Origin of the sequence: Hyalangium ruber, assembly GCF_034259325.1 — a bacterium.
GTDB lineage: Bacteria > Myxococcota > Myxococcia > Myxococcales > Myxococcaceae > Hyalangium_A > Hyalangium_A rubrum.
This window is the reverse complement of record NZ_JAXIVS010000005.1, coordinates 455,887-512,652: the sequence shown is the minus strand read 5'-3', so window position 1 is coordinate 512,652 and position 56,766 is coordinate 455,887. Positions and strand designations below refer to the sequence as shown.

Below are 56,766 nucleotides of genomic sequence, written 5' to 3'. Positions count from 1 at the left end.
CTTGAGCACGCTGGCCTCGAAGTCACTCGGCTCGGCCAGCAGCACCAGCCAGCGCAGCACCGCGCGCCACTCCTGGTAGGGGATGCCGCCTTCGCTGACGGCCTGCCCACGCACCACCACGGCGCCTCGTACGAGCGCCAGCGTGCGTACCTCTTCGAGGAGCCGCGACTTGCCCACGCCGCTCTCTCCGCCGACTAGCCACGCACCTCCGCGACCGCTGAGCGCCTGGCTCAGCACTGCCTCCAGGCGGGCCAGCTCGCGCTCGCGGCCCACGAAGCGGGCGCCCTGCAGGAAGCTCTCGCGCGTGGCTGACGTCTCGATGACCACCTGGTGGCCGGTCGCCTCCGTGAGCGCGGCCAGGGCCTCCTCGGCGCTTCGGTAGCGCTCCTGGGGATCCGGGGCGCTCAGCCGGCGCAGCACCTGTCCCAGCGCGCTCTCCTCGAGGCCGGGGGGCAGCCCCGTGGGGCGGCCGGGGGCCACGGGCATCGCGAACAGTCGGTAGGCGATCATCCCCAGGCTGTAGAGATCCGAGGCCGCAGAGGCCGGCTGGCCCTCGAAGAGTTCCGGAGCCACGAAGCCGGGCGAGCCCACCGTGGCCTGACCTGGGAGCCCCTCCCGGGCGATGGCCAGGCCGAAGTCGAGCACCTTGACCTGCCCATCCACGACGAGCACGTTGCCCGGCTTGAGATCGCGGTGGATGACGCCCCAGCGGTGCATGTAGGCCAGCGCCTGGAGCACCTGCGCCAGCAGCCCGACGCGCGCCTCATGCGGCTGGTGCTTGCCCGCCTCGGTGATGGTCTTCGCCCCCTTGAGCAGATCCATCGTGTAGTAGGGGCGCTGCTGATCGTCGAACCCGTAGTCCAGCACGCTGATGACGTGCGGGTGGTGCAGCGAGGTGAGGACCTTGAACTCGTCGGCGAGCCCCAGGGCGACCTCGGGCGCGGCGGTCTTCGAGCCGAAGCTGCGCGAGGCGTCGTTGGCGATCTCGTCGATGGAGCGGTGGAGCCGCTTCAGGGCCACCACGCCGGCGAGGCGATCGCGCGCGAGGTAGACGGTGCCCATTCCGCCCCGACCGACGACCTCCAGGACGTGGTAGCGCCGGCCCAGCACCTCGGTGCTTGCCGAGAGCGGAGCCGAGGTGTCTCCAAGCGCGCTCCCCTGCGCCGCTGCGTTCATACCTTCCCCTTACCGGTCATCGGCGCCCGATTTAAACACTTCAGGAACTCGGCGAGCGTCGAGGCGCGAGAGAAGGGCAGCGCGCCCGAGGCAGTTGGCGTTGACACTGGACGGATGTCCGTTATAACGGATGCCCATGAAGGCGCCGTCGAGAGAGTGGCTGAAGGCCTTGTGTTGTCGCTGCGGCTGTTGAGCGCCCAAGAGGCGCCCGGTTCGCAGCGGTTCAACTTTCTCCACGGATTCTCTCATGTCTCGCCTGGCAGCCTCCGATGCGGGGGCTTCGCAATTCAGTGCTCAGCAGGAATGGAACGTTGGTTTGGATGAGGTGGGGCCGGACGGGCTCCTGGGGCTCGATCGGCTCCGCGAGCAGTTGCTCGCGCTCGCCTCGTGGCTCGGAGCGAAAGCGGTGGGCCGGAAGGTCGTGCCGCTCAAGGTCGACAATGTGCAGCTCCTGGCTCCCGTCAGGGCTCACCAGAGGCTGATCGTCACGACGGCCGTCGAGAGGCGGTCGGCGACGGGCGCCGTGGTGTCGGTGGTCGTCAGCCGGCCACAGGCAGGACAGGAGGTCCGCCAGCTCGTCGCGCTTGGCATCGTGTCGCTGGGGATCAGCGACGCAGGCCCCAGGTGGGTCGAGCCCCGAGGGCTCCAGTGATTCGGCTGCGGAACCTGGTGAAGACCTTCTCCACTCCCAAGGGAACGGAGCGGGCGCTGGACGGAGTCTCGCTCGAGATCGCCTGGGGCGAGATGTTCGGGATCATCGGGCGCAGCGGGGCGGGCAAGACGACGCTCTTGCGGACCATCAACCTGCTGGAGCGGCCGGAGCAAGGCTCCGTGGAGGTGGACGGGCGCGAGCTGACGCGGCTCGGCGAGTCGGAGCTGGCCAGCGCGAGACGTCACATCGGCATGGTGTTCCAGAACTTCGGGCTGCTCTCGCGGCGGACAGTGGCCGGGAACGTCGCCTTGCCGCTCGAGCTGGCGGGCTATCCCCGTTCGGAGATCCTTCCGCGCGTGCGCTCGCTGTTGGCGCGAGTCGGGCTGAAGGACAAGGAAGAGGCGTGGCCGTCACAGCTCAGCGGAGGCCAGAAGCAGCGCGTGGGGATTGCGCGGGCGCTGGCCACCGCTCCCAAGCTGCTCCTGTGCGACGAGGCCACCTCGGCGCTCGATCCGGAGACGACGAAGCAGATCCTCGAGCTGCTCCGCCAGCTCAACGAGGAGCTGGGGCTGACCATCGTCTTCGTCACCCATGAAGGGGATGTCGTCCGGCGACTCGCGGACCGGGTGGCGGTCATGGAGGGCGGGCGGGTGGTCGAGCAGGGACGTGTCTTCGACATTTTCTCATCGCCCCGCTCGAGGACGGCGCGGAGCTTCGCCGCGGAGCTGAGCGCCACGCCCGTTCCCGAGGCGCTTCGCTTCGAAGCGCAGAGCCAGCCCGGCGTCGGAGCGGCCACGTTGATTACGCTGGCCGTACCTGGCGAGCCCTCGCGCGAGGCGCTGGTCAGTGCGTTGGTTCGTCGATTCGAGCTCAATGTCGATGTGGTGGCTGGACGTATCGAGCACATCCAGGGGCAAAGCTGGGGGAGCCTGTCGCTGCTGGCCTCCGGAGCCCCCGAGCGGATTGGCGCGGCGATCCACTTCCTGCGCGAACGCCACATTGGAGTCGAGGTGCTGGGCCATGTCGGCCGCGATGCTTGAGCTATTGTGGAAGTCGTTCCTGGAGACGCTGGTGATGGTAGGCGTGTCCAGCGTGCTCGCGGTCGCTGCTGGACTGCCCCTCGGGGTCGGGCTGTTGCTGACCGCGCCTGGCCACCTCTACGAGCGGCCGTGGCTCCACCGTGGCCTCGCGCTCATCGTGAACGCCACCCGGTCAACGCCGTTCATCATCCTCATGGTCAGCATCATCCCGCTGACACGGCTCCTGGTCGGCACCGCCATTGGCACTCGCGCGGCCATCGTCCCGCTCGCCTTGGCCGCGGCCCCGTTCGTGGCGCGGCTCTTCGAGGCGGCGCTCAAGTCGGTGGATCGCGAGCTGATTGACGCGGCCCGCTCCCTGGGCGCGACTCGCTGGCAGATCGTCTGGAAGGTACTGCTCCATGAGTCGCTGCCCGGCCTGGTCGCCGCGACGACCGTCATGGTCATCAGCCTGATCGGGTCCTCCGCGATGGCTGGCGCGGTGGGCGGAGGCGGGCTGGGAGATCTCGGCATTCGCTATGGGTACCAGCGCTTCCAGCCGTGGGTGATGGCCGCCGTGGTGGTGGTGCTGATGGGGCTGGTCAACGCGATCCAACTCGCCGGCGACGTCGTCGCGCGCCGGCTCTCTCGAAAGTAGGCTCCTGTGCTTCGCAGCCTCCTGCTCCTCGCTCTTGCCACTTCCTCACTCGCCTCCGCACAGACGCGCACCTTGAAGGTAGGCGTCACCGCTGGTCCGCACGCGCAGATCCTCGAGGTGGTCGCCCGCGTCGCCGCCCGCGAGGGCGTGACGGTGAAGATCATCGAGTTCAACGACTACGTGCAGCCCAACGAGGCGCTGGCGGCCGGTGAACTCGATGCCAACAGCTTTCAGCACCAGCCCTACCTCGACCAACAGAACCAGGATCGCGGCTACCGGATTGTCTCCATCGCACGCACGGTCACGTTTCCTATCGGCATCTACTCGCGCAAGCACGCCTCGCTGCAGCAACTGCCCAAGGGCGCTCGGGTGGCGATCCCCAATGACCCGACCAATGGCGGGCGTGTCCTCAAGTTGCTCGAGAGCGAGAAGCTCCTTCGTTTGCGAAAGGGGGTGGGCGTGGGCGCCAGCGTCGCTGATGTCGAAGGGAACCCGAAGCAGCTCGAGTTCGTGGAGCTCGATGCCGCCCAGCTGCCTCGCGTGCTCGACGATGTCGATGCGGCGGCGATCAACACCAACTATGCGCTCGAGGCAGGGCTCAACCCCCTCAAGGATGCGCTGGTGAGAGAGGCCGCCGCCTCGCCGTACGCCAACGTGATCGCCGCACGCGAGAGCGAGCGCGCGCGCCCCGAACTCCAGGTTCTGGTGCGGGCCTACCAGTCGCCGGAGGTCAAACGCTTCATCGAGGAGACCTTTCGGGGCGCCGTCGTGCCGGCCTGGCGGTAGGGCAGGGCGGTTAGCAGCCGAGCGGGTGAGGGCCGGCCCGACGGGCTCTGACTCACCAAGCGCTCACAGCCTCTCCATTCTCAGGAATCGGAGGAGTGAGATGCAAATGGACTCGGCTCCCAGGATGCATTGGTCGGAGGAGCCCGATCGGCATGAGGCGCGGCACGCGGCGAAGGTCGAGCGGATCGCGCGGCAGTTGCGGCAGCGCACGAGCACCCGGCCCGTGTCCCTCAAGAAGAAGACGCCGCCGCATCAAGTCCCCAAGCGCAACGACCAGCGGCGCAATGACGAGAAGATCGATCTGAGCGACCTCGATCAGATCATCGAGATCGACCCCGTGGCGATGACCTGCACGGCCGAGCCCGCGGTCACCTTCGACGAGGTGGTCCGCGCGACGATGCGCTACGGGCTCGTGCCCATCATCGTCCCCGAGCACAAGACCATCACCCTCGGGGGCTCCATCGCGGGCTGCTCCATCGAGTCCATGTCCTTCCGGTACGGCGGCTTCCACGACACCTGCCTCGAATACGAGCTCATCACCGCGAAGGGAGATGTGCTGCGCTGCTCCCCGCACCAGAACCCGCTCGTGTTCCAGATGATCCATGGCTCGTTCGGGACGCTCGGCATCCTCTCGCGGCTGCGCTTCAAGCTGGTGCGCGCCGCGCCCTGTGTACACGTGACGTATGAGACCTACGCCACGCTCGAGGACTTTCAGCAGGCCATCTGGCGCCACTTCACCGCCCAGGACGCGGACTACCTCGACGGGCAGATCTTCTCACCGACGAAGCACGTGCTGTGCGTGGGCCGCTTCGTGGAGCGCGCTCCCTACGTGAGCCGCTACGACTGGCTCAAGGCGTACTGCGAGAGCATCCCGAAGCGCGCCGAGGACTACCTCACGACCTACGACTATCTCTTCCGCTATGACCGAGGGGTTACCCACGTCAAGCCGAGGAGCCTCCTCGGCCGGGCCTTGTTCGGCAAGCTGGTGCATTCGGACAGCGTGCTGAGGGCCGCGGACCGCTTCCACCGCTTCCTGCCGGAGAAGAGTCCGCAGGTCATCGTGGACGTGTTCGTCCCGTTCTCGCGCACAGCCGAGTTCATGGACTGGTACCACCGCGAGATGCACTTCTACCCGGTGTGGTGCGTGCCCTACCGGCGCATGCGGGACTACGAGTGGCTCACGCCCCGCTGGTGGTGCGGTGTGCAAGATCCGTTGTTCCTCGACCTCGCGGTCTACGGGCTCAAGCAGCAGCCGGGCCGCAACCTCTACAAGGAATTCGAGGACGTGCTGCCGCAGGTCAACGGCACCAAGACGCTCATCTCGTACAACTATTACGACGAGCAGACCTTCTGGAGCATCTGGAACAGGGAGACCTACCAGGCGGTGAAGCAGCTCACCGATCCGGACAACATCTTCCGCGACCTCTACACGAAGACGTGCCGGGCAGCGCTTGGGTTGCGGAAGCAGCCCCCCGACTCGGTTGCCTCGGTGCATTGAGGAGGTCGCTACCGCTCCGGCAGGGGACGCCATCAGTGCGCGGTCTGGTCGTTCACATGATGGTAGGGCTCACCCGCGGCGACCGGGACACCTTCGATCTCCCGGTCCAGGCTGGAGATGCTCCAGACGTCGGGATTGTCCTTGGGGTTGTTGTCGTCGTCCCCGGCGCATGCCGCGATGAAGTCGCAGTCCGGGCAGGCTCCTTTGAACCCGATCTGTCCGGCCAGGTCCAAGGGGAGGTCCCGTGGAGTGAGCGCGCGATCGCGTGGGAATTTGAAGGTGTCGACGCCAATGCCCATTTGTCCTTCCACGCTCACGGCCTCCATGCCGCTGCGGTCCTCCATGGGCCCCCACCCCAGGAAGTAGGCGTAGTGGTTGGAGCGCTCCGGAGAGAAGCCGATCTCGAGCAGGGTGGGGTGGGAGCCGCGTGTTCCCTGTGGCCCTGGATGAAAGGTCCTGAGCGCGGTGAAGAGGGACTTGAGGTTGGCCTTGCACTCCGATTGCCTGGGCCTGTGGGCGTCACGGGCGATGCAGGGGATGTTGATGCACAGGAGCCCAAGCGCCAGGAGGCGAAAGAGTCGCGTGCGCGGGATGTCCTGCTTCGGCGCCGCTCCTCCGTGACCGGGGCGCGGCCAAGGCAGCGCCAGTGGGTGCGGGTACTTCGGATAATTCACCGTCATGAAGCCTCCCTCTGAGGAGGGAGCGAGCAATCGTCATGCCCGGCGCGGTTGCACGTGCGCACCGAGAGGGAGCGGCTGACGGCCCGGGGTTCTTCAGGTAACGCGTGGCAGAGGTAGGTAACGCGTTACACAGAGGGCTCCAGCTTTTCCATCAGCTGCACCAGCTCCGCCACCGACTCCACGGCCAGCTTCTCCATGGCGCGGCTGCGCTGCAGGCGCACGGTCTGCTCGGCCGTGCCCAGCTCGGCGGCGATCTGCTTGTTGAGCCGCCCCTGGGCCACCAACTGGCAGACCTGCCACTCCCGGGGCGACAGCACGGAGAAGCGGGCCCGCAGCGCCTCACGCTCCCCTTGCTTCGCCAGGGCCTGCCTGTCCTGGGCCAGGGCCCGCTCCACCGCACCCAGCAGGTCCGCCGCGCTGAACGGCTTGGGCAGGAAGTCCACCGCCCCCGCTTTCATCGCCTTGACCGCCGCTGGCACGTCCCCATGTCCGCTGATGAAGACGATGGGGTGGCTCCATCCCGCGCGTCGCAGCTCCTCCTGCAACTCCAGGCCGTTGAGCTCCGGCATGCGCAGGTCCATCACCACACACCGAGGCCCCTGCGCCGGGCTCCGCTCCAGCAACTGTCGCGGATGGGAGAAGGTCTCCACCGCATACCCCTCGACTTGAAGCAAGCGCTCCAGGCTGCGTAGGACTGAAGGGTCGTCGTCCACGACGAGCACTACCGGGCGCTCCTGATTCATGGGGGCCAGTCTAGCAAGGCGCGCTCAGGCAGGAGGTGTGGGTGCGCACCCAGGGCGAGGGCGACAGGCACAGAAAGGCCCTCTTCAGGCCGCGGGCAGTGAACACCGGAACAGGGTGCCGCGACCTGGCCGAGGCTCCGCCTGAAGCCGGCCCTGATGCAGCTCGAGGATGGAACGGCTGATAGACAGGCCCATGCCGAGTCCCGCCGGCTTGGTGGTGAAGAATGGCTCGAAGAGGCGCGCTTGCACCTCCGGGCTCAAGCCCACGCCCGTGTCCTCCACCACCAGCTCCACGCGTCCCTCCATTCGCTGGGTGCGCACCCGCACCTGCCGCTCCTCGGGCTCGCACGAGCTCACCGCATCCAGCGCGTTGATGATCAGGTTGAGCAGCACCTGCTGCAGCTGAACTCCATCGCCCCGCACGGACAGGGGGCCGTCCCCCAGGCGCAGCGTGAGGGTGGCGCCCCGGAGCTGCACATCGTTGCCGACCATCTGGGCCACCTGCCGTACCAGCGCGTTGAGGTCCAGGGAGGCAAAGGGCACCTCGTCCTTCTTGAGCAGCGCCCGTGTGCGGCGGATGATCTCTCCCGCTCGCGTGCCATCGGCGATGAGGTCCTGAAGCAGCTCGCGCAGCAGGGGGTGGTCGGCCGGCGTACGCTGGAGCAGCCGCTGTGCCGTCTCGGCGTTGGTGACAATGGCTGAGAGGGGCTGGTTCAGCTCATGGGCGATGGAGGCCCCCAGCTCGCCCACCGCGGCCACCCTCTCCAGGTGGGCTCGCTCGTCCCGGGCCCGGCGGGCCTCCAACTCGGCGCGCCTGCGCGGCGTTGCGTCCACCACCGTGACCACCGCGCCGCCGCCCGGCAACTCCAGCCGCCGGGCGCGCAGCTCGAACCAGGTGTCCGCCCGGGGACCTCGGAACTCCACCATGCCCTCATCCACCCGGCCCGAGAGGATGTCCTCCAGCAGCGTGGCCACCTCCGCTGTCTCCTGCTCCCCCGCGTGCGCGAGCTTCTGGAGTGCCTGCAGGTAGGAGCGGCCCGGGAAGAGGAGCCGCTGGGTGGACAGCGCGCCCAGCCCCTCACGCTGGGCCGAGGGGGCGCTGGCGCGTAGCACGGCTCCGCTCGCGTCCAGGATGGCCACCGCGCCCGGGAGCGAGTCCAGCACGGCCAGGTTCAGCCGCTGGGCGCCCATGCGCCGCCGCCGCTCCATCAACAGCACGACGATGAGCGCCGCCTGGAGCACACCTGCCGCCAGCACCGCGATCACTCCCCAGCGGTAGCGCGCCCAGAGCTCAGGCTCGCGGAGGCCCATCCGGCTGTCCGGAGTGGACGCGCTGGCGGCCAGGGCCGTGTGCCGCGGTTCCTCCCCGGGGAGCACCGTCTTCACCCGCTCGGCGGCCACGAGCGGGGTGGTCATCAGCAACACCAGCAGGACGCCCAGGGCACGTATGCCCACGCTCCGCGGCGGCTTTCCGCCCCCTTGTTGCCATCGCTCCCGGCATCCCATCTAGTGCGCTCTTGGTTGCATGGACTGGCACGCGGAGTTGTGGATGGGCTGCGCCCCATTCGCGGATCACGTGAGGAGCCGCGCGGATGAGTGAGCCCAAGCAGGAAGAGAGCACGTCGGCCCTCGGGGAAGCCAGCACTGTCATCAGCCCGCGGGCAAGCCCTGCCCCTGCCGCGGGCGCGCCCCCCGCCTCGCCCCCGCTCTCTGCCTCCTGGGCGGAGGGCTCTCGCTTTGCTCCCGGGCAGGCCCTGGCGGGCCGCTACACCGTGTTGGACGTCTTGGGGCAGGGCGGCATGGGCGTGGTGCTGGCCGCCTATGACGCACGGCTGGATCGGCGCGTGGCGCTGAAGCGGGTGCATTCGCGCGAGGCCAGTCGCGGCGGCGATGGGTTGGCCCAGGTCCGCATGGTGCGGGAGGCGCAGAGCATGGCCCGCCTCAACCACCCCCACGTGGTGGCTGTCTATGACGCGGGGACCTTGGAGGATGGCTCCGTCTTCATCGCCATGGAGTACGTCAAGGGACAGACGCTTCGGAGCTGGTGCCAGCACACCCCGCCGCGGCCCTGGCGGGAGGTCGTCAAAGCCTATCTGGACGCGGGGCGCGGGCTGGTGGCCGCGCATGCCGCGGGCCTCATCCACCGCGACTTCAAGCCCGACAATATCCTGGTCGGTGAGGACGGCAGGGTGCGCGTCACGGACTTTGGCCTGGCACGGGCCGGAGCCGAGCCGAGCGACGCCTCGCAGCCCGTCACCGCTCTCTCCGCCTCGGCCCTGGAGGCGTCGCTCACTTTGCCGGGCGCCGTGCTGGGGACGCCCGCGTACATGGCTCCAGAGTTGCTCCAAGGCCAGACAGCGAACGTGCGCAGTGATGTGTATGCCTTCTGCGCCTCGCTCTACGAGGCGCTCTATGGGCGAGTCCCCTTTCCCATGGACTCGATGGCCTCGATCCTCCTCTTCAAGGAGGGCCGGTCGCCGGTTCCCCCCTCGGACTCGCAGGTGCCCGCCTGGGTCTCTCGCGCGGTGTTGCAGGGACTGCACTCCGATCCGCTGCAGCGGCCCGGCTCCTTGGAGCAGGTGTTGCGGCAGCTGGAAGACGATCCCGAGCTGCGGCGCCGCACCTGGCTGCGGATGGGGGGACTGGCGGCGGCCGTGGCGCTGTGCGCGGGGGTGGCGGTCTGGACCTGGGGACGGCAGGGCCCCGGCTGCGAGAGCCTGGAGCGCCGCCTGGAAGGTGTATGGGACGCGCCCGTGAAGCTCCGTGTCACCCGGGCGATGGAGGCCACGGGGCTGCCGTATGCGAAGGACACGGCGCAGCGCGTGGAGCGGCTGCTGGATGGATACGCCCAGGCCTGGGTGAAGCAGCGGGTGGAGGTGTGCCAGGTGGCGGCCGCGCACGCGGTGGCGGCACCGCAGGGACAGAGCCTGGGGCTGTTGCGGGAGGCCTGCCTGGAGCGGCGGCGCAGCCAGCTCCAAGCCCTCACCGAGCTGATGGGGCGTGGACCGGATCCAGAGCTGGTGGATAAGGCGGTGCCGGTGGCGCAGGCGCTGCCGCCGCTGGAGTACTGCGCGGATGCCCAGGCGCTCACGGCAGCGGTGCCGCCTCCCGAGGATCCCCAGGTGCGCGCAAGGGTCGAGGCACTGCAGGCCCAGGTAGAGCCGCTGGCGGTGCTGCTCGCGGCTGGCAAATACAAGGAGGGGGTGGCACTGAGCGAGCAGCTACTTCCCAAGGTGGAGCCGGTGGGCCACGCGCCTCTGCACGCGCGGCTGCTGCTGCTCAGAGCCCAGCTGCAAGATGGCGCGGGCGACTACAAAGCCAGCGAGAACACGGTGTCGCAAGCCATCTCCGAAGCGGCTCGGGGCAGGGATGCGGTGCTGGCGGCGCAGGCATGGAACCTCCGGCTGCTGCTGGTGGGCGTTCGCCAGGCACGTCCCAAGGACGCCGAGCTGCTGGGACCCATGGTGGAGACCGTGGTGGAGCTGGCGGGAGACGAGGCGACCCGCGCCAGCTCGCTCCAGGTGCGCGGCCGGTTGCTCGAGAACTTGGGCCAGTTCAAGCAGGCGCTCGAACACTACGAGCGCGTCCTGTCCCTTCGAGAGAAGCTCTTTGGAAAGAGCCACCTCCAGGTGGCCCTGGCGCTCATGGATCTGGGCAACATGCTCCGGCGGATGGGCCGGTACGCGGAGGCGAAGGAGAGGCTCGAGCGCTCCCTGGTCATTCAGCAGGACACGGTGGGGCCCACGCACGTGACGGTGGCCCACGCGCTGGCCACCCTGAGCATCGTGTACAAGGAGCTGGGCCAGTACGAGGAAGCCCGGGTCCAGGACGAACGGGCCCTGAACCTCATGGAGGAGGCACTGGGCCCCGATCATCTCCAGACGGTGGTTCTGCGCCAGCATCTGGGGAATGTGCTCCTGGACCTGGGAGCGTACGCGGAGGCCCAGGTCCAGCATGAGCGCTGCCTGACCTTCTTGGAGAAGGCGCTGGGACCCGAGCACCCCGACGTCTCCAAGGCGCTCGTCAGCCTGGGCATCGCATTGGCAGGCATGGGCCGGTATGAAGAGGCGAGGCTGCGGTTCGAGCGTGCGCTGACGCTCCAGGAGAAGACCTTCGGTTCCGAGCACCCGGATGCGGCGATCATGCTCATCAACCTGGGGGGCGTGCTCGCGGACCTGGGCCGGTATGAAGAGGCCAGGGCCCAGCTGGAGCGCGCGCTGGTGGTGCTGGAGAAGGCGCTGGGGCCCCAACACCCGGTGCTCTCCATCCCGCGCACCCTGCTGGGCCGGGCCCTTACGGGGCTGGGGCGGTATGACGAGGCACAACGCCAGTTGGAGCGCGCGTTGGCCCTGCAACAGCAGCCCCAAGAGCACCCCGGGCTGGTGGAACCGCTTACGGGCCTGGCGTGGCTCCAGCTGGCGCGCGGCAGGCCCGCGGACGCCGTGCCATTGCTCGAGCGGGCCTTGAAGCTTGCGCCCGAGCAGGCGGGCACGGAGGTCCGGTTCGCGCTGGCTCAGGCACTCTGGGAGTCGAGCCAGGATCGCCCCCGCGCCCTCGAGCTGGCCACCCACGCACGCGAGGAATGGCGCCGCCGTGGCCACGCTTCCAAGGTGGCGGAGGTGTCACAGTGGTTGGCGGCGCGGATCGGAGGCAGTCCATGACCCGATCCGCCGTGCTCGTCTTGCTGCTCTGCGGTTGCGCGACACCCAAGGGAGACGCAGCGATGGGAAATGACGACGCGACCGCCGAAGGACAGCGCCCCATGCGCAAGGGCGATCCAGAGCCGGTCTATGAATTCGAGCCGGGGCCGATGGTCACTGACACAGAAGGCCTCAGGGCATGGCTCGAGGCCAACCGGGGGAAGCGTCTTCGGCTGCCTGTCGTCATCGAGCTTGGAGAGGTGGGCCACGGCTTCAAGCGCTCGCGTGTCGGAGACGTCGAGCTGCGGGTGACGGACCTGGCACTGGGCGTTCCGCTGAGCGAGCGAATCGCGCAGAAGTGCGGCCGGGACGCGAGGCGCTGTGCGCTCTGGCTCGAGGGGCGGTACGGCGAGACGCCACCGCTCCCCGACACTCTTCCTCAATACGAGGTGGTCAAGGTTGGTGAGCTCGTTGACGAGAAGGCGGCGCTGCAGGCAGAGCGCGCGAAGTGACCTCGCTGCGCTGCGCGCCACGCGCAGGGGCTGCGGCTGTACCTGACACGCCCGCAAATCTTGCGCCCTGTCGAGGAGGGGTTCTGGGCTGCTGGCGGTGGCGCGGGGCTTGCTGTGAGCCGGTGTACCGGAGGGCCTGCCCCCGGTGGATGGAGCCCTCATGTTTTCTCGCAGTGCCGCGCTGACCTTCCTCTCCACGCTGCTGCTCGCCCCCCTCAGCCCGGCGGCGGGTGTGGAGCCGGGCTCGCCGCTCGTGGTCCAGCCCTCGCGTCCGCGCCCCGCGCCTCCCGCCCAGCCCCAAGCGCGAAGCATCAGCCTGCCGCGCTTCCTCGAAGCGCCTGGCCGAGAGGAGCCGCGCATTCAACTGTGGCTGCGCTTCAACCGCGAGGCGCGTGGGCTCGAGGAGGGCGTGCGCAACTTCTTGGAGACGCTCCTGGCCATCACCGCTCAGACTCCTTCGGACATCATCTACTCGCATGAGCGCGTGCAACTGGAGGCGGAGTCACTCGCGGCCGAACAGGAGATCGAGGCGCTGGTCGACGCCCGCGCGGAACTCCTCGTGGAACTGGGACGGATGGATCCGGAGCTTGCCCTCCTGGAGGGCGAGCTGCCGCCGCCCTGGTCTCCGGACGGGAAGCTGGAGCCCGAGGCGCTGGTCGGGCTCGTCTTCGCTCGCACGGGGCGCTCAGGTCCCCTGAACTCGGAGGTCGAGCGGATGCTGGCGCGGTTGGACACCGTGGAGCGCCGCCTGGACGCCGTGGAGCACCAGCTCCTGCCCACCGCGGAGGAGGCGCTGGGCTCGGCGCTGCTGGCGCTCTCCTCGGCCGAGGCCAGCATGCTGGAGGTGGTTCACGGCCTGCACTTTCTCAAGCACCAGCAACGCACCCGGCTGGAACTGCGCGTGCATCGGGAGCTCATCCTCATGGAGCTGGCCCGGCAGCTGGGGTGCCGGGTGGACCAGCTCCCTTGGCGCCTGTCGCCCGTGGCGGGCTGAAGTTCGGGCGAGCAACACGTCCCTGGGCAAAAGCCCTTTCCCGGAGCGCGGCTGGCGTTAGGCTCACCCCTGCATGGCAGAGACATTGTTCGAGGAGCTCAAACGCTATGTGGGCTTCAGCCCCGAGGACACGCAGGCGCTGCTCGCCCTGCACTCGGTGACGCGCGAGCACTTCGCGCGCATCGCCGAGGTGTTCTATGCGCGCATCCTCGAGCATGAGGGTGCCCGCAAGGCGCTGGAGGGTGGCGAGAGCCAGGTGGGCCACCTCAAGGGCACCTTGCAGGTGTGGATGGACCAACTGCTGCGCGGCCCCTGGGACGAGGCCTACTATGAGCTTCGCTGCCGCATCGGCCGCATTCACGTGCGCATCGCGCTGCCCCAGCACTACATGTTCGGCGCGATGAACGTGTTGCGGCAGGAGTTCAACGCCATCATCGACAGCCACTACCGCGAGCGCCCCGCGGAGCTGAACGCGGTACGGCGGGCCCTGGGGAAGATCCTCGATCTGGAGCTGGCCATCATGCTCCACACCTATCGCGAGGATCTGCTGGCCCAGCAGGCGCGCAACGAGCGCCTGTCCACCTTCGGCCAGCTGGTGGGCTCCATCGGCCACGAGCTGCGAAACCCGCTGGGCGTCATCGAAACCTCGCTCTTCATCCTCAAGGGGCGCCTGCAGCCCGGGGACGAGCGCACGGCCAAGCACCTGGAGCGCATCGGCGAGCAGGTGACCATCGCCAACCGCATCGTCTCGGACCTGTTGGACATGATCCGCGATCGGCCACTGAAGTCGGAGCCGGTGCGGCTGGCGGACGTCTGGCTCAGCGCCACCATGACGCTCCAGCGACCGCCCGGGGTGAGCTTGAGCGAGCGGGGATTGTCCGAGCTCCCCTTGGTGCAAGGAGACGCCAACCAGTTGCGGCAGGTCTTCGTCAACCTCGTGGAGAACGCCATCCAGGCAGTGGGGGAGGCGGGATCGGTGGAGCTGACGGCCCGTGCCCTGCCGGACGCGGTGGAGCTGATCCTCGAGGACTCGGGGCCGGGTGTGAGTGACACCATCCGTCGACGTCTCTTCGAGCCGCTGATGACCACCAAGGCCCGTGGCATCGGTCTGGGATTGCCGCTCGTCAAGCGTATCCTGGAGCGCCACGGCGGCTCCATCGCCTATGTCCCCCGGCCCCAGACCAGCGCCGGCGCACGTTTTCTCCTCCGACTGCCGCTCCACTCCTAGATCCACCGTTATGCGACGCTACTTGCTGCTCGATGACAACCAGGCCTTCGCGGAGAACATCGCCGAGATCCTGCGCGACGCGGGTGACTCGGCGACGGTCGTGACGGATGGCGCCGATGCCCTGGCGCTGGCGAAGACGACCCGCTTCGACGCGCTGCTCACCGACATGAAGATGCCGGGCATGAGTGGGGCGGCGGCCGTGCATCACATCCGCCGGGTGGATCCGGGCATCGCCGCGCTGGTGGTTACCGCCTACCCCGGGGAGAACGACCTGGAGGCGGCGCGGCGCGAGGGGCTGCTCGCCGTGCTGCCCAAGCCCGTGCCGGTGCCGACGCTGATGGGGCTGCTGTCGACGGCGCGCCGCGATGGGCTCATCGCGCTGGTGGAGGACGATCCAGCGCTGAGCGACAACCTCTCCGAGGTGCTGCGCGGCCGGGGCTTCTCCTGCGCCACGGCCCGCTCGGTGCTGGAGGCCGACCAGCTCTCCATGGTGAAGCCCTTCGCCGCGCTGGTGGACCTGCGCCTGCCCGGCGGGCCCGATGGCGAGGCCCTGCGTCGGCTCAAGGCCCGCTTCCCGGACATGCCGGTGTTCGTCATCACCGCCTACCCCGAGATGATCCCGGAGTTGCCCACCGACCGCGTCTTCTCCAAGCCCTTCGACACCGCGGCGCTCGTGGAGGCGCTGGAGCAGGCTCACGCCGCGCGGCTGGCCAGCGTATGAGCCGCCCGGATGCCCGCCTCCCGCGTGTCCTCGTGGTGGATGACAACGCGGCCTCCTTCCTCGACAACCTCCAGGAGTTGTTGAGCGACGCGGGCTACCAGGTGAGCGTGGCGGACAGTTGCCGCGCCGCCCGGGAGCGGGCCCACGCGGGCTTCGACGTGGCGCTGGTGGATCTGCGCCTGCCGGACGGGGAGGGCACCTCGCTGGCTGCCGAGCTGAAGTCGGGGATGCCCGAGTCGGAGGTGGTGCTGCTCACCGGCTTCGCCACGTTGGAGACGGCGGTCGCGGCGGTGCGCGCCGGTGCCTGCGCCTACCTCATGAAGCCGTGCTCGCCCCAGGATCTGCTGCTCACGCTGGAGCAGGCCATGCGGCAGGTGCGGCTGCACGCCGACAAGCGCGAGCTGGCGCGCCGCGCCCAGATGACGGAGAAGCTGGCGGCGGTGGGGACGATGACGGCGGGCCTGTCCCACGAGATTCGCAACCCGCTCAACGCCGCGGCGCTGCAGCTGTCGGTGCTGGAGCGGCGCCTGCGCAAGCTTCCAGAGAGCCAGCAGGGCCCGCTGATGGAGCCGCTGAGCCTGGTGCGCGACGAGATCCGTCGGCTGGATCACATCCTGGAAGACTTCCTCCAGTTCGCGCGGCCCCGGGAGTTCCGCCCCCAGCCGGTGGAGGTGGAGCCGCTGTTGCGCCGGGTGGTGGATCTGCTGGGCAGTCAGGCCGAGGTGCGCCGGGTGCGGCTCGAACTGGTGGGGCCCGTGCCCGCCTCCCGCGTCCCTGGCGAGGAGGAGCGGCTGCGGCAGGTGCTCATCAACCTGGCGCTCAACGCCCTGGAGGCCACGCCGTCCGAGGGTCAGGTCCGCCTGGCCGCGGGTGAGGACGAGCAGGGCGTGTGGGTGACGTTGGACGACTCGGGCCCGGGAATCCCGGTGGAGATCCGCGACCGCATCTTCGAGCCCTTCTTCACGACGAAGGCGCAGGGCTCGGGGCTGGGGCTTTCCATCGTGCATGCCATCGTCACTCAGCACGGGGGCACGTTGGTGGTGGGGGATGCGCCCGGGGGCGGCGCGCGCTTCGTGCTGCGCCTGCCCAAAGCGGCTCCCGCTCCGCCCCAGGGTGTGGGATAGCTTGTCCCCCTCATGGTTCGTTACGCCTTCACCCTCTTCGCCAGCGCCTTCCTGCTCTTTGGAGTCCAGCCGCTGGTGGGGAAGTTCGCGCTGCCCTGGTTTGGCGGCACGCCGGCGGTGTGGACGGCGTGCATGCTCTTCTTCCAGGCGGCGCTGCTGGCGGGCTACGCCTACGCCCACGCCGTCGCCACGCGACTGACGCCGCGCTCCCAGGTGCGGCTGCACGTGGGGTTGCTGGTGCTCACGGTGGGGGTGCTCGCCGTGCGCGCATGGCTCTCGGGTTCGCCGGTGACGCCGGAACCGGAGTGGCGCCCCTCGGAAGTGGAGGGGCTCACGGGTCGGCTGCTGGCGATGCTGGCGGTGACCATCGGGCTGCCCTTCTTCGTGCTGTCCACCACGGCGCCGCTGGTGCAGAGCTGGTTCTCACGTGCCTGGCCGGGTGTCTCTCCCTACCGGCTCTATGCGCTGTCCAACGCCGGCTCGCTGCTGGCGCTGCTGAGCTACCCCTTCCTCGTCGAGCCCAACGTGCCGCGCACCGTGCAGGGCTGGGGCTGGGGCGTGGGCTTCGTGCTCTTCGCCGTGGGGTGTGTCGTGTGCGCCAGGGACGTGTGGCGCCGGGCCGGGGAACCCGCCGCGCAGGAGGTGGCCGTTCGCGTCGAGCCGGAGGAGGGCGCGCGGCCGGGGCTGGGGCGCACCCTGCTGTGGCTGGTGTTGAGCGCCTGTGCCTCGGTGCTACTGCTGGCCACCACCAACCAGCTCTCCCAGGACGTGGCGGCGGGCCCCTTCCTCTGGGTGCTGCCCCTGGCGATCTACCTGCTCACCTTCATCATCGCCTTCGAGCGGGAGGCGCTCTACTCGCGCGCCTTCTTCTCCCTGCTCCTGGTCCTCTCGGTGGCGGGCGTCACCCGCGTGGTGCTCGAAGGCCCCCACACGCCGCTGGGCTTCCAGCTCCTCGCGTATGGGGCGGCGCTGCTGGCCGGCTGCATGGTGTGCCACGGCGAGCTGTACCGGCTGCGTCCGGCGCCACGCCACCTGAGCGCCTTCTACCTCTCGGTGTCCGCGGGTGGAGTGCTCGGAGGCATCATCGTCAGCATCGTCGCGCCTCGGGTGTTCCACACCTATGCGGAGTACCCGCTGGCGCTGGTGGTGTGCTGCGTGGTGGCGATGGTGGCGACGCTGCGCGATCCACTCGGCCAGGAGGGCGCGGGGCGGCTGCGGCGACTGATGCGCATGTTCCTGTTGGCCTTCGTGGTGGTGGGGCTGGGCGTGGCGATGGCGGATTTCCGCCGCGAGGTGCGGCTGACAGCGCGCAACTTCTTCGGAGTGGTGCAGGTGCTGGAGCAGGGCCGCAAGGATCCCGCCGAGCACCGCTTCACGCTCAAGCACGGCGCCATCGCCCACGGCGTGCAGTACACCGAGCCCACGCGTCGTCGCATGCCCATGTCCTACTTCACGCCGGAGAGCGGCCTGGGGCTGGCCATCGGCGAGCACCGGCGCCTGCGTGAGGCCGTGGGGCTGCCGCCGGGCCTGCGAATCGGCGTGCTGGGGCTGGGGGTGGGCTCCACCGCCGCGCTCGCCGAGGCCGAGGACTCGGTGCGCTTCTATGAGATCAACCCGAAGATCATCTCCCTGGCGCGAGGTGAGGGCGGCTACTTCAGCTACCTGGCGGACACACCCGCGCGGGTCGAGGTGGTGGAGGGCGATGCCCGCATCTCCCTGGAGCGTGAGCTGGAGCGGCGCGAGGCCCAGGGCTTCGATGTGCTCGCCGTGGACGTGTTCAGCTCGGACTCCATTCCCGTCCACCTGCTCACCGAGGAAGCGGTGGCTGTCTACCTCCAGCACCTGGCGCCCCACGGCGTGCTGGCGCTGCACATCAGCAACGCGCACCTGGATCTGGTGCCCGTCACGCTCTCGCACGCGCACGCCTTCAGCATGTACGCCACGCTCGTGGTCCACGAGCCGAAGGATGACGGGGCGCGCAGTGTGTGGATGATCCTCAGCCCGGATGCCGAGTTCTCCTGGGGCCGCACCTTCCGTCGGGCGACCTCCAGTGTGAGGCGCTTGAGACTGGCTGGAGCCCCGTTTGTCACCTGGACAGACGAACAGGGCAGCGTTCTCCCCCTGCTTCAGAAGAGCCGCTGGACGCAGACAACCCAGGAAATCACCGAGCAGCCAGGCGAGCCCTGAACCCCCGGGTCCTTTCAAGGACCCGTTGGGTAGAATGCGCCAAAAGCCACTTCATTTCGGGAGATAGTGTTCAGCAATGAGCCTTCCTGCGCGCCAGTTGGTGCAAACCCCAGCTCGTCCCTCGGCGGTCCGCCTCGCCGTCGTCCCAGATCTTGCTCCGAAGCTTCCCCTCTCCCTGGGGCTGGGCACACGCCTCCGCGGTGGGTTGATGGCGCTGGCTCATACCCACGTGCTCATGTCCGGCGCTGCGGCGCTCGGTACGTGGATGGTGCAGGTGCTGGCGGGGCTGCCGCTGTCGATCGAGCCGTGCCTGTCCGTCTTCCTCGTCTTCTTCTCCATCTACACGCTCGATCGGGTCGCGGCGGAGCCCGAGACGGACGCCATCAACCACCCGGATCGCGAGCGCTTCGCCCGCCGGAATGCCCGGGTGTTGCTAGGGCTGGCCGTCGCCGCGTACGTGGGTGCGATCGCGCTGGCCGCACGGGGTGGGGTGGCGCGCGTCCTGGTCATGCTGCTGCCACTGGCGGCGGTGCTCGTCTACAGCTTCCCCTTCGTGCCTCGCCCATGGGTGCGCCGGCTGGGCTTTCGCCGCATCAAGGAGATCCTGCTGGCCAAGAACCTGGTGGTCGCGGGCACCTTCGCCATCACCCTCACGCTGGCCGCGGTCCCCGCCGAGGGAGTGGCGGACCCCGGCAAGCTCGCGCTCGTGTGCGGCTTCCTCTTCCTGCGCTACTTCATCAACGCCGTCGTCTTCGACATCCGGGACGAGCATGGCGATCGGCTCAAGGGCATCCCCACGCTGCCTGTGGTGCTAGGGCCGGACCGCACGCGGCGGCTGCTCCATGTCCTCAACGGGGTGCTGGGCCTCTACCTGGGCATCATCCCCGCGCTCGGCCTGGCGCCGCTGGCCTTCGCCGCACTGGGCATCGGGACTCCGCTGGCCTCGTGGTACCTGAACCAGACCGGACAGCGTGAATCGCTGCACTTCCTCTGTGACGTCGTGGTCGACGGAGAGCTGTACGTGGCAGGGCTCGCGCTCCTGCTCACCCTGGGCATGGCCTGAGACGCGTCGACTCAAGAGCCCGACTTGGGGCGCTTGTCCTTGGCATCATCCGACTTGTGCAGTTGCAGGCGCGAGCTCCACAACCCCGGCACCAGCACGATGATGAGCGCGGTCATCAGCACGACGCCCAGTAGCATCTCCAGCCACATTCCCGCTCCTCACTCGGTCCTTTTCCTCTTCTTTTAATCGATGACCGCGTCCTCCGCATGCTCCTCGGTGGCGTGAGTAGTCTTGCCGCTACTGTATTCTTTAAGTCGATACTGGATCTTCCGCACGCTGATGCCGAGGATCTCCGCGGCGCGGCTGGTGGAGCCATGCACCATCTCCATGGTGCGCAGGATGGCCTCCCGCTCGATGGCGGCCATGGAGGCGCCGGGGATGAGGTTGCTCGAGGTGGAGCCGAGCGGCCGGGGCCCCCGCAGCACCGGCGGCAGGTCGTCGGCGGTGAGCTCGGTGTCCTGGGCCAGTACCACCGCGCGCTCGATGGCGTTCTCCAACTCGCGGACGTTGCCGGGCCAGTCATGCGCCAGCAGCGCTTGGAGCGTGCCGGGCGCCAGCGCCTTCACCTCCTTGCCGTAGCTCTCGCTGTACTTCTCCAGGAAGTGGCTCACCAGCGTGGGGATGTCGCTCTTGCGGTCCCGCAGGGGCGGCAGGGTGACGGAGACGACGTTGAGTCGGTAGAAGAGATCTTCCCGGAAGCGGCCCGCCTTCACCTCGGCGGTCAGATCCCGGTGGGTGGCGGCGACGATGCGCACGTCCACCTTGAGCGTCTGCGTGCCTCCCACGCGCTCGAACTCGCGCTGCTGTAGCACCCGCAGCAGCTTCACCTGCACGGCGGGGGAGATCTCGCCGATCTCGTCCAGGAACAGCGTGCCGCCGTCGGCCAGCTCGAAGCGGCCCTCCTTGCGCGCCATGGCGCCCGTGAAGGAGCCCTTCTCGTGGCCGAACAGCTCGCTCTCCAGCAGGTTCTCGGACAGCGCGGCGCAATGCACGCGGATGAAGGGCTTGTCCTTCCGGGGAGACTCCTGGTGCAGCGCCTGGGCGATGAGCTCCTTGCCCGTGCCGGACTCACCGAGGATGAGCACCGTGGCCTTGGTGGCCGCCGCGCGCCGCACCACGTCGTAGATGCCCTGGAGCTGGGGCGAGTCGCCGATGATGTTGTGGAAGCGGGTGCGCGCCCGCACCTGATCCCTCAGCGACTCCGCCTCGCGACGCAAGCTGCGCTTCTCCAGCGCCTTGCTCAGGATGACGAGCACCGCGTCCGCGTCCAGCGGCTTGACGAGGTAGTTGTCGGCGCCCGCGCGCATGGCCTCCACGGCCGTCTCCACGCTGGCGAACGCCGTCATCATCACGAAGGTGGCGTCCGAGCCCTGCTCCCGCGCCTTCTTCAGCAGGGTGAGCCCGTCCATCTGGGGCATGCGCACGTCGGACAGCACCACTGCGGGCGAGAAGTCCGCCAGGCGGGTGAGGGCGTCCATGCCGTTGGAGGCTTCGGCGACCTCGTAGCCCTCTTCACCGAGAATGGTGACGATGGCACGGCGGGCGTTGTCCTCATCATCGACGACCAGGATGCGTTCAGCGGCCATGGTTGCTCAAGGTAACAGAGGTGTTCATACCGCGAGCCGCAAAGACGTCTCGCTCCGAGGCGCGTGCCTCTTCCCAGATCTCCACGACGGGCTCGATGCGCGGCAGCAGCCGCATCATGGAGCTGGGAAAACATCCGCGCGGCAGCTCCTCGAAGATGTGCCGCGCCCGCTTCGCGTCCTCCTCGTTTCGGACCGCCACGTGGGGCCGGACGATGATGTCCGTGAAGTGCGGGGTGGCGCCCGGGTTGTCCACGCGCCGGCCCATGGCGGAGCTCTGGTAGAAGAGGATCTCGAGCCCCTCGGTCTTGGCGCGCTCCAGGAAGCTCAGCAGGGTGCGTCCCTCCACGGCGCCCACCAGCAGCGCCTCGGGCGTCCAACAATCCAGAGATGACTGCCCGCTGGCCATGTAGCCGAGAGGCAGCGATGGGGCCTGCTCGGTGCGGCTCTCCGCTCGCTGCGCCCCCTTCCATTGGAGGCGAGTCTCGAACTCAGTGATGGCGATCGACGTCATAAGGACCTCCAGAGGGAGCAAGGAGACATGGATTCAACCCGCGTGCGAGGGGGCTCACGGCAGTCCGAACAGGCGAAGGACCCAGGGCCCGGTGAGGGTGATGACCAGGCAGCCAAGCGCCATGAGCGGCAGCCCCAGGCGCATCATGTCCGACGATTCCACGCCTCCCTCTCCGGCCACCATGGCGTTGGGGGGCGTGCTGATGACGAAGGGGATGCCGAAGGAGCACCCCATCGCCACGAGGACGGGGATGGAGGCCGAGGGGAAGAGTTGCAGGGAGATGGGGATGAGGAGCGCCGAGGTTCCGGTGTTGCTCATGAGCGCCGAGAGCACGGCGGCCAGCGCCACGAGCAGGCCGACCTGGGCCACCTGGGGCCAGGCGCTCCAGTCCACCCCTCCCAGCGCCGTGGCCACCACCCCCGAGCGCTCCACGAGCCGGCCCAGGGCGATGCCGCCGGCGATGAGGATGAGGGTGGACCAATCAATCCGGCCCAGGTCCTCACGCCGCAGCAGTCCCGTGCCGAAGAGGGCCACCGTGGCGCCCAGGGCCACAATGGGCGCGGGCAGGCCGTGCAGAGGCTCGGTGAGCCACAGGGCGGCGCACGCGATGAAGATGCCGAGCACCTGGTGCGCCTGGGGCGTCAGCTTCTTCGCGGAGGCGGTGGGCGGCTCGAATCGGCCTCGGACCCGGTAACCCACCACCAGCAGCGCGTAGCCGACGGCGAGCATGAGCCCGGTCAGGGGCAGGGCGAAGGCCATCCACTTCACGAAGGTGACCTGGGCGTGTGGGCTGGCCGCGGAGATGGCGATCGCGTTGGGGCCGCTGCCCACCGGCGTGGCCATGCCGCCGAAGTTGGCTCCGAGCGCCACCGACAACAGCAGGGCGCGCCGCAGGGCACTGCCCTCGGGAGAGGACTGGAGCAGCGGGCGCAGGGCGGCCAGCATCATCGCCGCGGCGGCGATGTTGGACATCCACATGGAGAGGAAGGCCACCCCGCCGATGACGAGCAGCATCAGCAGGCGCTGGCTGCCGCGCGCGAGCCGGACGACATGCTGCGCCACCATCGCGTCGAGCCCATGCCGCGAGGCGGCCACCTCCAGGGTGAAGCCTCCCAGGAAGAGGGCGAGCACCGGATCCGCGCACCACCCGAGCACCGAGGGGAGCGTGTAGCCCGGGCCCTGTGCGCCGAGCAGCGCGGGGGTTGCTCCCAGGAGCAGCAGCGTGGGGACGAAGGGAGGCACCAGCTCGGTAAGCCAGAGCGTCAGGCACACCCCGGCGATGAGGACGGAGCGCGCCACGATGGGGCTGTCCACCCCCAGCCAGGCCACCAGGACGCTGACAGCCACGCCAACCAGGGCGAGGGCAGGGCGCACCCAGCCCTTTCGGGAGTCAGGGAGTGCGGTGGAGTGGGGGGCGGGCTCTTCGTGGATCTCGTGGGGGGAACTCAGGCTCATCACTCACTCGTTCGGCGAGGGGCGCACGATGAACACCGGTCGGCTGCCACGCAGAAGCACTTCCTGGGCCACCGAACCGGCCAGGGTGCGCGCCAGCCCGGAGCGCCCGTGCGTGGCCAGACAGATGACATCGCAGTCCAGGCGTTCGGCGGCCTGGCAGATGGCCTCGGAGACCTTGCGTCCGGTGACGAGCTCCACGCGCGTGGTGATGCCGCGCGCGGTGGCCTCGGGGGGGATGAGGGCCCGGAGCTCCGCGGTGAGCTGATCCCGATCGCTGCGCTCCTGAGCGGTGGAGGGCTCGGGCAAGGCGTAGCCGGTCCCCATGGGGGGCGCTCCGGCGGGAAGCGGGAGCACGTGGAGCAGGTGGACCGTGCCGCCGGCGGGGGCCAGGGCATAGGCGTAACGCACGGCCTCGGAGCCCTCCTCGGAGAGATCCGTGGGCGCCAGCACCCGGCGCGTGTGGGGGATGGCGCGCGTCGAGGCGGCGCTGGTAGGCACGCAGAGCACGGAGGTGGGTGCCTCGTGCAGCACCCGCTGGGACACGGAGCCATGCCACCACCGGCTCGCTCCGGCGCGCTGGTGCGTACCGACCACCACCAGATCCACCGCCTCCTTGCGCGCCAGGTGGACCAGCGCCTCCGAGGGGCGCCCCAGCCCGGGCTCCAGGTGTACCCAGACGGCGCCGCTGCCCGGCATGTCGCCCAGGCGCGCCGTGAGATCCCGGCGCAGGGCCTGCTCGGCCTCGGGTGCTACCTCCGCTCCCGAGTGGAGGGGAACGCCATAGCGTGCGTGCGCATCCGCGCCCCAGTAATGGTGCGCGGCGATCACCTCGCAGGGGCCGAGCGCTCGCATCCGGCGCACCCACGCTACCGCGGCATCCGAGGGCGTGGAGAAGTTCAGCCCGAGCAGCACCCGTAGCGAGCGCTCACCGCGAGCCCAGGCCTCGATGGGGTGAGGGGAGCGCAGTACGAGCACCGGGCAGCGTGCCGACTGCACCACCCGCTCCACCACGCTGCCGATGCGCCAGCGCGGCGCCCGCTGCCCGTGGTGGGAGAGCACCAGGAGTGGGGCATGGACCTGGGCGGCCAGCTCGATGAGCACCTCGTCCGGGGCGCCGTCCAGCAGGTGCGTCGTCACGGGGACTTCCCGGCGCCGCAGCTCCACCGCCTGCTGTTCCAGGCGCGAGGTTGCCTCCCGGCGCAAGGTCTCTTCCGTGGCGGATGAGCGACCCGCGCTCCCAAAGTCCAGCACGTGCGCCAGGTGGAGCGCCTCGCCCCCGCGATGGGCGAGGGCCGCCGCGGCATAGGCCGCGACAGTCGCCTGCTCCGAGAAGTCCGTTCCGAAGACGATGGCCATGGGAGCTCCCTTCCATGCTCCTTCCCGTGCCCGGGGGAGCGCCTGGCGCTATGCGCGTTACTCGTACTCGGCTGCCTCGCTCAGGCGGTCCAGGTCGGCGATGAGCTGTTGCGCGTAGCGCACCAGATCCGCCTCGGTGACGATGCCCAGCAGCGCGTCTTCCTCGCCCACCACAGGCAGGCAGCCAAACTTGTTGTCCAACATCACCGCCACGGCCTCGCGCAGCGGGGTGTCCGGACGCACCGTGCGTACCTCGCGGTTCATGATGTCCGCGGCCCACAGCGGCTGCCGGGCCGGGTCCGGACACTTGAGGCCCGTGGCCTTGAGCAGGTCGCGGTGGGTGATGAGCCCCACCAACTTTCCACCCCGGACCACGGGCAGGTGCCGGATGCGGTTGAGGCGCAGCAGCTCGTCCGCGATGGCCAGGTTCTGCGTTTCCTTGAGCGTGACCAGCTCTCGGGTCATCAACTCGCCGACAGTCTTCATGATGAAGTGACTCCAGCTCGAAATGGCTTCGAGATTCGGCAATGCACTTTCGGGTCCAGGCCACGGTCCCCCAGAAGGACGGTGGGACCGAGGCGGGAGGGGCGCAAGGTTTGCGTCCCCAACGGACACTCCGCAGATCCTGCGGGGCAGGTTGAATGGTGCTCCCCCGTGCGCTACACCCTCGCCTCGTCGCTAGGGGTGCCCCCCATCAAGGGGCTGAGACGGCCGTGGGAGCGGCCAGACCCTTGGAACCTGAACCGGTTAATACCGGCGGAGGGAAGCGGCGGGCGCTCCACGCCACGCCTGCCTCTTCCCCGTCGTGAGGAGGAGTCACATGAGCGGAGCGTCCAGGAGCCTCAAGGTCGACGGCAAGGTCCTCGAGGGCATCACCCAGGGGGCGTTGCCAGCCTCTCGGAAGGTTTATGTCCCTGGCGAGCGGTACCCGGAGCTGCGGGTGCCCCTGCGCGAGATCAGCCAGACGCCCACCCGCCATGGCCACGGCCCGGACGCCTCGGTGACGGCCAACCCGCCGGTGTTCGTCTACGACTCCAGCGGTCCTTATACGGATCCCGACGCGCGGATCGATCTGCGCCAGGGGCTCTCGCCCATCCGCTCCAGCTGGATCGCATCGCGCGGGGACACCGAGGAGCTGACCGGTGTCACCTCCGAGTATGGCCGCACGCGGGAGGAGGATCCGCGCCTGGCCGGGCTGCGCTTCGGCCACCGGCGCAAGCCGCGGGTGGCCCGGAGCGGCGCCAACGTCACGCAGATGCACTACGCGCGCAAGGGCGTGATTACTCCGGAGATGGAATTCGTCGCGGTGCGCGAGAACCTCAAGGTGGAGGCGGCGCTGGCTGCCCAGCACCCGGGCCACTCCTGGGGCGCGGCCATCCCGAAGAAGATCACCGCGGAGTTCGTGCGTGACGAGGTGGCTCGGGGGCGCGCCATCATCCCGGCCAACATCAATCACCCGGAGCTGGAGCCGATGATCATCGGCCGCAACTTCCTGGTGAAGATCAACGCCAACATCGGCAACTCCGCCGTCACCTCCTCGATCGAGGAGGAGGTGGAGAAGATGGTGTGGTCCATCCGCTGGGGCGCCGACACGGTGATGGACCTGTCCACCGGGCGCAACATCCACGAGACGCGCGAGTGGATCCTCCGCAACGCGCCGGTGCCCATCGGCACGGTGCCCATCTACCAGGCGCTGGAGAAGGTGGGCGGCAAGGCCGAGGAACTCACCTGGGAGATCTACCGCGACACGCTCATCGAGCAGTGCGAGCAGGGAGTGGATTACTTCACCATCCACGCGGGCGTGCGGCTGGCGTACATCCCGCTGACGGCGAAGCGGCTCACTGGCATCGTCAGCCGGGGTGGCTCCATCCTCGCCAAGTGGTGCCTGGCCCACCACCGGGAGAACTTCCTCTACACGCACTTCGAGGAGATCTGCGAGATCATGAAGGCGTATGACGTCAGCTTCAGCCTGGGCGATGGCCTGCGTCCCGGCTCTATCGCGGACGCCAACGACGCGGCCCAGTTCGGCGAGCTGGAGACGCTGGGCGAGCTGACGCAGATCGCCTGGAAGCACGACGTGCAGGTGATGATCGAGGGGCCGGGCCACGTGCCCATGCACCTCATCCAGGAGAACATGACGAAGCAGTTGGCGGTGTGCGGCGAGGCGCCCTTCTACACGCTGGGGCCGCTCACGACGGACATCGCGCCGGGCTACGACCACTTCACCAGCGGCATCGGCGCGGCGATGATCGGCTGGTTCGGCACGGCGATGCTCTGCTACGTCACCCCCAAGGAGCACCTGGGCCTGCCGGACAAGGACGACGTGAAGGAGGGCGTGATCACCTACAAGATCGCCGCCCACGCCGCGGACCTGGCCAAGGGACACCCAGGGGCGCAGGCGCGCGACAACGCCCTGTCCAAGGCCCGCTTCGAGTTCCGCTGGGAGGACCAGTTCAACCTCTCGCTGGACCCTGAGCGCGCGCGGGCCTTCCACGACGAGACGCTGCCGGCCGAGGGCGCCAAGGTGGCCCACTTCTGCTCCATGTGCGGCCCGCAGTTCTGCTCGATGAAGATCACCCAGGAGGTGCGTGACTACGCCCAGCAGCAAGGGGTCGCCGCGGAGGCCGCGCTCCAGAGCGGGATGGTCGAGAAGAGCGAGGAGTTCAAGAAGACGGGCAGCGAGATCTACCGCTGAGACCCTGGGCCCGTTGACACACTGCGCTACCCGTTGCGTGACATTTCAGCCGGGCACTGGCAAGAATGCGGCGAAAGGGCGCGGTACACGCGCCCGTACACTTTTGTAGGGGGTTTCCATGGAGCAGCAACAGCAGGGCTCGCCGTTCCTGACGGGCTCACCGGCACCGACTGAGGATGACAAGACCATGGCGCTCCTGGCGCACATTGGTGGCATCGTCTTCCCGATCATCGTGCCGGCCATCATCATGGCCACCAAGGGCGAGCAGTCGCCCTGGGTGAAGTCTCAGGCGGTCGAGGCGCTCAACTTCCAGATCGGCGTCTTCATCGGCTACGTGGTCTCCACCGTGCTCACCGCGGTGTGCATCGGCGCGCTGCTGCTGCCGGTGGTGTTCATCGGGGCCACGGTGCTCGGCATCATCGCCGGGCTGAAGGCCAAGGAAGGCCAGTTCTACCGCTACCCGGCCACCATGCGGCTGGTGAAGTAGCTCGGGACAGCGGCTCTCGCGGGCGAGGCGGCTCCCCTCGGGGCGCCGTGCTCGCCCGTGGCGTTTGTGGCCTCAGCCGCCGATGCCCATCATCGGCAGGAGCGTGGCGCCGTTGCCGGCCTCGGTGAAGCGGTGGCCTTCCGGCTTCTCGCCAAGCGCGCCGCGAATGGCCAGGGCCAGCTCCGTGTCCGTGGCACCGCCGCGGATGAGCTGGTGCAGTGGGGCCTGCGCGCGGCCGCCCAGGCAACTGCGCAGGTCTCCGTTGGAGGCCACCCGCACGCGGTTGCACCCGCCGCAGAAGTTCTGGGTGAGGGGAGAGATGAAGCCCACTCGGCCCGTGGGCGCGCGCCAGTAACGCGCCGGGCCCGAGGTGGCGCTGGAGGCGTCCTCCGCAGGCTCCGAGACCAGGGCGAGGCCTGAGGCCTGTAGCCGCTCGACCAGCTCCGCGCTGGGTACCGGCGTGCCCTGACCAAAGGGCATCAGCTCGATGAAGCGCGGGGTGATGCCCCGCTCGTGTGCGTGCCGCACCAGGGCCGGGACCTCGTCGTCATTCACGCCCCGCATGACGACGACGTTGAGCTTGAGCGAGGAGAAGCCCACCCGGGCCGCAGCGTCGATTCCGCGCAGTGTGGTGGCGAAGTCTCCCTGCTTGGAGATGCGGCGGAACGTCTCCTCGGAGAGCGTGTCCAGGCTCATGTTGAGCTGGGTGACGCCCGCCTCGCGCAGCGGCGCGGCCAGTCGCTCCAGGTGGCTGGCGTTGGTGGTGATGGCCAGGTGCCGTACGCCGGGCAACGCCGAGATGCGCTGGGCGATCTCCAGGATGTCCGGGCGGATGAGCGGCTCGCCGCCCGTGAGCCGCACCCGCTGGATGCCCATGCTCGCGAAGACGGAGACGATGCGCTCGAACTCCTGCGCGGTGAGCAGGTCCTTCTTGCCTCCCCAGGAGGCGGGCGAGCAGTAGGTGCAGCGGAAGTTGCAGCGGTCGGTGATGCTCAGCCGCAGGTACGTCATCCGCCGTCCCTGGGCGTCCAGGAGCGGGGGCGCGAGCGGCGAGGGGGTGGACTGCGAGGCGGCGGGCATCACGGGCTTCTCTTTAACAGCCTTCCACGCGGGGAACAGTCCTCCGCGCGGGGAAACGTTCAGCGGTGCCCGGGAGCCTTAGTTCTTGGGGAGGTAGGGCAGGGCCGATTCGGGAGCGGGCGTCAGCTCCATGTCGTCGTCCTCGGTGAGCTTTTCCAGCTCGGCCTCGGCCTCCTGGGCCTGCGCCTCCACCTCGAGCGGCTTGAGCTTGCGCTCGGCCATCTCCATCTTGATGCGGACCAGGCCCTCTTCGCCGATGTCCAGGAACGCCCGCACCACCTCGGGATCGAACTGCGTGTTGGCGCAGCGTTTGATCTCCTGGATGGCGTTGGCGAACGTGGTGCCCTTGCGGTACGGCCGGTCGCTCGTCATCGCGTCCAGCGTGTCCGCCACCGCGAAGATGCGCGCGCCGATGTGGATCTCGTGCTTCTGCAGGTTGCGCGGGTAGCCGGCCCCGTCCCACCGCTCCTGGTGCGACAGGACGATCTGCGCCGGCGTGTCCAGGAAGGGGATGTTCTGGATCATCTGGAAGCCGATGTCCGGGTGCTTGCGCATCTCCATCCACTCGTCCGGGGTGAGCTTGCCCGGCTTGAGCAGCACCGCGTCCGGCACGCCGATCTTCCCGATGTCGTGCAGCAGCGCCCCGCGGCCGATCTCGTCGAGATCCTTGCCGCCAATGCTCATGCGGTGGGCGATGGCCGAGGTGTAGGAGACGACGCGCTGCGAGTGGTCCGACGTCTCGTGCTCGCGCGCGTCCAGCGCCGCCACCAGCGCCAGCAGCGTGTTCTGGTACGTGTTGGCGATGTCCTTGAGTGCCGTGCGCAGCTCGGCGGTGCGGTCACGCACCTTGCGCTCGAGCTTCTTCTGGTACCGCTTCCGGGCCAGCTCGATCCGGCGCTTGGCCAGGGCGCGCTCGATGGCGCGGATGAGGTCCGTCAGCTTGGGTGGCTTGAGCAGGTAGTCCACCGCGCCGCGGCGAAGACAGTCCACCGCGGACTCGGTGTCGCCGTAGCCGGTGAGCATGATGACCGAGGTGTCCGGGAGCCGCTCGCGCAGGTTCTCCAGCAGCCAGAGACCATCCCGGCCCGGCATCTTCATGTCGCTGATCACCAGGGGCGTCTCGGCCTCGCTGGCGACGTCCAGCGCCATCTCGGCGCCGCTGGCGACGACGCAGTTGTAGCCCTCCTCCGTGAGGAGGACGGAGATGACGTCGCGGACGGAGTCGTCGTCGTCCACGATGAGGATGCGGGGAGGAGCGGGGGGAATGGCTTCCACGGGGGGGGATTCTAGAGGTTTCCGGGTTTCGATCGCCAACAGGTACGCGTATTTACCACCTTCCCTGCCTTGCCGGTCGCCCCCCTATCCGGGATGCGGCAGGTTGCTTCAGGGTGCTTCAGGCTGGTGCCCTAGCACTGAAACGGTCATACCGGAAGGGTGTGAGGTCCACCGAGGGGCGCTCTCCCAGGAGGCACTGCGTCACGAGCTTGGCCGTGAGGGGCGCCAGGAGGATGCCGTTGCGGAAGTGGCCGGTGGCCAGGAAGAGGCCGGGCAGGGGGCCGGGGCCGAGGATGGGCAGGCGATCCTCGGTGTAGGGGCGGAAGCCGGCCCAGGACTCGGTGACGGAGGCGTGGCCGAGGGTGGGGCACAGCTCCACGGCCATGGCGAGGATGCGAGCGAGCCCTTCGGCGGTCACCTGCTTGTCGAAGCCAGCGAACTCCATGGTGCTGCCGGCGATGAGGCGCCCGTCCGTGCGAGGCACGAGGTAGCCCTTCTCGGAGGTAAGGATGTGGGTGATGACGGGCAGCCGTGTCTGGAGCTGAACCATCTGCCCTCGGGCGGGGCGGACGATGCGCGGGTCGAGCGCGCTGCCCTGCACGAGGCCGGACCAGGAGCCGGCGGCGATGACGACGGCGTCGGCTCGGAGGGGCTCTCCGTCGAGGTCCACGCCGACGGCGCGGCCGCGCTCTTCGATGACCCCGCGCACGTAGCCGCTGCGGAAGGTGGCGCCCACGCGCGCGGCGGCCATGGAGAGGGCGCGGACCAGGAGCCGGTTGTCGACCTGGTGGTCGTCGGGGAAGCGCAGGGCGGCCAGGACGAGCGGGGAGAGCTGGGGTTCGACCTCGCGGGCCTGAGCGTTGTCGAGCAGCTCCGCGCGCAGGCCGATGGCCCGCTGCCAGGCGGCGGCGGCCTCCAGGTGGTGGACCTCTCCTTCGGTGAATGCGGCCTTGAGGACGCCGCAGGGGAGGTAGGCGATGTCCACGCCGGTGAGCTCGCGCAGCTCGGAGGCGAGGCCGGCGTAGAGGGCGCGGCTGCGCAGGCACAGCTCGAGAAAGGGGCCAGGGCCTTCGGCTTCCATCTGTGGGCCGAGGATGCCCGCAGCGGCGCTGGAGGCCTCGGCGCCGGGGATGGAGCGCTCCAGTACGGTGACTTTCACACCGGCCTGGCGCAGGCGCAGGGCGATGCCACAGCCCATGACTCCGCCGCCCACGATGATGACGTCCGTGACACTCATGGCGCCTGCTTACGACGCTTTGGGGTCACTGTCCTTTGTCTTCCAGCACATCCGAGAGGCGGGTGGCTGCCAGGGCGCGGTCGAACCAGCGATCGAGGGTCGCCAAGTCTGTGCATGCCAGTATGCGTTGCCGGGTGGTGTCATCCACCTGCACGCCGCGCGTGGCCAGAATCCGGAGAACACCCTCGGCACGTCCCTTGGCTTGCCCCTCGGCCAATCCCTTGAGCCAACCTTGCTGGCGGCCTTTTTCAAGGAATTCCTCACCCCAGGTTCCCATCAACTCCTCCGCTCGTTGCACCCCCACCACAGAACGTAGCATGCCCACTACGAGGGTCTGTGAGGAGGGAGTTCCTACCCGTAGTAGGTAGTGTACCACCGTACCTACCTCTTCGACCCCGCCCGGAGCCGCGCTCACCTGCTCGAAGAGCGCAGTCCAACCCGGCAACTGCTGAGCCAGTTCCAGGGTGCGCCCGAAGCGCAGGGCCAGTAACGCCAGCCGCACCAGCGGTGGGCCGGGACGCGCCATCCATGCCTCTGCTCGCTCAGAGGTCAGGTCATCCACCCGATATCCGAAGTGCGGCACCAGCGCTTTCCAGGTCTCTGGGCGCGCACCCTCTTGAGGGAAGTCGAAGAGTTCTTCGATACGGCGAGGCGCGGACCAGGCGCCTTCGGGCCCGTGGTACATGACCAGCGGGATGATGACTGGCAGCCGCACGCGCTCAGGGTGCTGTTTGCGCCAGTGGTCGAGCTGGCGAACGACATAACGCAGCATGCGCAGGGCCATCCACGGGTCCACCGACGACTGGTGCTCCAGCAACACATAGAAGAGGACTGAACGGCCACTCCGAACGCGGGCTGAGAACAGCAGATCGCTCTCGGTCTCTCGTAGCTCCGGGTCCACCACCGAGCTTGGCTCACGATTCAGCGTGGACCAGTCCACCTGGGCCACCACCTCGGGTGGCAGCACAGCCCGCAGCTCGGCGGCGGCTCGCTCGGGGTGGCCGAAGGTGAAGCGAACAAAGAGATCGTGCGGGCCGGACATCGCCCGCAGCGCTCAAGCATGAGACGGGCCAGCGCTGGCGTGCAGGCAAACGGCAGCGTTGAGGACTTGCCGCAGACAGCGACAGTCCCGCTCGGGAGATGCTGAGTCTCTCATTCGGGACGCTTGGGTTGGGGGGCGTCCTGGTTGACGGGTCGGGGCGCTTTCCGATACTCATGGAGCCGTGCGTCTCTCCGTGCATCACCATCATGCGCATCATCGGCTCGGCCCTGACGGGACCGCTCGCCGCGCGCATGCCTGGGTGACTGCCTAGAAGAACCACCCTCCCGGCCCTGCCGCAGTGACCGAAAGCCCGTCCCCCCAGGACGGGCTTTTTTCGTTTCAGCGTTCTCTCCACACACCACCCTGGAATCCCCCGATGCTGAAGATCGCCCTCCCCAACAAAGGTCGCCTCTCCGAAGAGGTTCGTGAGCTGTTCAATGACGCCGGACTCGAGGTCCGCGTCCGTGGCGAGCGGGCGCTCACTGCCTCCCTCGGCGGTGAATTCGAAGCCATCTTCGTCCGCGCTCAGGACATCCCCGAGTTCGTCGCCGATGGCGCCGCCCAGGCCGGCGTCACCGGATGGGACCTGGTCAACGAGGCCGGCCGTGAGCTGGACCTCCTGATGGACCTGGAGTTCGGTAAGTGCCGACTCGTCGTCGCCGCCCGTGAGGAGAGCGGCATCACCTCCGCCGACGATGTGAAGAATGGGATGCGCGTGGCCTCCTGCTTCCCCCGGCTCACCCAGGAGTTCTTCGAGAAGCGGGGGCAGCAGGTCACCGTGGTGCCCGTGTCCGGAGCGGCGGAGATTGCTCCCCACCTGGGCATCGCGGACATCGTCGTGGACCTGACCTCCACGGGCTCCACCCTCAAGATGAACGGTCTGCGCGAAGTGGTCACCGTGCTGGAGTCCAGCGCCCGGTTGGTGGCCAGCAAGAGCAACACCCCAGAGGCCGCTCGCAAGTTGGAGGAGCTGAAGCAGGCGCTGGGCTCGGTGCTCGCCGCTCGGGGCAAGCGCTACCTGATGGCCAACGTGCCTCGGAAGGCGCTCTCCGGCGTACGGGAAGTGCTCCCCGGACTGAATGGCCCCACGGTCGTGGACATCCTGAACAGTGACTACGTCGCCGTGCATGCCGTCGTCCCCGCCAAGACCATCTACCGCACCATCAACGCCCTGAAGGCCCTGGGCTGCGAGGGTATCCTCGTCACCCGCATCGAGAGGTTGATGCCGTGAGCGCCGACGCCCTCAAGTACCGCGGCCCCCTGGCCGCCCTGTCCACCGAGGACCGACGTCGCCTCCTGGACCGCTCGGGCCAGTCCGACGCCCAGGTTGCCTCCCGCACTCGCGACATCATCGAGCGTGTCCGCCGTGACGGGGACCGGGCGCTCCTGGAGATGGCACGAGAGTTCGACCGTGCCACCCTTACCGCCGTGGAGGTGCCTCGGTCCCGCTGGGAGGCGGCGCTCGCCTCGCTCGATCCGAAGGTGCGCCACGCCTTGGAGCGCGCCGCTCGTAACATCTCCAAGGCGCACGCCGCTCAGCGCCCCCACGCCACCGAGGTGGAGACCGAGCCTGGTGTCGTCGTGGGTCGGCGGCCCGATCCGCTCGGACGCGTGGGCGTATACGCACCAGGTGGCCGGGCCGTGTACCCCAGCAGCGTGCTCATGGGCGTGGTGCCGGCGAAGGTGGCCGGAGTAGGGGAGGTCATCGTCTGCTCGCCTCCAGGGCCGGATGGGCTGCCCGCGGCGGGTGTCCTCGCGGCGGCGGCGCTCGCGGGCGCGGACCGAGTCTTCGCCCTGGGCGGAGCGGGCGCCGTGGCGGCCATGGCCTATGGCACCCAGAGCGTGCCGCGCGTGGATCGCATCGTCGGCCCCGGCAATGCCTATGTCGCCGCGGCCAAGCTCCAGGTGGTGGACGCCGTCGCCATCGACGCGCCGGCCGGGCCCAGTGAGATCCTCGTCGTCGCCGACGGATCGGCGAATCCAGAGGCCGTGGCCCGCGAAATGCTCGCCCAGGCCGAGCACGATCCGGACGCCTGCTGTGTGACGCTCGCGGTGGGCTCCGCGCTGGCCGAAGCCGTGGCCTCGGCGGTGGAGCGCGCGGCGGCCCGGGCTCAACGCCGGGAGATCGTTGCTACCGCCCTGCGCGAGCGCGGCGCCGTGCTCAGTGTGGGCTCTCTGGACGAGGCGTGGCCCTTCGTCTCGGACTTCGCGCCCGAACATCTGCTGATTGCCACCGCCGCACCCCAGGAGCACCTCTCCCTCGTGCGCAACTGTGGCACCGTGTTCCTCGGCGAGCGCGCCTCCGTGGCCTTCGGTGACTACATGACGGGCGCCAACCACGTGCTTCCTACCGCGGGCCTGGGGCACGCCTACTCGGGGCTGTCCGTGCTCGACTTCTACCGGTGGACGACCTACCAGCGCGTGGACCGGGACGCGGCGGCGCGGCTCGCCGATGACGTGGGCGCCCTGGCCGACAGTGAGGGCCTCTTCGCTCACGCCGAAGCCGCCCGGGCCTGGAGGAATCCATGATCCGCACCCGACCCTCCTACCGGGACATCTCGCTCTATGCTCCGCCCGTGGTGCCGTGCCGTGTCGACCTGAGCGACAACACCAACCTCTTCGGCATGCCCCCGGCCGCCGAGCGCGCCCTTCGCGACGCCGCCACCTCCACCGTCACCCGGTACCCGATCAGTTACGCGCCGGACCTCAAGCAGGCGCTCTCCGCGTACACGGGCTTCGAGCCCTCCTGGCTGACCACGGGCTGCGGCTCGGATGATCTCATCGACTGTGCCTTGCGCGCCTTTCTGGAGCCCGGCGAGCGCATCGCCGTGCCGGATCCTTCCTTCTCGATGATGGGCTACTTCGCGAAGGTGAACGGCCTGCATTTCACCCCAGTGCCGCTCCGCCCAGACTTCGACATCGACGTCGATGCGATGCTCGCCACGGGCTCCCGGCTCCTCTACGTGTGCTCACCCAACAACCCCACCAGCACGGTGGCCTCGCGCGCCGCCCTGGAGCGGTTGGTGGACGCGGCCCCCGGCATCGTCCTCGTGGATGAGGCGTATGTGGAGTTCGCCAGCTCCAGCAACGTGGACCTGGTGCGCTCGCGGCCCAACGTGCTCGTCACCCGGACGCTCTCCAAGGCGTTTGGCCTGGCGGGCATGCGCGTGGGCTATGCGATCGGGCGTCCCGAGCTGGTGGCCGAGGTGGAGAAGGCGCGCGGCCCGTACAAGCACAGCGGCATCGCCGAGCGCATGGCCATCGCCGCCCTCACCGAGGATGTCGCTTGGATGAAGGCGCGCGCCGAGGAGGCGAAGGCGAATCGCCAGCGGATGGCGGAGGCACTGAAGGCACAGGGCCTCGAGCCCATGCCGTCCGAGGCCAATTTCCTCTTCGTCCCGCTGCCAGACGCGCCTCGGATCGCGTCGCGCATGCGGGAGCTGGATGTGAACGTCCGGGCATTCCAAGGCTTGACCGGGGTAGGGGATGCGCTCCGAATCGGCTGTGGACCCTGGCCCATGATGGAGGCGGCGCTCCAGGCGCTGCGGGAGGCACGGCGGTGAGGAGAGTGACCCTGTTCGACTATGGCGCGGGCAACCTGCACTCGCTGGCCAAGGCAATCGCCACGGTGGTGGGCGCGGACGTGCGCGTGCAGACTGACCCGGTGAAGGCACTGGACACGGACGTCCTCGTGCTGCCCGGTGTGGGCGCGTTCGGCGCCGCGGCGGCCCGGATGGAGCCCGGTCGCCAGAAGATGCGCCAGGCTCTGGAGAATGGACTGCCGTGTCTCGGCATCTGCCTGGGCATGCAACTGCTCTTCGAGGGCAGCGACGAGGGCGAGGGCCAGGGGCTCGGCGTCTTCAAGGGACGGGTGACGCGGCTGCGTGCCAGGCATGTGCCCCATATCGGCTGGAACTCCGTGGACGAGGACGCCGCCGTGCAGGGCACGAAGCTGGACACCGTCTACTACGCGCACAGCTTCGTCTGCCGCGCCGAGGAGCCCGAGGTGGTGGTGGGCTGGACCACCCATGAAGAGGACCGTTTCCCCGCCTCGGTGCGGCGCGGCAAGGTGCTCGGGGTGCAGTTCCACCCGGAGAAGAGCTCCACCGCCGGCGTCGCCTTCGTGCAGGCGTTCCTCAAGGAGGTGGCGCCGTGATCGCCATCCCAGCCATCGACTTGCGCGAGGGCGCCTGTGTACAGCTCGTGGGCGGCTCGTATGACGCCGAGAAGGTGCGGGTAAAGGATCCGATCGACGCCCTGAAGCGCTGGCGCGGCTTCGGTTTCAGCACCTTCCACGTGGTGGATCTCGACGCGGCGCTGGGCAAGGGCTCCAACATGGAGGTCATCACCCGGCTGCTGGGGCACGAGCCAGGCATCACCTTCACGGTGGGCGGAGGCGTACGCGAGACGGCCCGGGTGGAGGCAGTGCTCGCCAGCGGCGCCTCGTACGCCGTCGTGGGCACGCGCGCCATCGAGGACACCGCGTGGCTCTCCGAGATGGCGAGCCGCTTCCCTGGCCGCGTGGTGGTGGCCGCGGACGTGAAGGGCCGCGAGGTGGTGACGCGCGGCTGGACCGCTGGCAGCGCCCGGGACGTGGCCGACGTGCTGGCTGTCCTGGACCCGCTGCCCCTGGGAGGGCTGCTCGTCACCGCCGTCCACAAGGAGGGACAGATGGGAGGCGTGGACCTGCCGCTGATGCAGGAGGTGGTGCGAGGCTGCCGACACCGCGTGTACGCCTCGGGCGGCGTCACCACCCTGGAGGACCTGCGCGCCCTGGCGGAAGCCGGGGCCTATGGCGCCGTTATCGGCATGGCGCTCTACACCGGCACACTGGATGCGGCCACGGTCGCACGGGAGTTCGCATGACGGTCGTGACTCGAGAGACGAAGGAGACGCAGATTCGCGTCGAATTGGTGCGCGGCAAGGGTGTCGCCGAGGTGGACACCGGCCTGAAGTTCTTCGACCACATGCTGGGAACCTTCGCCCGCTACGCTGGCCTGGACATGAAGCTTCACGCGCGCGGGGACCTGCGCCACCACATCATGGAGGACGTCGCCATCGCCGTGGGCACCGCCGTGTACCAGGTGATTCCGCCCACCGCCGCCCGATACGGCGAGCGCACCATCCCCATGGACGATGCGCTGGTGCATGCGGCCATCGACACCTGCGGGCGCTTCTATTACCGCGGCCCGCTGCGCAACAAGCTCTACAACCACTGGATGCGCTCCTTCTGCGAGCACGCCAAGGTGACGCTCCACGTGCGCATCCTCCGGGGCAAGGACAGCCACCATGTCACCGAAGCCGCCTTCAAGGCCGTGGGCCTGGCGCTGCGAGACGCCATGGTGGACTCAGGCACCGTGTTCAGCACCAAGGGCTCGGTCGCCCTGGAGGTGAAGTGATGCTGACGCGACGGCTGATCGTCTGCCTCGACATGAAGGGCGGGCGCGTGGTCAAGGGCGTCCAGTTCGAGGGGCTGCGCGACGTGGGCGACCCGGTGGAGCTGGCCACGCGCTACGAGGCGGCGGGAGCGGACGAGATCACCTTCCTGGACATCTCCGCGACCGCCGATGAGCGCGAGACACTCTGGGACGTCGTCCAACGCACCGCCGAGCGCCTCTTCATCCCCCTCACCGTGGGCGGCGGGGTGCGCACGGTGGACGACGTGGGCCGCGCCCTGCGCGCCGGCGCGGACAAGGTGAGCATCAACTCGGCGGCGGTGACGAACCCCGAGCTGCTCACCGCGTGCGCCGAGCGCTTCGGCGCCCAGTGCGTAGTGGCCAGCATCGACGCGCGGCGCGAGGGCACCGGCTGGCGCGTCTACACGCGTGGAGGTCGCACCCCCACGGACCTGGAGGCCGTGGCCTGGGCCCGCGAGTGTGTGAAACGCGGCGCCGGGGAGATCCTCCTCACGAGCATCGATCGCGACGGGGCTCGTTCGGGGTATGACCTGGAGCTGACGCGGGCCGTCGCCGAGGGGGTGGACGTCCCGGTCATCGCCTCGGGGGGAGCGGGGAACGCACAGCACGTGCGCGACGCGCTCACGGAGGGCAGGGCGGACGCGGCACTGGTGGCCGGCATCCTTCATGACGGCCTCACCACCGTCGGGGCGATCAAGTCGCTGCTCCAAACGAGCGGCCTGAAGATCAGGAGCGTCGCATGACGACCGAAGCGCAAGGGTTGATGCAGGCCGCCGCCGAGGTGGCTCGGAAGTCCGGGGACGTGGCCCTCGAGTTCTTCCGCCGAGGCGTCACCGTGGACATCAAGGGAGACGGCACCCCCGTCACCGTGGCCGACCGCACCTCCGAGCAGACGGCTCGCGACTGGATCGAGGCGCGCTTCCCCCAGGACGGCATTCTCGGCGAGGAGTTCGGGGAAACACGGCCCGGCGCCCGGCGCCGGTGGATCCTCGATCCCATCGACGGGACCAAGACGTTCATCCGCGGCGTGCCGCTGTGGGGCACGCTGGTGGCCGTGGCCGAGGGCGAGCGCATCCTCGCGGGCGCCGCGTACTTCCCGGCCGTGAATGATCTGCTGGTGGCTGCTCCCGGCGCTGGCTGCTTCTGGAATGACAAGCGCACCCAGGTGTCCTCCGTGGCCCAGCTCTCCCAGGCGGTGGTGCTGTCCACGGACGAGCGCTTCCTCCAGTTCCCCGAGCGGGGCAAGGCGTGGCGGGAACTCGCCGCCAAGGTGTCCATGGATCGCACGTGGGGCGATTGCTACGGCTACCTGCTCGTGGCCACCGGTCGTGCCGAGGTGATGGTGGACGAGCTGCTCTCGCCCTGGGACGCGGCGGCGCTGCAGCCCATTATCGAGGAGGCTGGGGGCGTCTTTACCGACTGGGCGGGGGCGCGCACCTCGTTCGGTGGCAATGGCATCGCGACCAACGCGGCGCTCTCCTCCCAGGTGCGTGAGCTGCTGGGCGCGAACAAGAGGGCCTGATGCTGGACATCTCCAAGCTCGACTTCACCAAGGGCAACGGGCTGGTCACCGTGGTGACGCAGGACGCGGCCTCCGGTGACGTGTTGATGGTGGCGCACGCGGACCGCGAGGCCCTGGAGCGCACCCTGGCCACCGGCGAGATGCACTACCGCTCGCGCACCCGAGGGCTGTGGCACAAGGGCGCCACCAGCGGCAATGTGCAGCGCGTGGTGTCCCTCAGCGCCGACTGTGATGGAGACGCTGTCCTCGCGCGCGTCCAGAAGGCGGGCCCTGCCTGCCACACCGGCGAGGAGACGTGCTTCGGCCCGGGCCGGTTCGATGCCCTGGTGGCGCTGGATGCCACCATCTCCGAGCGGGCCGCCAAGGCGCCCGAGCCCGGACAGAAGCCCAGCTACACGCGGCGGCTCCTGGACGACCGGAACCTGCGGCTGAAGAAGATCGGCGAGGAGGGCGCGGAGCTCGTCACCGCTTGCGCCGATGGTGACAAGGCGCGCGCGGTGGAGGAGGCGGCCGACGTCCTCTACCACCTGCTCGTGGCCGTGCGCCCCCTGGGCCTTACCCTGGAGGACGTGAAACAGGTGCTCTCCAAGCGCGCCGCCAGTCCTCCCCGTTGAGGGGAGCCTTCCGAGGAGCCCGTGGCTCGCTGCCCACGCAGCCCGTGGGCGCCTGGAGCGCGGGCTCCTCTTTTCGCGGGGTTGAAGACCGGTTCGATTCCTGCAGCGCAGCGTCACCATGCACTGGAAACGATGGGGTGTGGGAGTCCTGCTCGTCCTGGGAGGGCTGATCGGCCTGTGGCGCCTGTCGAACGCGCGCGGCTTCCAGCTCTTTGGAGCGCTGCACCACCGGGTGGAGATCTCCGAGCGCGTGGTGGCGCTCACCTTCGATGATGGGCCCGGCCCTGCCAATACGCCGGCCGTCCTCGAGCTGCTCTCGCGCCACCAGGTGAAGGCCACCTTCTTCATGGTGGGTCGGAACATCGAGAGCCACCGGGAGCTCGCCGCCCGGGTGCTCGCCGAGGGGCACCAGCTCGGCAACCATTCCTACTCGCACGAGCGGCTCGTCCTCCGCTCTCCCTCCTTCGTCGAGCAGGAGATCTCCCGGACCGATGCCCTGCTGCGTGAGGTGGGCGTGCGCGGGGACATTCCCTTCCGCGCTCCCTTCGGCAAGAAGCTGTTCGTCCTGCCCTGGGTGCTCTCGCGCCAGGGGCGCCCGCACGTCACCTTCGACGTGGTGCCCGATGACCATGCCACGCAGGATGCCGCGCTCATCACTTCCCGGGTGCTCGAGGCCACACAGCCCGGCTCCATCATCCTGCTGCACGATGGCTGGGCCCCGAAGCCGGGCTCCATCGAGGCCGCCGGGCGCATCATCGAGAGCCTGAAGGCCCAGGGGTACCGCTTCGTCACCGTGTCCGAGCTGCTCGCTCTGGGGGGCGTGGCCCCGGCACGAGGTTGACCCTCGGAACCTGGGCTCGACGCGCTCGGTCAGGCTACCCAGCAGGTTGACTGCGAGCAGCTTTCCTTGTCAGCTCCCGATGGCTGAACTGCAAGGCAGCTTCGAGGTCCCGGCTCCTCGAAGCTCCTGGCCGTGCCACCGGAGAGGGTGTCCTTGGAGCACTCGCTCCGGTGGCGCGCGCCAGTCTTGTCCCAGCGAGGACTGACCGCCTCTGGGAAGCGCCGTCCCATCACTGGACACGGCGAAGTGTCCGATATTGGGACGCGCCTTCTCGCAAGCGGGCAGGTTCTCCGGGCAGGACGCCTCAATCCCGAGGGATTCCAGGGACTTACAGTCTCATTCACTTTTGGCACGGCCTTCGCTCATGAGGCGTGCCGTGGACATTCCTCGGACTCGCAAACCCAATCGCAAGCCCTGGCTCTTCGCGGCTGCCGGAGTGCTCGCGCTGGTGGCCATCACGGTGGGCCTGTCGCGGCTGCGGGCCGCCGCGCCCACCGTGGAGCGCGGCAGCGTGTGGCTGGATACGGTGAAGCGGGGGCCCATGCTGCGCCAGGTGAAGGGCGCGGGTACCCTCGTCCCCGAGCACATCCGCTGGCTCACCGCCGACACCGCCGGCCGCGTCGAGCGCATCCACGTGCGCCCCGGCGCCCCCGTGGAGGCGGACACCGTGCTCATGGAGCTGTCCAACCCGGACGTGCAGCTGCAGGCGCTCGAGGCCGAGCGGCAGCTCGCCAGCGCCGAGGCGGAGCTCATCGCCCTGCGCACCACGCTGGAGACGCAGCGCATCTCCCAGGAGGTCGCCCTCGCCAGCCTGGAGGCCGACTCCGCTCACGCCAGCCGTCAGGCCCAGGCCACCGTGGCGCTGCTGGACCGGTCCTATGTGCCCACGCTGGAGGCCCAGCAGGCGCGCGAGAAGGCCGGCGAGATGGGCCAGCGCCTGGCCCTGGAGCGCAAGCGCCTGAGCGTCCTGCAGGCCAGCTCCCAAGAGCAGCTCGCGGCTCAGCGGGGGCAGATTGAAAGATTGAAAGCGGTGGCGCGCTTCCGCCGTACCCAGGTGGAGTCGATGCAGGTGAAGGCCGGGGAGGCGGGGGTGCTCACCGAGCTGCCGCTGGAGCTGGGGCAGTGGGTCACGCCGGGCACGGTGCTGGCCAAGGTGGTGAAGCCCGAGCGGCTGAAGGCGGAGCTGCGCATCGCGGAGACGCAGGCGCGCGACATCCAGGTGGGCCAGAAGGCCCAGGTGGACACGCGCAACGGGGTGGTGGAAGGCACGGTGTCGCGCGTGGCGCCTGCGGCGAGCCAGGGCACGGTGCGGGTGGAAGTGACGCTGCCGGGAGAGCTGCCCCGGGGCGCGCGGCCGGATCTCACGGTGGAGGGCACGGTGGAGCTGGAGCGGCTGGGCGAGGTGCTCTCGGTGGGGCGGCCGGCGGGCGCGCAGCCCAACTCCACCATGACGCTCTTCCGGCTGCTGCCGGGCAGCGACGAGGCGGTGCGGGTGCCGGTGCAGCTGGGGCGGGGCTCTGTGAACGCCATCGAGGTGGTGCAGGGCCTTACCGAGGGTGACCAGGTGGTGCTCTCGGACATGACCGCGTGGGACGCGGTGGAGCGAGTGAGAGTGCGATGAGTACGACGGTTTCTGAGAGCGTGAAGCCCGAGGGCGTGACGGTGACGGCGGCCTCGAGCGCGGCGGAGGTGGTGCCGCAGAAGGCCCTCATCCAGCTGGAGGCCGTGACGAAGGTCTTCGAGACGGAGGAGGTGGAGACCCACGCCCTCTCGGACGTCCACCTCACGGTGCGGCCGGGCGAGTGGCTGTCCATCGTCGGCCCCTCCGGCTCGGGGAAGACGACGCTGCTGGCGGTGCTGGGACTGCTGGATACCTCCACCAAGGGCACCTACCTGCTGGACGGCAAGTCGGTGCTGGACTTGTCCCCCACGGAGCGGGCGCTGGTGCGCAACCGGCACATCGGCTTCATCTTCCAGAGCTTCAACCTGATCGGCGACCTGTCCGTGTACGAGAACGTGGAGCTGCCGCTCACGTACCGGGGCATGGGCGCGGACGAGCGGCGCAAGCGGGTGGAGAAGGCGCTGGATCGGGTGGGGATGAGCCACCGGGCGCGGCACATGCCCGGGCAGCTGTCGGGCGGTCAGCAGCAGCGCGTGGCGGTGGCGCGCGCGGTGGCGGGCGATCCGCTGATCCTCCTGGCGGACGAGCCCACGGGCAACCTGGACTCGAAGAACGGCGAGTCGGTGATGCAGCTCTTGTCGGAGCTGCACCAGGGTGGGGCGACGCTGATCATGGTGACGCACGATCCGGCGCAAGCGCGGCTGGGCACGCGCACGGTGAGCCTCTTCGACGGACGCATCGTCCAGGACGAGCGCCTGCGCTAGGCGCGCTCTCGCGAGATCTCCCGACCTCTATATATGGATAGCTTCCTCCAGGACGCCCGCTACGCGCTGCGCGTTCTCCGCAAGAGCCCTGGCTTCGCGCTGGTGGCGGTGCTGGCGCTGGCGCTGGGAATTGGCGCCAACAGCGCCGTCTTCAGCGTGGTGAATGGGGTGCTGCTGCGCCCGCTGCCCTTCGCCGAGCCGGAGCAGTTGGTGCGCATCTTCGGCAACTTCCGCGCCGCGGGCCTGGAGCGAATCTCCGTCTCGATACATGAGTATCGGGACTACCGCGATCTGCCCCGGGCGCTGCGCTCGGTGGCGGCCTACGACCAGGTGGACGTGACGCTCACGGGCCAGGACACGCCCGAGCGGCTGAACGCCATTACCGCCTCCGCGTCCCTGATGCCCACGCTGGGCGTGGCGCCGACGCTGGGCCGCAACTTCCGCGAGGAAGAGGAGTCGCCTGGCCAGGATCGGGTGCTGCTGCTGACGCACCGGCTGTGGCGCGGGCGTTTCGGTGCCAACCCGAACATCCTCGGCACGACGGTGAGCCTGGACGGAAACTCCTACACGGTGGTGGGCGTGCTGCCCGAGGGCTTCGAGTACCCCCGGGGGACGGACCTCTACATCCCCTTGGCGCCCCCGACCAGCTCGCTCGCGCCGGGGTTCCGAGGGCGGCGCTTCCTGGACGTGGTGGCGCGGCTGAAGCCCGGGGTGACGCTGGAGGCCGCCCAGCGGGACATGGACCGTGTCTCCGGCGAGCTGGTCCAGTCCCACCCCAACAACTACAGCCAGAGCAGCGGGTGGGCGATCTCCGTGGTGCCGATGGGCGAGCAGATGGTGGGCAACGTACGGGGCACGCTGTGGGTGCTGTTGGGCGCGGTGGGCTTCGTGCTCCTCATCGCCTGTACGAACGTGGCCAACCTGCTGCTGGCCCGGGCGGCGGCGCGCGGTCGGGAGATCTCCATCCGCGCGGCGCTCGGGGCGGGACGCCAGCGGCTGGTGACGCAGTTCCTCACCGAGAGTCTGATTCTCGCGCTGGCGGGCGGGGCCCTGGGGCTGTTGCTGGCGATGTGGGGGCTCGACGCGCTGCTGGCCCTCATTGGCGACGGGCTGCCGCGGGCCACCGAGGTGCGGCTGGATGGCCGGGTGGTGTTGTTCACCCTGGGCGTCTCGGTCCTGACGGGGGTGATGTTCGGCCTGGTGCCGGCGCTGCAGGCCAGCCGCGCGGATCTCCATGGCGCGCTGCGCGAGGGGACGCGGGGAACGGGGGGCCGGGCATCGGGACGGACGCGCGCCGTGCTGGTGGTGTCCCAGGTAGCGCTGGCGTTGGTGCTGCTGGTGGGCGCGGGTCTCTTCATGCGCAGCTTCCTGGCGCTGCAGGCGGTGGACGCGGGCTTCGACTCCCAGGGTGTACTCACCGCGCGCCTGTCGCTGCCCACCGAGCGGTATCCGGAGGTCGCTCAGCGCGCCAACTTCATGCGTGACTTCGTGGCACGGGTGCAGGCGCTGCCCGGCGTGGAGAGCGCGGGCGTGGTCAACCTGTTGCCGTTGACGGGCCACTCGGACCGGAGCTTGGACGTGGAGGGCAAGCCCAAGGGGCCGACCGACACGCCCTGGCCGGCGGTGGAGTACCGGGTGGTGAGCCCCGACTACCATAAGGTGCTGCGCATCCCGCTGCTCCAGGGGCGGCTGCTGACCGAAGCGGACAGCTTCGAGGCGCCTCACTCGGTCGTCATCAACGAGAGCACCGCCAAGGCCCTCTGGTCGGGGGAGGACCCGATCGGCCGGCGCATCCGGCTCCACCGCAACGACGGGGAGGGGCCCTGGGCCACGGTGGTGGGCGTCGTGCAGGACGTGAAGGAGTGGGGACTGGATCAGCCCGCGCGCCCCGTCGCCTACCACGCGGCGCTGCAGCAGGGCATGTCGGGCGCCTACCTCGTGGTGCGCACCCGCCAGGGCCCCGAGGCGCTCCTGGCCTCGCTCCAGACGGAGCTGCGCGCGGTGGACTCGAACCTGCCGCTGTTCGACGTGGCGCCCCTGGAGTCGGTGGTGGACGACTCGGTGAGCCAGCGCCGCTTCTCCATGCTGCTCTTGATGATGTTCGCGGCGGGAGCGGTGGTGCTCGCCTCGCTCGGCATCTACGGCGTCATCGCCTACACCGTCACCCTGCGCACCCGGGAGCTGGGCATCCGCATGGCCCTGGGCGCGCGGCAGGGGGAGGTCCTCTCGTTGATGGTGGGGCATGGCTTGCGCCTGACGCTGCTGGGCGTGGGCATCGGCCTGGCGCTGGCGCTGGCGCTGGGGCGGCTGTTGAGCGCGATGCTCTATGGCATCCAGGCCCATGATCCGCTGACCTTCCTGGGCGTGGCCGCGCTGCTGACGGGCGTGGCGCTGGTGGCAAGCTGGCTACCGGCACGTCGCGCCGCGAGGGTGGACCCGGCCATCACCCTGCGCGCGGAGTAGAGCGGCCTTATGTCCAACCTCCTGCGGGACATTCGCTACGCCCTGCGGCTGATGCGCCAGGCGCCGGGCTTCACGCTGGCGGCGGTGCTGGCGTTGTCGCTGGGCATCGGCGCCACCACGGCGCTCTTCAGCGTGGTGTACGCGGTGCTGCTGCGGCCGCTGCCCTTTCCGGAGGCGGACCGGCTGCTCGTGCTGGGCGCGGACACGGTGCGGCCGCAGGCTCAGCGCTTCAGCTTCTTCCAGTTCGATGCGATCGCCGAGCAGAGCACACAGTTCTCCTCGCTTACCGCCTACGGCAACCAGCTCTTCAACCTCACGGGGGAAGGGGACGCGGAGCAGGTACGGGGTGCGGTGGTGGAGGGGGCCTTCTTCGAGACGTTCGGGATTGCCTCGCTGCTTGGACGCACGCTCACGCCGGAAGAGCGCGAGGCGCCCCAGGTGGTGCTCAGCCAGTCCCTGTGGCAGCGGCTCGGAGGACGGAGGGAGCTGGTGGGGCGCACGCTGACGCTCGGAGGCCAGCCCTACACCGTGGTGGGGGTGATGCCCTCCGCCTTCCAGGTCCCTGACGCGAGGACGCTGCTCTGGGTGAACCACGCCAGCCTGCCCGGTGCCGCGAGCTCGCCAGCGCGGACCCTGCGCTCGTTTCATGGCTTCATCGTGAACGGTCGGCTCGCGCCCGGCGCCACCCTGGCGTCGGCCCGTGCCGAGCTGGCGACCATCGCCGCGCGGCTCGCTCAGGAGTTCCCGGACACGCAGTCCCAGCTTCGGCTGAGCGCGGTGGGCTACCGGGATCAGTTGGTGGGCAACGTGCGCCTGCTGCTGTTGGTGTTGTTGGGGGCCGTGGCCCTGGTGCTGATGATCGCCGCGGTGAACGTGGCGCACCTGCAGCTGGCGCGCGCCGCGGGACGGGCGCGCGAGTTCGGCATCCGCGTGGCGCTGGGGGCCAGCCGGGGGCAGCTCGTGCGCCAGTTGCTCACCGAGAGCATCATCCTGTGCCTGCTGGGAGCGGGCGGGGGCGTGCTGCTGGCCATGTGGGGCACGGATCTGCTGCTCGCCCTGGGGGCCAGCGCGCTCCCTCGGGGACATGAGGTGACGGTGGATGGGCGGGTGCTGCTGTTCGCCGTGGCCGTGGCGCTGGTGACTGGAGTCGGGGTGGGGCTGATTCCGGCGCTCCAGCGCAGCCGGCTCACGCCCCAGGCGATGCTGGGCCACAACGCCACCGAGGTCTCGCGGGGCCGCACCCACGGAGGCCTCGTGGTGGCCGAGGTGGCGCTCGCGCTGGTGCTGGTCATCGGCGCGGGGCTGATGCTCAAGAGCTTCTGGCGCCTGCACCAGGTGGAGCCAGGAGTGGACTCCGAGGGCGTCTTCGTGGCGAGGCTGGTGCTCTCGCCGGATCGCTATCAGGAGCCCGCGCGCATCGTGGGCTTCTACACCGCGCTGCGGGAGCGGCTCGCCATGCGTCCCGAGGTGGCCTCCTCGGGGTTGAGCTTGAGCCTGCCGCCGGGCGGAGATCAGCGCAGGACCAGCTTCACCTGGGAGGGTGCCCCGGAGAGCAACGCGCCGCCTTCGACCCTCTATGTCATTACCACTCCCGGCTTCCTGGAGACGCTGCGCGTGCCGCTGCGGGAGGGCCGCACGCTGGCGGAGGCGGACAAGGCGAGCACGGAGCCGGTGCTGGTGGTGAGCGAGGCCTTCGTCCGGCAGTTCTTACCCGGGCAGGAGGCGGTGGGGCGTCGGGTGACCTTCCGCGCGGTGGGCGGCCAGCCCGAGTGGCGTACCATCGTCGGTGTGGTGGGGGACGTGGCGTACTCGGGCTTCGAGCAAGGGCTCGAGCCCACGGTGTACGTGCCGCAAGCGCAGGATCCCCATCCCGGGGGCTTCCTGGTGGTGCGCGCCGCGCGAGGGCTCGAGGCCTCGAAGCTGGCCTCCGTGGTGCGCTCGGAGCTGCGCGCGCTGGACGCGGGGGTTCCGCTCGCCCAGGCCGACACGCTGGAGGCGATGCTGGAAGCGGGCCTGGGGCAGCCCCGCTTCCGCACCGTGCTGCTGGGCACGTTCGGCCTGCTGGCGCTGGTGCTGGCCGCGGTGGGCATCTACGGCGTGATGTCCTACGCGGTGGCGCAGCGCTCGCGCGAGATGGGGATCCGGATGGCGCTGGGCGCCCGGCGCGAGGACGTGCTGCGCCTGGTGGTGGGCCAGTCGCTGCGCCGGGTGGGGCTGGGCGTCGGGGTGGGGTTGGTGGGGGCGGTCGCCGCGCGCCACCTGCTGGAGGGCTTCCTCCATGGCGTGGGAGGGCTGGATGCCTCGGTCTTCGTGGGGGTGCCGGCCCTGCTCACGGCCGTCGCGCTCGCGGCCAGCTGGCTGCCGGCGCACCGGGCCGCCAGCGCGGATCCCGCCGATGTGCTGAGGCGAGGGTGAGCCCCCGTCTGGCCTCCAGACGGGCCGGGCACACAGCGCCCCCAATCGCCTTTCCCTGCCTCGGGGCTCTTCTGGCAGAGTCTCTTTCTCCTGGGTGTCGTCGTGTCCGAAATCGCCCCCGCAGTCGCTGACAGTGCCCCCCGCGCCCGCATCCTCGTCGCCGACGATCAGGCCGACGTGCTGGAGGCGTTGCGCCTGCTGCTCAAGCGCGATGGGTACACGGTGGTGACGGCCCAGTCCCCGGCGGGGGTCCTGGCCACCCTGGAGGCCGAGGACGTGGACGTGCTGCTGATGGACCTCAACTACGCGCGCGACACCACCTCCGGGCGAGAGGGGCTGGACCTGCTCGCACGCGTGCGCCAGCTCGACGCGACGCTGCCGGTGGTGGTGATGACGGCGTGGGGCAGCGTGGAGGGCGCGGTGGAGGCCATGCGCGGCGGCGCCCGGGACTACGTGCAGAAGCCGTGGGACAACACGCGGCTGCTGGCCCTGCTGCGCACCCAGCTCGAGCTGCGGCGGGCGCTGCGGCGCTCCCGGCGGCTGGAGGAGGAGAACACCCACCTGCGCAAGGGCGGGGAGCGGCCCTCGTTCCTCTCCGAGTCCCGGGCGATGCAGACGGTGCGCCGGCTGGTGGAGCGCGTGGCGCCCTCGGGGGCCAACGTCCTCATCACCGGAGAGCACGGCACGGGCAAGGAGGTGGTGGCGCGCGCCCTTCATGCCGCCTCGGGCCGCCCGGACAGCCCCTTCGTCGCCGTCAACTCGGGCGGGCTGTCCGAGGGCGTCTTCGAGAGCGAGCTGTTCGGCCATGTGAAGGGCGCCTTCACGGACGCGAAGACGGACCGCATCGGCTGCTTCGAGCTGGCCGACGGCGGCACGCTCTTCCTGGACGAGATCGGCAACATGCCGCTCGGCCAGCAGGCCAAGCTGCTGCGCGTGCTGCAGACGGGCGAGCTGCACCCGGTGGGCTCCTCCAAGGTGCGCCGGGTGTCGGTGCGCGTCATCTCCGCGACGAACGCGGACCTGTCCCGGGCCGTGGCCGAGGGCCGCTTCCGGGAGGATCTGCTCTACCGCCTCAACACGGTGGAGGTGCAACTGCCGCCGCTGAGGGACCGGCGCGAGGACATCCCGCTGCTGGCCGCGCACTTCCTGGGCGAGCAGGGTCGACGCTACGGGCGTCCGAACATGCGCCTGTCGCCGGGAGCCCTGGAGGCGCTGATGGCCTACCCCTGGCCGGGCAACGTGCGCGAGCTGGAGCACAGCGTGGAGCGCGCCCTGCTCATGGCCAGCGGGGACGAGGTGACGGCGGAGGACCTGCTCTTGCGGCGCGCGAGCCGGGAGGGCGCCTCGCGGCTGGAGGAGATGACGCTGGAGGAGGTGGAGCGCTACCTCATCGAGCGCGCCCTCACCCGGCACGAGGGCAACGTGAGCGACGCGGCGAAGGCGCTGGGCCTGTCGCGCAGCGCGCTGTACCGCCGCATGCAGCACTACGGCATCAAGGGCGCGCGGTGAGCCGCCGCCAGCCCCTCGCGCATGACCTGAAGATCTTCCTGCTGGCGCTGCTGGCGGGGTTGCCGGGCTCGGTCGTCACGCTGGGGCTGCTGTGGGGGCAGGACACGAGCGCCAAGGTGCGCTGGACCTTCTCCGTGCTGGTGGTGGCGGTACACCTGGGCGCGGCGCTGGCGGTGCGCGAGCGCGTGGCCCGGCCGCTGCAAACGGTGGCCAACCTGCTCGCCGCGCTGCGAGAAGGGGACTACTCGGTGCGCGGGCGCGGGGCGCGCGCGGACGATCCGCTGGGTGAGGTGCTGCTGGAGGCCAACGCGCTGGGCGACACGCTGCGCGAGCAGCGGCTGGGAGCGCTGGAGGCGGGCGCGCTGCTCACCCACGTGATGGAGAAGATCGACGTGGCGGTGTTGGCCTTCGACGCGGAGGGCGCGCTGAGGCTGGTGAACCACGCCGGCGAGAGGCTGCTGGGGCTGCCGCGTGCGCACCTGGTGAACAAGGGTGCGAGGGTGTTGGGGCTGGCGGATCTGCTGGAGGGCCCGGTGCCTCGGCGGCTCACTCGCACGTTCGCGGTGGAGGGCGGACCGTACGAGCTGCGGCGGAGCACGTTCCGGCAGGGGGGCCTGCCGCACCAGCTGGTGGTGCTGGCGGACCTGCGGCTGGCGCTGCGCGAGGAGGAGCGCGAGGCGTGGCGGCGACTGGTCCGGGTGCTGAGCCACGAGATCAACAACTCGCTGACGCCCATCCAATCCATCGCCGGCGCGCTGCGCGACGCGTTGACGCAGGCGCCTCGGCCCTCGGACTGGGAAGAGGACGCGCGCGGCGGGCTGGGCATCATCGAGCGGCGCAGTGAGTCGCTGGCGCGCTTCATGTCGGCGTACGCGAAGCTGGCGCGCCTGCCGCCGCCGAAGCCAGGGCCGGTGGAGGTGGAGCCCTGGGTGCGGCGCGTGGTGGCGCTGGAGACGCGGCAGGCGGTGGAGGTCCGCCCCGGTCCGGCGCTGACGCTGAGCGGGGATGGGGATCAGCTCGAGCAATTGCTGATCAACCTGGTGCGTAACGCGGTGGACGCGGCGAAGGAGCGGCAGGGCCGCGTCTGGGTGTCCTGGACGATGCCCGGGCCGGACGATGTGGAGCTGTGGGTGGAGGACGAGGGCCCCGGGCTGGCGGACACGGGCAACCTCTTCGTGCCCTTCTTCACCACCAAGCCTCAGGGCAGCGGGATCGGCCTGGCGCTCAGCCGGCAGATCGCCGAGGCGCACGGGGGCACGCTCCGGCTGGAGAACCGGACCGAGGGGCCCGGGTGCAGGGCCAGACTCCGCCTGCCAGTGCAGCTGGCAGTCACTGCTCGTTGAATTCCCGGTACGCTATTGTCCGCAGGGCCAGTAGTACGCGCAGGGCCGGGAGCGTACGTCTGGAGGCCGCGCCGAGGGAAGCCACCATGAAAGTTGCGCCACTGCGCCTGCTCCTCATCGAGGACGACGAGGAGGATGCCGCGCTGTTGTTGGATGAGCTCCAGCGTGGCTTCAGCGTGAACCCTACGCGCGTGGAGACCCCCGAAGAGCTCGCGAGTGCGCTCAGCGGAGGGACGACGTGGGATCTCGTCATCGCCGACTATCTGCTGCCGCTCTTCAATGGTCTGGAGGCCTTTGCCCAGGTGCAGCAGCGAGGGCTGGATGTGCCCTTCTTCATCGTGTCGGGGAAGATCGACGAAGAGGTGGCCGTCGCCGCGATGAAGAGCGGGGTCCACGACTTCCTGCTCAAGGACCGGCTGGGGCGGCTGATCCCCGCCGTGGCCCGGGAGCTGCGCGAGGCGGCCCTGCGCGCCGAGCGCCGCGGCATCCAGGAGCAGCTGCTGCTGTCGGACCGGCTCGCCTCCCTGGGCCTGCTGGCGGCCAGCGTGGCCCATGAGATCAACAACCCGCTCGCCTCGCTGATGATGGACCTGGAGTTCGCCCTGAGCTCGATTCGGGGCGAGACGATCCCCGACGAAGGCGTGCAGGCCCTGCGCGACTCGCGCGACTGCGCCGTGCGCATCCGGGACATCATCCGCGACATCAAGCTCTTCTCCCGCTCGGACGAACACCGGCTCGGCCCGACGGACCTGCACCGGGTGCTCGACTCGTCGCTGCGCATGGCGTGGAACCACGTCTTCCACCGCGCCCGGCTCTCCAAGGACTATGGAGACATTCCTCCCGTCCATGGCAGCGAGGCCCGGTTGGGGCAGGTCTTCCTCAACCTCATCATCAACGCGGCCCAGGCCATCCCCGACGGCCGCGTTCACGAGAACGAGATCCGCGTGGTGACGCGGCGTGAGTCGGCCGAGAGCGTCCGGGTGGAGATCCACGACACCGGGCCCGGCGTCCCCGTCGAGCTGCATGAGCGCATCTTCGAGCCGTTCTTCACCACCAAGCCGGTGGGGGTGGGGACCGGGCTCGGCCTGTCCATCTGCCGGCGCCTCATCGTGGAGATGGGGGGCAGCGTCGGCGTGGAGAACCACGAGGGGCGGGGCAGCGTGTTCTGGGTCCGCCTGCGCACGGCCGAGGCGGCGGTGAGCGCCGCGCCCGGCGAGAGCGTGGAGCAGCTCGCGCGGGGCCTGAACGTCCTCATTATCGACGACGAGGTGCCCGTGGCCCGCGCCATCAAGCGCCTGCTGGGAGAGCAGTGCGAGGTCACCGCGCTCGCCCGCGCGCAGGAGGCGCTGCGGCTCATCACCTCCGGGCGCCGCTTCGACGCCATCCTCTGTGACATGTTGATGCCCGAGATGAGCGGCCCCCAGTTCCACGAGGCCCTGGGACAGCTGGACCCGGAGCAGGCCCAGCGCATCACCTTCATGAGCGGAGGCGCCTTCTCAGAGGAGGCGCGGTCCTTCCTGGACCGGACCCAAGCCTCGTGCATCGAGAAGCCCATCGATATGCAGAGGCTGGCCCATTTGTTGGATTCCGTACCTCGCAAGGCCCCTGGGAACTAGGAGACGCTCCTTCCAGGACAGGACAGATCCAAAGATCGCGGCGAGTGCCAATAGCTCAGTGCCCCGAGGGTTGGAGCCTCGGCCCCATGAATGACGCACCGCCTCCCGCGTCGCCCTCGGACAAGCTGGGCGAGGAGCTCTTCCACGCTCGGCACCATGCGCTCATCCGGGCCATCCTCGACAACATCTCCGAGGGGGTCTCCATCTCAGAGGCGTCGGGGAACTTCATCTACAGCAACCCCTTCGCCAGTAGGGTGTTCGGGGTAGGTGAAAGTGAGCGCTCCGTCTCGGAGGAGTGGAGCTCCCGGTACGGCATCTTCCTGCCCGACGAGCGGACACCGTTGCCCATTGAACAGATGCCGATCTGGAAGGCCTTGAAGGGCCAGGAGTCGGGCGAGGTGGAGCTGTTCATCCGCAACGCGGGTTCGCCGGATGGCATCCACGTCAGCGCCAAGTGCATCCCCGTACAGGATCAGCAGGGTCGCTTGCTGGGCGCCATGGCCCTCGTGCGGGACGTCGACACGCAGCGTCGAATCGAAGAGGAGAAGCGCCGCACCGAGCAGCATTTCCGGCTGCTGGTGGAGACGGCCCAGGAGGGGATCGGGACCATCGATCCCGAGTGGCGCATCACCTACGCCAACCGCTACATGGCCGAGATGTTCGGCTATCGCGTCGAGGAGATGCTGGGCATGCACCTGTCCTCGTTCATGGACGAGAAGGCATGGCAGGTGGCCCAACGAGGGCTCTCGCTCAAAGGCCGGGCCCCCCCGGTCAAGGCCCAGGACACCGCCTTCCTGCGCAAGGATGGAACGGTCCTCTGGACCAGCATGTCCACCACGCCCTTGTTCAACGACGAGGGGGGCTATGCCGGCTCGCTGGCGATGCTCACCGACATCACCCGGCGCCGGGAAGCCGAGGCGCAGGTGCGCCAGCTCAACGCGGATTTGGAGGGCCGTATCGCCCAGCGCACCTCCCAGCTCGAGTTCTCCCACCGCGAGCTGGAGTCCTTCGCCTACACCGTGGCGCATGATCTGCGGGCCCCGCTGCGCAGCATCTCCAGCTTCAGCCAGGCGCTCGTCGAGGACTGTGGGGACAAGCTCGATGAGGTGGGCCGCGACTACGTGCGGCGCATCGTGAATGGCGGCCGGCGCATGGCCGAACTCATCGACGGCATCCTCCAGTTGTCGCGCGTCAACAGCACCCCGCTGTCGGCCCAGGCGTGTGACCTCTCTCGCATGGCGCGCGGGGTCATCGAGCAGCTCCAGTCCGAGCAGCCCGAGCGCATCGTGAAGGTGAACATCCAGGAGGGATTGATCGATCAGGGAGACCCGAACTTGCTGCGCGCCGTGCTGGAGAACCTGCTGGGCAACGCGTGGAAGTTCACCCGCGAGCGCGACGTGGCCGAGATCGAGTTTCGGGCGACGGGCGAGGCGGGGGGCGCGCGGACGTACACGGTTCGCGACAACGGGGCTGGCTTCAACATGGCCTACCGCGAGAAGCTCTTCGGCGTCTTCCAGCGGCTGCACACCCAGAGGGAGTTCGAGGGCAATGGGGTAGGGCTGGCCACCGTGCAGCGCATCATCCGCCGCCATGGCGGGCGCATCTGGGGCGAGGGTCAGCCGGGGCAGGGCGCCAGTTTCTTCTTCACCCTGAATGAGTTCCCGCGGCCGCCGCGGACCACCGCCTCCCCGAGCGACCCATGACCCTGCTGCCGTTGCGACTGCTGCTCATCGAGGACTCGGAGAATGACGCCGAGCTGGTGCTGCTCGAGCTGCGTCGTGGCGGCTATGAGGTGAGCCACACCCTGGTGGAGACCCCCGAGGGGCTCGAGGCCGCGCTCGACGAGGGCGGGTGGAACGTCATCATCACCGACTACGCGCTGCCGCGCTTCGATGGCCTGGCGGCCTTCGCCCAGGTGAAGAAGCGGGGGCTGGATGTGCCCTTCATCATCGTGTCGGGGAAGATCGGCGAGGACGTGGCGGTGGCGGCGATGCGGGCGGGGGTCCACGACTTCGTGCTCAAGGATCGACTGGGGCGGCTGGCGCCCGCGGTGGCACGGGAGATCCGCGAGGCCCAGGAGCGCGCCGAGCGCCGGAGGCTCCAGGAGCACCTGCTGCTGTCGGATCGGCTCTCCTCGCTGGGCATCCTGGCCGCCAGCGTGGCTCACGAGATCAACAACCCGCTGGCCTCGTTGATCATGAACCTGGAGGTCTCGCTGGGCTCCCTCCAGCGACAGGACATCTCCGTCGAGGGGACGCAGCCGCTCCGGGAGGCGATCGAGTGCGCCGAGCGCGTTCGGGACACCATCCGCGACATCAAGGTCTTCTCGCGCCCGGAGGTGCAGCAGTCCGGCCCGACGGATCTGCACCGGGTGCTCGACTCGTCGCTGCGCATGGCGTGGAACCACGTCATCCACCGCGCCCGCGTCGTCAAGGACTTCGGGGAGATCCCCCGCGTCCAGGGCAGCGAGGCCCGGCTGGGGCAGGTCTTCCTCAACCTCATCCTCAACGCGGCGCAGTCCCTTCAGGATGGTGGCCTGCGCGGGCACGAGATCCGGGTGTCGACGCGTGCCGAGGGGAGCGACACCGTCGTCGTGGAGGTCCGGGACACGGGGCCGGGGATCCCCCCCGAGCTGCAGGAGCGCATCTTCGAGCCGTTCTTCACCACCCGGCCCGCCGGCGTGGGGACGGGCCTGGGCCTGTTCATCTGCCGGCGGCTGATCTCCGAGGTGGGGGGGAGCATGGGCCTGAAGAGCGAGCCGGGGCAGGGCACCACGTTCTGGGTCCGCCTGCACGCGGCTCCGGCCCCCGTGCCCAAGGCTCGCGAGAAGTCTCCAGAGCAGCTCGCCCAGGGGCTGCGGGTGCTGATCATCGACGATGAGGTGCCCGTGGGGCGGGCCCTGCAGCGCTATCTGGGCCGGCAGCACGATGTCACCGTGTTCGTGCGCGCGCCGGACGCGCTGGCGCTCATCTCCACCGGCCGGACCTTCGATGCGATCCTCTGTGACTTGATGATGCCGGAGATGAGCGGCTCCCAGTTCCATGTGGCGCTGGAGCGGGTCAACCCGGAGCAGGCCCGGCGCGTCATCTTCATGACCGGGGGCGCCTTCACGGAGGAGACGCGGACCTTCCTGGGCACGGTGTCCAACCCGCACGTCGAGAAGCCGCTCGACCTGGACCACCTGGGGCGCCTGCTGGAGGCGCTGGCCCCGCGCGCCACGCCTACGGTGGTGGGGGGCCCTTGATGATCGTGATCTGCCTTTCGTGCCACCGCCTCCAGTTCAGGGGAAGCCGGCGGGGGACGTATTCCTTGTAGCCCGGGTCGAGCGCACGGCGGGCAAAGCCTCCGAGGAGGTCCTTCTTCCCGGCCAGGGCTTGCTCCGCCCCCTGGCTCTTCTCGTCCTCGAGTTCGTGGGCGCGGATGAGGTGTGCGGCGGCGACCAGCGTCGGGGGCAGCAGCGCGAAGCGAGGCTTGCGCACCCCGGTGAGGACATAGGTCTCCAGCGGATCGCGGGCGAGCCACAGGGCGAGGTGGGACCTGTAGACGCGCCGGGCGCTCCGGGTGTCTCCGGTATGGGCGAACTCCAGGGCGAGCACCGTGGCGGCTTCCAAGGGGAGGCGGTGAAGCACAGCATCCGAGGTGTCTCGGGCCCGCGTCGTGGCCTTCTCCAGGTCGGTGAGCAGCGCGCGCGTGATCTCCAGGGCCTCGCGGAGCTCGGGATCGGCGACGGCCTTGAGCTCCTCATCCTTCACGGTGCTCTCGCCGGTGAGGAGGCTGAAGACCAGCATGTGCTCGTGCGAGCGCGCGACCTGAGGAGGGATCAGATCGCGCGTGACGTACTGGGAGCGGGTCGGCCCCGTCAGGCGATCGAGCCGGCCCGCGAGCACAGCGAGCTCCCAGGTGCGGTTGCGAGGTTCGCTCGCGTACTGGCGCACGGCGTTGGAGGCATCCCGCATGCGATTGAGGGAGACCAGGGTGCGCACGCGAAACTCGAGATCCTCCAGGGAGGACTCGGGCGCCTTGGCCTGCGCGAAGTCGAGCAGCTCCAGGGCGTGCTCCGCATCGCCGTCGTCGAGGTGGAGGCGGGCCAGCGCGCGCTGAGGCTCGGGGGACTCGGTGAAGCGGTTTCGCAGCACCCAGTAGGCCTCCATGTGCTCCTTGGGCGGACGGCTTCGGACATGGAGGAGGGCGCGGAACAGGGAGTCGGGAGCCTGGGCGGCCCACTGGGCGTAGTGCTCG

General features: G+C 69.4%; 49 protein-coding genes and 1 riboswitch (2 of these 50 cut by a window edge). Of the genes, 34 read left to right on the top strand and 15 right to left on the bottom strand.

From position 1 onward, the window contains the following. A protein-coding gene (locus SYV04_RS17645) for an ATP-binding protein (RefSeq protein ID WP_321546972.1) crosses the window boundary here: on the bottom strand, nt 1-1,176 show its 5' portion. The gene continues 2,397 nt to the left of window position 1, outside the view; 1,176 of the gene's 3,573 nt are visible here — the first part of the coding sequence; the start codon lies at nt 1,174-1,176; its stop codon lies off the left edge, out of view. 247 nt (nt 1,177-1,423) lie between these two features. Between SYV04_RS17645 and SYV04_RS17640 the strand changes: the two genes are divergently transcribed. From SYV04_RS17640 to SYV04_RS17620, 5 genes are all read left to right on the top strand, one after another. After that, nucleotides 1,424-1,828 (top strand): hypothetical protein, encoded by a 405-nt coding sequence (locus SYV04_RS17640; protein ID WP_321546971.1) that lies wholly within the window; start codon nt 1,424-1,426, stop codon nt 1,826-1,828. Next, complete coding sequence (locus tag SYV04_RS17635) at nt 1,825-2,868, top strand: methionine ABC transporter ATP-binding protein (protein ID WP_321546970.1); 1,044 nt, start codon at nt 1,825-1,827, stop codon at nt 2,866-2,868. The genes SYV04_RS17640 and SYV04_RS17635 overlap by 4 nt, the downstream gene beginning before the upstream one ends. Then, nucleotides 2,849-3,502 (top strand): methionine ABC transporter permease, encoded by a 654-nt coding sequence (locus tag SYV04_RS17630; RefSeq protein WP_321546969.1) that lies wholly within the window; start codon nt 2,849-2,851, stop codon nt 3,500-3,502. The genes SYV04_RS17635 and SYV04_RS17630 overlap by 20 nt, the downstream gene beginning before the upstream one ends. 6 nt (nt 3,503-3,508) lie before the next feature. Next, nucleotides 3,509-4,288, top strand: a complete 780-nt coding sequence (locus SYV04_RS17625; protein ID WP_321546968.1) for a MetQ/NlpA family ABC transporter substrate-binding protein — start codon at nt 3,509-3,511, stop codon at nt 4,286-4,288. A gap of 106 nt (nt 4,289-4,394) precedes the next feature. Beyond that, complete coding sequence (locus SYV04_RS17620; protein WP_321546967.1) at nt 4,395-5,786, top strand: FAD-binding oxidoreductase; 1,392 nt, start codon at nt 4,395-4,397, stop codon at nt 5,784-5,786. A gap of 32 nt (nt 5,787-5,818) precedes the next feature. On the opposite strand, the gene SYV04_RS17615 is transcribed toward SYV04_RS17620, so the two are convergent. From SYV04_RS17615 to SYV04_RS17605, 3 genes are all read right to left on the bottom strand, one after another. Next, complete coding sequence (locus tag SYV04_RS17615) at nt 5,819-6,466, bottom strand: hypothetical protein (RefSeq protein ID WP_321546966.1); 648 nt, start codon at nt 6,464-6,466, stop codon at nt 5,819-5,821. Between the two features lie 125 nt (nt 6,467-6,591). Next, complete coding sequence (locus tag SYV04_RS17610; RefSeq protein WP_321546965.1) at nt 6,592-7,209, bottom strand: response regulator transcription factor; 618 nt, start codon at nt 7,207-7,209, stop codon at nt 6,592-6,594. 84 nt (nt 7,210-7,293) lie between these two features. Further along, nucleotides 7,294-8,664, bottom strand: a complete 1,371-nt coding sequence (locus tag SYV04_RS17605; RefSeq protein ID WP_321546964.1) for a sensor histidine kinase — start codon at nt 8,662-8,664, stop codon at nt 7,294-7,296. Nucleotides 8,665-8,801: 137 nt separating this feature from the next. Here SYV04_RS17605 and SYV04_RS17600 point away from each other — a divergent pair, with 137 nt between their 5' ends. The 8 genes from SYV04_RS17600 to SYV04_RS17565 all read left to right on the top strand — a co-directional run bounded on the left by SYV04_RS17600 (nt 8,802) and on the right by SYV04_RS17565 (nt 19,678). Further along, nucleotides 8,802-11,870 (top strand): serine/threonine-protein kinase, encoded by a 3,069-nt coding sequence (locus tag SYV04_RS17600; protein ID WP_321546963.1) that lies wholly within the window; start codon nt 8,802-8,804, stop codon nt 11,868-11,870. Then, on the top strand, nt 11,867-12,361 hold the full coding sequence (locus SYV04_RS17595; protein WP_321546962.1) for a hypothetical protein: 495 nt from the start codon (nt 11,867-11,869) through the stop codon (nt 12,359-12,361). Before SYV04_RS17600 ends, SYV04_RS17595 begins: the two co-directional genes overlap by 4 nt. Before the next feature lie 160 nt (nt 12,362-12,521). Next, nucleotides 12,522-13,355, top strand: a complete 834-nt coding sequence (locus SYV04_RS17590; RefSeq protein WP_321546961.1) for a hypothetical protein — start codon at nt 12,522-12,524, stop codon at nt 13,353-13,355. Between the two features lie 73 nt (nt 13,356-13,428). Beyond that, the gene (locus tag SYV04_RS17585; protein ID WP_321546960.1) at nt 13,429-14,583 is read left to right on the top strand and encodes a protoglobin domain-containing protein; all 1,155 of its coding nucleotides are present in this window, start codon (nt 13,429-13,431) and stop codon (nt 14,581-14,583) included. Between the two features lie 10 nt (nt 14,584-14,593). Then, complete coding sequence (locus SYV04_RS17580; protein WP_321546959.1) at nt 14,594-15,304, top strand: response regulator; 711 nt, start codon at nt 14,594-14,596, stop codon at nt 15,302-15,304. Continuing rightward, complete coding sequence (locus SYV04_RS17575; RefSeq protein WP_321546958.1) at nt 15,301-16,428, top strand: ATP-binding protein; 1,128 nt, start codon at nt 15,301-15,303, stop codon at nt 16,426-16,428. The genes SYV04_RS17580 and SYV04_RS17575 overlap by 4 nt, the downstream gene beginning before the upstream one ends. Nucleotides 16,429-16,440: 12 nt before the next feature. Then, nucleotides 16,441-18,615 (top strand): spermidine synthase, encoded by a 2,175-nt coding sequence (locus SYV04_RS17570; protein ID WP_321546957.1) that lies wholly within the window; start codon nt 16,441-16,443, stop codon nt 18,613-18,615. A 208-nt stretch (nt 18,616-18,823) separates the two neighbouring features. Continuing rightward, complete coding sequence (locus SYV04_RS17565) at nt 18,824-19,678, top strand: UbiA family prenyltransferase (RefSeq protein WP_321546956.1); 855 nt, start codon at nt 18,824-18,826, stop codon at nt 19,676-19,678. Between the two features lie 11 nt (nt 19,679-19,689). On the opposite strand, the gene SYV04_RS17560 is transcribed toward SYV04_RS17565, so the two are convergent. The 6 genes from SYV04_RS17560 to SYV04_RS17535 are packed head-to-tail and all read right to left on the bottom strand — an operon-like array spanning nt 19,690 to nt 25,072. Next, nucleotides 19,690-19,827, bottom strand: coding sequence for a hypothetical protein (locus SYV04_RS17560; protein WP_321546955.1), 138 nt, complete (start codon nt 19,825-19,827; stop codon nt 19,690-19,692). Between the two features lie 33 nt (nt 19,828-19,860). After that, entirely contained in the window at nt 19,861-21,264 is a 1,404-nt protein-coding gene (locus SYV04_RS17555) for a sigma-54-dependent transcriptional regulator (RefSeq protein ID WP_321546954.1), read from the bottom strand. Then, complete coding sequence (locus SYV04_RS17550) at nt 21,254-21,775, bottom strand: hypothetical protein (protein ID WP_321546953.1); 522 nt, start codon at nt 21,773-21,775, stop codon at nt 21,254-21,256. The genes SYV04_RS17555 and SYV04_RS17550 overlap by 11 nt, the downstream gene beginning before the upstream one ends. A 54-nt stretch (nt 21,776-21,829) precedes the next feature. Then, a complete protein-coding gene (locus SYV04_RS17545) occupies nt 21,830-23,230 on the bottom strand; it encodes an SLC13 family permease (protein ID WP_321546952.1) in 1,401 nt (466 codons plus the stop codon). 3 nt (nt 23,231-23,233) lie between these two features. Beyond that, on the bottom strand, nt 23,234-24,586 hold the full coding sequence (locus SYV04_RS17540) for a universal stress protein (protein ID WP_321546951.1): 1,353 nt from the start codon (nt 24,584-24,586) through the stop codon (nt 23,234-23,236). A 57-nt stretch (nt 24,587-24,643) separates the two neighbouring features. Beyond that, complete coding sequence (locus tag SYV04_RS17535) at nt 24,644-25,072, bottom strand: CBS domain-containing protein (protein ID WP_321546950.1); 429 nt, start codon at nt 25,070-25,072, stop codon at nt 24,644-24,646. 184 nt (nt 25,073-25,256) lie between these two features. Next, a riboswitch (TPP riboswitch) is annotated at nt 25,257-25,368 on the top strand. 38 nt (nt 25,369-25,406) lie between these two features. Between SYV04_RS17535 and thiC the strand changes: the two genes are divergently transcribed. Both thiC and SYV04_RS17525 read left to right on the top strand, forming a co-directional pair. Continuing rightward, a complete protein-coding gene (gene thiC / locus SYV04_RS17530) occupies nt 25,407-27,281 on the top strand; it encodes a phosphomethylpyrimidine synthase ThiC (RefSeq protein WP_321546949.1) in 1,875 nt (624 codons plus the stop codon). 118 nt (nt 27,282-27,399) lie between these two features. Further along, nucleotides 27,400-27,768, top strand: coding sequence for a DUF4870 domain-containing protein (locus tag SYV04_RS17525; RefSeq protein ID WP_321546948.1), 369 nt, complete (start codon nt 27,400-27,402; stop codon nt 27,766-27,768). 72 nt (nt 27,769-27,840) lie between these two features. Here the strand turns inward: SYV04_RS17525 and moaA are convergent, their stop codons facing one another. The 4 genes from moaA to SYV04_RS17505 form a co-directional block, all read right to left on the bottom strand. Next, nucleotides 27,841-28,848 carry a GTP 3',8-cyclase MoaA gene (gene moaA, locus SYV04_RS17520; protein ID WP_321546947.1) on the bottom strand — a complete coding sequence of 336 codons (1,008 nt, stop codon included), beginning with the start codon at nt 28,846-28,848 and terminating at the stop codon, nt 27,841-27,843. Nucleotides 28,849-28,926: 78 nt separating this feature from the next. Beyond that, a complete protein-coding gene (locus SYV04_RS17515; protein ID WP_321546946.1) occupies nt 28,927-30,123 on the bottom strand; it encodes an HD-GYP domain-containing protein in 1,197 nt (398 codons plus the stop codon). Nucleotides 30,124-30,241: 118 nt separating this feature from the next. Continuing rightward, nucleotides 30,242-31,360, bottom strand: coding sequence for a glycine oxidase ThiO (thiO, locus tag SYV04_RS17510; RefSeq protein WP_321546945.1), 1,119 nt, complete (start codon nt 31,358-31,360; stop codon nt 30,242-30,244). A 25-nt stretch (nt 31,361-31,385) separates the two neighbouring features. Continuing rightward, nucleotides 31,386-32,402 carry an Rpn family recombination-promoting nuclease/putative transposase gene (locus tag SYV04_RS17505; RefSeq protein ID WP_321546944.1) on the bottom strand — a complete coding sequence of 339 codons (1,017 nt, stop codon included), beginning with the start codon at nt 32,400-32,402 and terminating at the stop codon, nt 31,386-31,388. A gap of 376 nt (nt 32,403-32,778) precedes the next feature. Here SYV04_RS17505 and hisG point away from each other — a divergent pair, with 376 nt between their 5' ends. The 19 genes from hisG (at nt 32,779) to SYV04_RS17410 (ending at nt 55,771) form a co-directional block, all read left to right on the top strand. Then, nucleotides 32,779-33,633: an ATP phosphoribosyltransferase gene (hisG, locus tag SYV04_RS17500; protein ID WP_321546943.1), complete on the top strand. Its 855-nt coding sequence runs from the start codon at nt 32,779-32,781 to the stop codon at nt 33,631-33,633. Then, on the top strand, nt 33,630-34,931 hold the full coding sequence (hisD, locus tag SYV04_RS17495; protein ID WP_321546942.1) for a histidinol dehydrogenase: 1,302 nt from the start codon (nt 33,630-33,632) through the stop codon (nt 34,929-34,931). The genes hisG and hisD overlap by 4 nt, the downstream gene beginning before the upstream one ends. Further along, a complete protein-coding gene (locus tag SYV04_RS17490; RefSeq protein WP_321546941.1) occupies nt 34,928-35,965 on the top strand; it encodes a pyridoxal phosphate-dependent aminotransferase in 1,038 nt (345 codons plus the stop codon). Before hisD ends, SYV04_RS17490 begins: the two co-directional genes overlap by 4 nt. Beyond that, nucleotides 35,962-36,558 (top strand): imidazole glycerol phosphate synthase subunit HisH, encoded by a 597-nt coding sequence (hisH, locus tag SYV04_RS17485; protein WP_321546940.1) that lies wholly within the window; start codon nt 35,962-35,964, stop codon nt 36,556-36,558. Before SYV04_RS17490 ends, hisH begins: the two co-directional genes overlap by 4 nt. Next, entirely contained in the window at nt 36,555-37,268 is a 714-nt protein-coding gene (locus tag SYV04_RS17480) for a 1-(5-phosphoribosyl)-5-[(5-phosphoribosylamino)methylideneamino]imidazole-4-carboxamide isomerase (RefSeq protein WP_321546939.1), read from the top strand. Before hisH ends, SYV04_RS17480 begins: the two co-directional genes overlap by 4 nt. Beyond that, on the top strand, nt 37,265-37,801 hold the full coding sequence (locus SYV04_RS17475; RefSeq protein WP_321546938.1) for an imidazoleglycerol-phosphate dehydratase: 537 nt from the start codon (nt 37,265-37,267) through the stop codon (nt 37,799-37,801). The genes SYV04_RS17480 and SYV04_RS17475 overlap by 4 nt, the downstream gene beginning before the upstream one ends. Beyond that, complete coding sequence (gene hisF, locus SYV04_RS17470) at nt 37,801-38,562, top strand: imidazole glycerol phosphate synthase subunit HisF (protein WP_321546937.1); 762 nt, start codon at nt 37,801-37,803, stop codon at nt 38,560-38,562. Before SYV04_RS17475 ends, hisF begins: the two co-directional genes overlap by 1 nt. After that, nucleotides 38,559-39,341 (top strand): histidinol-phosphatase, encoded by a 783-nt coding sequence (hisN, locus tag SYV04_RS17465; RefSeq protein ID WP_321546936.1) that lies wholly within the window; start codon nt 38,559-38,561, stop codon nt 39,339-39,341. Before hisF ends, hisN begins: the two co-directional genes overlap by 4 nt. After that, nucleotides 39,341-39,955, top strand: a complete 615-nt coding sequence (hisIE, locus tag SYV04_RS17460; protein ID WP_321546935.1) for a bifunctional phosphoribosyl-AMP cyclohydrolase/phosphoribosyl-ATP diphosphatase HisIE — start codon at nt 39,341-39,343, stop codon at nt 39,953-39,955. Before hisN ends, hisIE begins: the two co-directional genes overlap by 1 nt. A gap of 118 nt (nt 39,956-40,073) precedes the next feature. Next, the gene (locus SYV04_RS17455) at nt 40,074-40,796 is read left to right on the top strand and encodes a polysaccharide deacetylase family protein (protein ID WP_321546934.1); all 723 of its coding nucleotides are present in this window, start codon (nt 40,074-40,076) and stop codon (nt 40,794-40,796) included. A gap of 376 nt (nt 40,797-41,172) precedes the next feature. Next, a complete protein-coding gene (locus SYV04_RS17450) occupies nt 41,173-42,417 on the top strand; it encodes an HlyD family secretion protein (RefSeq protein WP_321546933.1) in 1,245 nt (414 codons plus the stop codon). After that, entirely contained in the window at nt 42,414-43,181 is a 768-nt protein-coding gene (locus SYV04_RS17445; RefSeq protein WP_321546932.1) for an ABC transporter ATP-binding protein, read from the top strand. Before SYV04_RS17450 ends, SYV04_RS17445 begins: the two co-directional genes overlap by 4 nt. A gap of 33 nt (nt 43,182-43,214) precedes the next feature. Continuing rightward, nucleotides 43,215-45,644: an ABC transporter permease gene (locus tag SYV04_RS17440; RefSeq protein ID WP_321546931.1), complete on the top strand. Its 2,430-nt coding sequence runs from the start codon at nt 43,215-43,217 to the stop codon at nt 45,642-45,644. Between the two features lie 9 nt (nt 45,645-45,653). After that, nucleotides 45,654-48,059, top strand: coding sequence for an ABC transporter permease (locus SYV04_RS17435; protein ID WP_321546930.1), 2,406 nt, complete (start codon nt 45,654-45,656; stop codon nt 48,057-48,059). 102 nt (nt 48,060-48,161) lie between these two features. Continuing rightward, complete coding sequence (locus SYV04_RS17430; protein ID WP_321546929.1) at nt 48,162-49,568, top strand: sigma-54-dependent transcriptional regulator; 1,407 nt, start codon at nt 48,162-48,164, stop codon at nt 49,566-49,568. Further along, complete coding sequence (locus SYV04_RS17425; protein WP_321546928.1) at nt 49,565-50,911, top strand: sensor histidine kinase; 1,347 nt, start codon at nt 49,565-49,567, stop codon at nt 50,909-50,911. Before SYV04_RS17430 ends, SYV04_RS17425 begins: the two co-directional genes overlap by 4 nt. Nucleotides 50,912-50,997: 86 nt before the next feature. Further along, nucleotides 50,998-52,527: a response regulator gene (locus SYV04_RS17420; protein WP_321546927.1), complete on the top strand. Its 1,530-nt coding sequence runs from the start codon at nt 50,998-51,000 to the stop codon at nt 52,525-52,527. A gap of 86 nt (nt 52,528-52,613) precedes the next feature. Next, entirely contained in the window at nt 52,614-54,230 is a 1,617-nt protein-coding gene (locus SYV04_RS17415) for a sensor histidine kinase (protein ID WP_321546926.1), read from the top strand. Next, nucleotides 54,227-55,771 (top strand): hybrid sensor histidine kinase/response regulator, encoded by a 1,545-nt coding sequence (locus SYV04_RS17410; RefSeq protein ID WP_321546925.1) that lies wholly within the window; start codon nt 54,227-54,229, stop codon nt 55,769-55,771. The genes SYV04_RS17415 and SYV04_RS17410 overlap by 4 nt, the downstream gene beginning before the upstream one ends. Here SYV04_RS17410 and SYV04_RS17405 read toward each other — a convergent pair. Then, nucleotides 55,749-56,766, bottom strand: the 3' end of a protein-coding gene (locus SYV04_RS17405) for a hypothetical protein (protein WP_321546924.1). Its footprint extends 1,118 nt past the window's final position; 1,018 of the gene's 2,136 nt are visible here — the last part of the coding sequence; its start codon lies off the right edge, out of view; its stop codon occupies nt 55,749-55,751. The two genes, SYV04_RS17410 and SYV04_RS17405, sit on opposite strands and share 23 nt — an antisense overlap.

What these genes read in the sequence shown, in the direction of transcription:
- moaA (WP_321546947.1), bottom strand. Translation starts at nt 28,848, where the DNA reads ATGCCCGCCGCCTCGCAGTCCACCCCCTCGCCGCTCGCGCCCCCGCTC.
- SYV04_RS17420 (WP_321546927.1), top strand. Translation starts at nt 50,998, where the DNA reads ATGAAAGTTGCGCCACTGCGCCTGCTCCTCATCGAGGACGACGAGGAG.
- SYV04_RS17615 (WP_321546966.1), bottom strand. Translation starts at nt 6,466, where the DNA reads ATGACGGTGAATTATCCGAAGTACCCGCACCCACTGGCGCTGCCTTGG.
- hisIE (WP_321546935.1), top strand. Translation starts at nt 39,341, where the DNA reads ATGCTGGACATCTCCAAGCTCGACTTCACCAAGGGCAACGGGCTGGTC.
- SYV04_RS17630 (WP_321546969.1), top strand. Translation starts at nt 2,849, where the DNA reads ATGTCGGCCGCGATGCTTGAGCTATTGTGGAAGTCGTTCCTGGAGACG.
- SYV04_RS17550 (WP_321546953.1), bottom strand. Translation starts at nt 21,775, where the DNA reads ATGACGTCGATCGCCATCACTGAGTTCGAGACTCGCCTCCAATGGAAG.
- SYV04_RS17535 (WP_321546950.1), bottom strand. Translation starts at nt 25,072, where the DNA reads ATGAAGACTGTCGGCGAGTTGATGACCCGAGAGCTGGTCACGCTCAAG.
- thiC (WP_321546949.1), top strand. Translation starts at nt 25,407, where the DNA reads ATGAGCGGAGCGTCCAGGAGCCTCAAGGTCGACGGCAAGGTCCTCGAG.
- SYV04_RS17580 (WP_321546959.1), top strand. Translation starts at nt 14,594, where the DNA reads ATGCGACGCTACTTGCTGCTCGATGACAACCAGGCCTTCGCGGAGAAC.
- thiO (WP_321546945.1), bottom strand. Translation starts at nt 31,360, where the DNA reads ATGAGTGTCACGGACGTCATCATCGTGGGCGGCGGAGTCATGGGCTGT.
- SYV04_RS17585 (WP_321546960.1), top strand. Translation starts at nt 13,429, where the DNA reads ATGGCAGAGACATTGTTCGAGGAGCTCAAACGCTATGTGGGCTTCAGC.
- SYV04_RS17475 (WP_321546938.1), top strand. Translation starts at nt 37,265, where the DNA reads ATGACGGTCGTGACTCGAGAGACGAAGGAGACGCAGATTCGCGTCGAA.
- hisG (WP_321546943.1), top strand. Translation starts at nt 32,779, where the DNA reads ATGCTGAAGATCGCCCTCCCCAACAAAGGTCGCCTCTCCGAAGAGGTT.
- SYV04_RS17600 (WP_321546963.1), top strand. Translation starts at nt 8,802, where the DNA reads ATGAGTGAGCCCAAGCAGGAAGAGAGCACGTCGGCCCTCGGGGAAGCC.
- hisN (WP_321546936.1), top strand. Translation starts at nt 38,559, where the DNA reads ATGACGACCGAAGCGCAAGGGTTGATGCAGGCCGCCGCCGAGGTGGCT.
- SYV04_RS17620 (WP_321546967.1), top strand. Translation starts at nt 4,395, where the DNA reads ATGGACTCGGCTCCCAGGATGCATTGGTCGGAGGAGCCCGATCGGCAT.
- SYV04_RS17560 (WP_321546955.1), bottom strand. Translation starts at nt 19,827, where the DNA reads ATGTGGCTGGAGATGCTACTGGGCGTCGTGCTGATGACCGCGCTCATC.
- SYV04_RS17595 (WP_321546962.1), top strand. Translation starts at nt 11,867, where the DNA reads ATGACCCGATCCGCCGTGCTCGTCTTGCTGCTCTGCGGTTGCGCGACA.
- SYV04_RS17410 (WP_321546925.1), top strand. Translation starts at nt 54,227, where the DNA reads ATGACCCTGCTGCCGTTGCGACTGCTGCTCATCGAGGACTCGGAGAAT.
- SYV04_RS17640 (WP_321546971.1), top strand. Translation starts at nt 1,424, where the DNA reads ATGTCTCGCCTGGCAGCCTCCGATGCGGGGGCTTCGCAATTCAGTGCT.
- SYV04_RS17610 (WP_321546965.1), bottom strand. Translation starts at nt 7,209, where the DNA reads ATGAATCAGGAGCGCCCGGTAGTGCTCGTCGTGGACGACGACCCTTCA.
- SYV04_RS17490 (WP_321546941.1), top strand. Translation starts at nt 34,928, where the DNA reads ATGATCCGCACCCGACCCTCCTACCGGGACATCTCGCTCTATGCTCCG.
- SYV04_RS17415 (WP_321546926.1), top strand. Translation starts at nt 52,614, where the DNA reads ATGAATGACGCACCGCCTCCCGCGTCGCCCTCGGACAAGCTGGGCGAG.
- SYV04_RS17445 (WP_321546932.1), top strand. Translation starts at nt 42,414, where the DNA reads ATGAGTACGACGGTTTCTGAGAGCGTGAAGCCCGAGGGCGTGACGGTG.
- SYV04_RS17590 (WP_321546961.1), top strand. Translation starts at nt 12,522, where the DNA reads ATGTTTTCTCGCAGTGCCGCGCTGACCTTCCTCTCCACGCTGCTGCTC.
- hisF (WP_321546937.1), top strand. Translation starts at nt 37,801, where the DNA reads ATGCTGACGCGACGGCTGATCGTCTGCCTCGACATGAAGGGCGGGCGC.
- SYV04_RS17435 (WP_321546930.1), top strand. Translation starts at nt 45,654, where the DNA reads ATGTCCAACCTCCTGCGGGACATTCGCTACGCCCTGCGGCTGATGCGC.
- SYV04_RS17575 (WP_321546958.1), top strand. Translation starts at nt 15,301, where the DNA reads ATGAGCCGCCCGGATGCCCGCCTCCCGCGTGTCCTCGTGGTGGATGAC.
- SYV04_RS17545 (WP_321546952.1), bottom strand. Translation starts at nt 23,230, where the DNA reads ATGAGCCTGAGTTCCCCCCACGAGATCCACGAAGAGCCCGCCCCCCAC.
- SYV04_RS17505 (WP_321546944.1), bottom strand. Translation starts at nt 32,402, where the DNA reads ATGTCCGGCCCGCACGATCTCTTTGTTCGCTTCACCTTCGGCCACCCC.
- SYV04_RS17565 (WP_321546956.1), top strand. Translation starts at nt 18,824, where the DNA reads ATGGCGCTGGCTCATACCCACGTGCTCATGTCCGGCGCTGCGGCGCTC.
- SYV04_RS17540 (WP_321546951.1), bottom strand. Translation starts at nt 24,586, where the DNA reads ATGGCCATCGTCTTCGGAACGGACTTCTCGGAGCAGGCGACTGTCGCG.
- SYV04_RS17555 (WP_321546954.1), bottom strand. Translation starts at nt 21,264, where the DNA reads ATGGCCGCTGAACGCATCCTGGTCGTCGATGATGAGGACAACGCCCGC.
- SYV04_RS17440 (WP_321546931.1), top strand. Translation starts at nt 43,215, where the DNA reads ATGGATAGCTTCCTCCAGGACGCCCGCTACGCGCTGCGCGTTCTCCGC.
- SYV04_RS17570 (WP_321546957.1), top strand. Translation starts at nt 16,441, where the DNA reads ATGGTTCGTTACGCCTTCACCCTCTTCGCCAGCGCCTTCCTGCTCTTT.
- SYV04_RS17455 (WP_321546934.1), top strand. Translation starts at nt 40,074, where the DNA reads ATGCACTGGAAACGATGGGGTGTGGGAGTCCTGCTCGTCCTGGGAGGG.
- SYV04_RS17525 (WP_321546948.1), top strand. Translation starts at nt 27,400, where the DNA reads ATGGAGCAGCAACAGCAGGGCTCGCCGTTCCTGACGGGCTCACCGGCA.